General features: G+C 72.7%; 47 protein-coding genes (1 of these 47 running past the window's edge). 22 read left to right on the top strand and 25 right to left on the bottom strand.

Features of this window, described 5'->3' with window-relative positions; genetic code table 11:
- On the bottom strand, nucleotides 1-396 hold the beginning of the coding sequence (locus ACZ6BB_RS13385; RefSeq protein WP_471615371.1) for a glycoside hydrolase family 18 protein. 852 nt of this gene lie to the left of the window's left edge; the window shows 396 of its 1248 coding nt (coding positions 1-396); the start codon lies at nucleotides 394-396; its stop codon lies off the left edge, out of view.
- A gap of 358 nt (nucleotides 397-754) precedes the next feature.
- On the opposite strand from ACZ6BB_RS13385, the gene ACZ6BB_RS13380 reads away from it, so the two are divergent.
- The gene (locus ACZ6BB_RS13380; RefSeq protein WP_471615728.1) at nucleotides 755-1927 is read left to right on the top strand and encodes an acyl-CoA dehydrogenase family protein; all 1173 of its coding nucleotides are present in this window, start codon (nucleotides 755-757) and stop codon (nucleotides 1925-1927) included.
- Between the two features lie 398 nt (nucleotides 1928-2325).
- Here the strand turns inward: ACZ6BB_RS13380 and ACZ6BB_RS13375 are convergent, their stop codons facing one another.
- Entirely contained in the window at nucleotides 2326-2769 is a 444-nt protein-coding gene (locus tag ACZ6BB_RS13375; RefSeq protein ID WP_471615370.1) for a hypothetical protein, read from the bottom strand.
- A 269-nt stretch (nucleotides 2770-3038) separates the two neighbouring features.
- Here ACZ6BB_RS13375 and ACZ6BB_RS13370 point away from each other — a divergent pair, with 269 nt between their 5' ends.
- From ACZ6BB_RS13370 to fxsA, 4 genes are all read left to right on the top strand, one after another.
- On the top strand, nucleotides 3039-3479 hold the full coding sequence (locus tag ACZ6BB_RS13370; RefSeq protein ID WP_005485572.1) for an Lrp/AsnC family transcriptional regulator: 441 nt from the start codon (nucleotides 3039-3041) through the stop codon (nucleotides 3477-3479).
- 93 nt (nucleotides 3480-3572) lie between these two features.
- A complete protein-coding gene (locus ACZ6BB_RS13365) occupies nucleotides 3573-5177 on the top strand; it encodes an amidohydrolase (RefSeq protein ID WP_471615369.1) in 1605 nt (534 codons plus the stop codon).
- A 599-nt stretch (nucleotides 5178-5776) separates the two neighbouring features.
- The gene (locus ACZ6BB_RS13360; protein WP_471615368.1) at nucleotides 5777-6574 is read left to right on the top strand and encodes a polyprenol monophosphomannose synthase; all 798 of its coding nucleotides are present in this window, start codon (nucleotides 5777-5779) and stop codon (nucleotides 6572-6574) included.
- A gap of 46 nt (nucleotides 6575-6620) precedes the next feature.
- The gene (gene fxsA, locus ACZ6BB_RS13355; RefSeq protein WP_471615367.1) at nucleotides 6621-7193 is read left to right on the top strand and encodes an FxsA family membrane protein; all 573 of its coding nucleotides are present in this window, start codon (nucleotides 6621-6623) and stop codon (nucleotides 7191-7193) included.
- 254 nt (nucleotides 7194-7447) lie between these two features.
- Here fxsA and ACZ6BB_RS13350 read toward each other — a convergent pair whose 3' ends face one another.
- From ACZ6BB_RS13350 to yczE, 4 genes are all read right to left on the bottom strand, one after another.
- Nucleotides 7448-7822, bottom strand: coding sequence for an RNA polymerase-binding protein RbpA (locus tag ACZ6BB_RS13350; RefSeq protein WP_003977404.1), 375 nt, complete (start codon nucleotides 7820-7822; stop codon nucleotides 7448-7450).
- Nucleotides 7823-8088: 266 nt separating this feature from the next.
- Entirely contained in the window at nucleotides 8089-9453 is a 1365-nt protein-coding gene (locus tag ACZ6BB_RS13345; protein ID WP_471615366.1) for an MFS transporter, read from the bottom strand.
- 42 nt (nucleotides 9454-9495) lie between these two features.
- Nucleotides 9496-10263 carry a glycerophosphodiester phosphodiesterase gene (locus ACZ6BB_RS13340; RefSeq protein WP_471615365.1) on the bottom strand — a complete coding sequence of 256 codons (768 nt, stop codon included), beginning with the start codon at nucleotides 10261-10263 and terminating at the stop codon, nucleotides 9496-9498.
- Nucleotides 10260-10976: a membrane protein YczE gene (gene yczE / locus ACZ6BB_RS13335; RefSeq protein WP_471615364.1), complete on the bottom strand. Its 717-nt coding sequence runs from the start codon at nucleotides 10974-10976 to the stop codon at nucleotides 10260-10262. The genes ACZ6BB_RS13340 and yczE overlap by 4 nt, the downstream gene beginning before the upstream one ends.
- A 98-nt stretch (nucleotides 10977-11074) precedes the next feature.
- On the opposite strand from yczE, the gene ACZ6BB_RS13330 reads away from it, so the two are divergent.
- Nucleotides 11075-12574: an SCO1417 family PLP biosynthesis transcription factor gene (locus ACZ6BB_RS13330; RefSeq protein ID WP_471615363.1), complete on the top strand. Its 1500-nt coding sequence runs from the start codon at nucleotides 11075-11077 to the stop codon at nucleotides 12572-12574.
- Between the two features lie 15 nt (nucleotides 12575-12589).
- On the opposite strand, the gene ACZ6BB_RS13325 is transcribed toward ACZ6BB_RS13330, so the two are convergent.
- Together ACZ6BB_RS13325 and ACZ6BB_RS13320 are read right to left on the bottom strand one after the other, a co-directional pair.
- Complete coding sequence (locus ACZ6BB_RS13325; RefSeq protein ID WP_471615362.1) at nucleotides 12590-14140, bottom strand: hypothetical protein; 1551 nt, start codon at nucleotides 14138-14140, stop codon at nucleotides 12590-12592.
- A 37-nt stretch (nucleotides 14141-14177) separates the two neighbouring features.
- Nucleotides 14178-14372, bottom strand: coding sequence for a hypothetical protein (locus ACZ6BB_RS13320; protein ID WP_005485586.1), 195 nt, complete (start codon nucleotides 14370-14372; stop codon nucleotides 14178-14180).
- A gap of 272 nt (nucleotides 14373-14644) precedes the next feature.
- Between ACZ6BB_RS13320 and ACZ6BB_RS13315 the strand changes: the two genes are divergently transcribed.
- From ACZ6BB_RS13315 to ACZ6BB_RS13295, 5 genes are all read left to right on the top strand, one after another.
- Nucleotides 14645-15037 carry an ankyrin repeat domain-containing protein gene (locus ACZ6BB_RS13315; RefSeq protein ID WP_471615361.1) on the top strand — a complete coding sequence of 131 codons (393 nt, stop codon included), beginning with the start codon at nucleotides 14645-14647 and terminating at the stop codon, nucleotides 15035-15037.
- Nucleotides 15038-15339: 302 nt separating this feature from the next.
- Nucleotides 15340-16758 (top strand): HEAT repeat domain-containing protein, encoded by a 1419-nt coding sequence (locus tag ACZ6BB_RS13310; protein ID WP_471615360.1) that lies wholly within the window; start codon nucleotides 15340-15342, stop codon nucleotides 16756-16758.
- Nucleotides 16759-16897: 139 nt separating this feature from the next.
- Entirely contained in the window at nucleotides 16898-18028 is a 1131-nt protein-coding gene (locus tag ACZ6BB_RS13305; RefSeq protein WP_471615359.1) for a glycosyltransferase family 4 protein, read from the top strand.
- Complete coding sequence (locus tag ACZ6BB_RS13300; RefSeq protein ID WP_471615358.1) at nucleotides 18025-19185, top strand: glycosyltransferase; 1161 nt, start codon at nucleotides 18025-18027, stop codon at nucleotides 19183-19185. Before ACZ6BB_RS13305 ends, ACZ6BB_RS13300 begins: the two co-directional genes overlap by 4 nt.
- The gene (locus tag ACZ6BB_RS13295; RefSeq protein ID WP_471615357.1) at nucleotides 19182-20030 is read left to right on the top strand and encodes an SGNH/GDSL hydrolase family protein; all 849 of its coding nucleotides are present in this window, start codon (nucleotides 19182-19184) and stop codon (nucleotides 20028-20030) included. The genes ACZ6BB_RS13300 and ACZ6BB_RS13295 overlap by 4 nt, the downstream gene beginning before the upstream one ends.
- A 19-nt stretch (nucleotides 20031-20049) precedes the next feature.
- On the opposite strand, the gene ACZ6BB_RS13290 is transcribed toward ACZ6BB_RS13295, so the two are convergent.
- From ACZ6BB_RS13290 to ACZ6BB_RS13270, 5 genes are read right to left on the bottom strand one after another with little or no spacing between them, the layout of a single operon-like run.
- Nucleotides 20050-20922: a 5-oxoprolinase subunit C family protein gene (locus tag ACZ6BB_RS13290; RefSeq protein ID WP_471615356.1), complete on the bottom strand. Its 873-nt coding sequence runs from the start codon at nucleotides 20920-20922 to the stop codon at nucleotides 20050-20052.
- Nucleotides 20919-21530 carry a 5-oxoprolinase subunit B family protein gene (locus tag ACZ6BB_RS13285; RefSeq protein ID WP_471615355.1) on the bottom strand — a complete coding sequence of 204 codons (612 nt, stop codon included), beginning with the start codon at nucleotides 21528-21530 and terminating at the stop codon, nucleotides 20919-20921. Before ACZ6BB_RS13285 ends, ACZ6BB_RS13290 begins: the two co-directional genes overlap by 4 nt.
- Nucleotides 21527-22285 carry a LamB/YcsF family protein gene (locus tag ACZ6BB_RS13280; protein WP_471615354.1) on the bottom strand — a complete coding sequence of 253 codons (759 nt, stop codon included), beginning with the start codon at nucleotides 22283-22285 and terminating at the stop codon, nucleotides 21527-21529. Before ACZ6BB_RS13280 ends, ACZ6BB_RS13285 begins: the two co-directional genes overlap by 4 nt.
- A gap of 24 nt (nucleotides 22286-22309) precedes the next feature.
- Entirely contained in the window at nucleotides 22310-23230 is a 921-nt protein-coding gene (locus ACZ6BB_RS13275; RefSeq protein WP_471615353.1) for a putative hydro-lyase, read from the bottom strand.
- Complete coding sequence (locus ACZ6BB_RS13270; protein ID WP_471615352.1) at nucleotides 23227-24546, bottom strand: MFS transporter; 1320 nt, start codon at nucleotides 24544-24546, stop codon at nucleotides 23227-23229. Before ACZ6BB_RS13270 ends, ACZ6BB_RS13275 begins: the two co-directional genes overlap by 4 nt.
- 191 nt (nucleotides 24547-24737) lie before the next feature.
- Between ACZ6BB_RS13270 and ACZ6BB_RS13265 the strand changes: the two genes are divergently transcribed.
- The 4 genes from ACZ6BB_RS13265 to ACZ6BB_RS13250 all read left to right on the top strand — a co-directional run bounded on the left by ACZ6BB_RS13265 (nucleotide 24738) and on the right by ACZ6BB_RS13250 (nucleotide 32859).
- Entirely contained in the window at nucleotides 24738-25433 is a 696-nt protein-coding gene (locus ACZ6BB_RS13265) for a GntR family transcriptional regulator (RefSeq protein ID WP_471615351.1), read from the top strand.
- An 87-nt stretch (nucleotides 25434-25520) separates the two neighbouring features.
- On the top strand, nucleotides 25521-27044 hold the full coding sequence (locus ACZ6BB_RS13260) for a hypothetical protein (protein ID WP_471615350.1): 1524 nt from the start codon (nucleotides 25521-25523) through the stop codon (nucleotides 27042-27044).
- A gap of 120 nt (nucleotides 27045-27164) precedes the next feature.
- The gene (locus tag ACZ6BB_RS13255; protein ID WP_319364524.1) at nucleotides 27165-28043 is read left to right on the top strand and encodes a hypothetical protein; all 879 of its coding nucleotides are present in this window, start codon (nucleotides 27165-27167) and stop codon (nucleotides 28041-28043) included.
- Nucleotides 28044-28161: 118 nt separating this feature from the next.
- Nucleotides 28162-32859, top strand: coding sequence for a hypothetical protein (locus ACZ6BB_RS13250; RefSeq protein ID WP_471615349.1), 4698 nt, complete (start codon nucleotides 28162-28164; stop codon nucleotides 32857-32859).
- Nucleotides 32860-32929: 70 nt separating this feature from the next.
- On the opposite strand, the gene ACZ6BB_RS13245 is transcribed toward ACZ6BB_RS13250, so the two are convergent.
- The 4 genes from ACZ6BB_RS13245 to ACZ6BB_RS13230 all read right to left on the bottom strand — a co-directional run bounded on the left by ACZ6BB_RS13245 (nucleotide 32930) and on the right by ACZ6BB_RS13230 (nucleotide 38709).
- Nucleotides 32930-34480, bottom strand: a complete 1551-nt coding sequence (locus tag ACZ6BB_RS13245; protein ID WP_471615348.1) for a GMC family oxidoreductase — start codon at nucleotides 34478-34480, stop codon at nucleotides 32930-32932.
- Between the two features lie 75 nt (nucleotides 34481-34555).
- Nucleotides 34556-36139 carry an APC family permease gene (locus ACZ6BB_RS13240; RefSeq protein WP_471615347.1) on the bottom strand — a complete coding sequence of 528 codons (1584 nt, stop codon included), beginning with the start codon at nucleotides 36137-36139 and terminating at the stop codon, nucleotides 34556-34558.
- A gap of 151 nt (nucleotides 36140-36290) precedes the next feature.
- Complete coding sequence (locus ACZ6BB_RS13235; RefSeq protein WP_471615346.1) at nucleotides 36291-37757, bottom strand: aldehyde dehydrogenase family protein; 1467 nt, start codon at nucleotides 37755-37757, stop codon at nucleotides 36291-36293.
- A gap of 400 nt (nucleotides 37758-38157) precedes the next feature.
- Nucleotides 38158-38709, bottom strand: a complete 552-nt coding sequence (locus tag ACZ6BB_RS13230) for a hypothetical protein (RefSeq protein ID WP_471615345.1) — start codon at nucleotides 38707-38709, stop codon at nucleotides 38158-38160.
- 417 nt (nucleotides 38710-39126) lie between these two features.
- Between ACZ6BB_RS13230 and ACZ6BB_RS13225 the strand changes: the two genes are divergently transcribed.
- From ACZ6BB_RS13225 to ACZ6BB_RS13210, 4 genes are read left to right on the top strand one after another with little or no spacing between them, the layout of a single operon-like run.
- Entirely contained in the window at nucleotides 39127-42006 is a 2880-nt protein-coding gene (locus tag ACZ6BB_RS13225; RefSeq protein WP_471615344.1) for a nitrate- and nitrite sensing domain-containing protein, read from the top strand.
- Nucleotides 42003-42440, top strand: coding sequence for a roadblock/LC7 domain-containing protein (locus ACZ6BB_RS13220; protein ID WP_059083298.1), 438 nt, complete (start codon nucleotides 42003-42005; stop codon nucleotides 42438-42440). The genes ACZ6BB_RS13225 and ACZ6BB_RS13220 overlap by 4 nt, the downstream gene beginning before the upstream one ends.
- A gap of 9 nt (nucleotides 42441-42449) precedes the next feature.
- A complete protein-coding gene (locus ACZ6BB_RS13215) occupies nucleotides 42450-42845 on the top strand; it encodes a DUF742 domain-containing protein (protein ID WP_471615343.1) in 396 nt (131 codons plus the stop codon).
- A gap of 58 nt (nucleotides 42846-42903) precedes the next feature.
- The gene (locus tag ACZ6BB_RS13210; protein WP_059083297.1) at nucleotides 42904-43509 is read left to right on the top strand and encodes a GTP-binding protein; all 606 of its coding nucleotides are present in this window, start codon (nucleotides 42904-42906) and stop codon (nucleotides 43507-43509) included.
- 146 nt (nucleotides 43510-43655) lie between these two features.
- Here the strand turns inward: ACZ6BB_RS13210 and glpK are convergent, their stop codons facing one another.
- The 4 genes from glpK to ACZ6BB_RS13190 all read right to left on the bottom strand — a co-directional run bounded on the left by glpK (nucleotide 43656) and on the right by ACZ6BB_RS13190 (nucleotide 48118).
- Entirely contained in the window at nucleotides 43656-45176 is a 1521-nt protein-coding gene (gene glpK, locus ACZ6BB_RS13205) for a glycerol kinase GlpK (RefSeq protein ID WP_471615342.1), read from the bottom strand.
- Between the two features lie 63 nt (nucleotides 45177-45239).
- A complete protein-coding gene (locus tag ACZ6BB_RS13200) occupies nucleotides 45240-46025 on the bottom strand; it encodes an MIP/aquaporin family protein (protein ID WP_471615341.1) in 786 nt (261 codons plus the stop codon).
- Between the two features lie 480 nt (nucleotides 46026-46505).
- Nucleotides 46506-47696 (bottom strand): lipid-transfer protein, encoded by a 1191-nt coding sequence (locus ACZ6BB_RS13195; protein ID WP_471615340.1) that lies wholly within the window; start codon nucleotides 47694-47696, stop codon nucleotides 46506-46508.
- On the bottom strand, nucleotides 47693-48118 hold the full coding sequence (locus tag ACZ6BB_RS13190; protein WP_471615727.1) for a Zn-ribbon domain-containing OB-fold protein: 426 nt from the start codon (nucleotides 48116-48118) through the stop codon (nucleotides 47693-47695). Before ACZ6BB_RS13190 ends, ACZ6BB_RS13195 begins: the two co-directional genes overlap by 4 nt.
- Before the next feature lie 292 nt (nucleotides 48119-48410).
- Here ACZ6BB_RS13190 and ACZ6BB_RS13185 point away from each other — a divergent pair, with 292 nt between their 5' ends.
- Nucleotides 48411-48947 (top strand): NUDIX domain-containing protein, encoded by a 537-nt coding sequence (locus tag ACZ6BB_RS13185; protein ID WP_471615339.1) that lies wholly within the window; start codon nucleotides 48411-48413, stop codon nucleotides 48945-48947.
- A 29-nt stretch (nucleotides 48948-48976) separates the two neighbouring features.
- Here the strand turns inward: ACZ6BB_RS13185 and ACZ6BB_RS13180 are convergent, their stop codons facing one another.
- Nucleotides 48977-51337, bottom strand: coding sequence for a glycoside hydrolase family 31 protein (locus tag ACZ6BB_RS13180; RefSeq protein ID WP_471615338.1), 2361 nt, complete (start codon nucleotides 51335-51337; stop codon nucleotides 48977-48979).
- 214 nt (nucleotides 51338-51551) lie between these two features.
- Between ACZ6BB_RS13180 and ACZ6BB_RS13175 the strand changes: the two genes are divergently transcribed.
- Both ACZ6BB_RS13175 and ACZ6BB_RS13170 read left to right on the top strand, forming a co-directional pair.
- Nucleotides 51552-53519: an acetoacetate--CoA ligase gene (locus ACZ6BB_RS13175; RefSeq protein WP_471615337.1), complete on the top strand. Its 1968-nt coding sequence runs from the start codon at nucleotides 51552-51554 to the stop codon at nucleotides 53517-53519.
- 80 nt (nucleotides 53520-53599) lie between these two features.
- Nucleotides 53600-54508: a hypothetical protein gene (locus ACZ6BB_RS13170; RefSeq protein WP_471615336.1), complete on the top strand. Its 909-nt coding sequence runs from the start codon at nucleotides 53600-53602 to the stop codon at nucleotides 54506-54508.
- 62 nt (nucleotides 54509-54570) lie between these two features.
- Here the strand turns inward: ACZ6BB_RS13170 and ptsP are convergent, their stop codons facing one another.
- From ptsP to ACZ6BB_RS13155, 3 genes are all read right to left on the bottom strand, one after another.
- Nucleotides 54571-56241, bottom strand: a complete 1671-nt coding sequence (gene ptsP, locus ACZ6BB_RS13165) for a phosphoenolpyruvate--protein phosphotransferase (protein WP_471615335.1) — start codon at nucleotides 56239-56241, stop codon at nucleotides 54571-54573.
- A 77-nt stretch (nucleotides 56242-56318) separates the two neighbouring features.
- Nucleotides 56319-56768 (bottom strand): PTS sugar transporter subunit IIA, encoded by a 450-nt coding sequence (locus ACZ6BB_RS13160; RefSeq protein WP_471615334.1) that lies wholly within the window; start codon nucleotides 56766-56768, stop codon nucleotides 56319-56321.
- 191 nt (nucleotides 56769-56959) lie between these two features.
- On the bottom strand, nucleotides 56960-57179 hold a 220-nt coding region (locus tag ACZ6BB_RS13155; RefSeq protein ID WP_471615333.1), incomplete at its 5' end, for a hypothetical protein.

Below are 57179 nucleotides of genomic sequence, written 5' to 3'. Positions count from 1 at the left end.
GAAGCTGCCGCTCAGCGGCTGGTCCGCGCTGTCGGCGACGCCGTCCACGGACTCCTCGGCGCTGAAGGGCCTGTCGGCGTCCGCCCACGGGTCGCCGAGCGCGCACTTGCCGTCGACGACGTTGCCGAAGGCGTAGTTGATGTGGGTGAGCTTCTTCGCCGAGCCGGACGTCTCGATGTTCTTGACGTAGTACTGCCGGCCGTAGATGCCCCAGTCGATGAAGTAGCCGACGACCTTCGAGTGGGGCGCGCCGGACGCGTGGGCCGACGGGGCGGGCTTCGCGGGCGTGGCGGTCGCGGTGCCCGCTCCGGCGAGGAGTCCGGCGCCGAGAGCGGCGCAACATGTGGCGGCGACGAGCGTCCTGACGGGGACGCGGGAGCTGTGCGGTCTGAGCATCGTGACTCCGGGGGAGGGGAGCGTGACGGGGGAGGTGCTGCTTTGACCTGCTGGGGGCGGCGGGCGAAATCATGGCGCCCGCGCCGGCTGGGGAGACCGTAGAGGACTAGACCACTGGGGTCAATGGTTCGGACCAATTCGGTCCAGGGTGCGGTGAGCGTCGAATGTGTCCGAATGAACGCTCGTTAACCGGTGACTGGCTGCTCCGGATCGGGCATACTCCAAGCGCCACCGCCGCTGATCAGCGGCTTCCGTGATCCGGAGGAGGACCATCGGCTGTGGCACGTGAGACCCGGTGGCACCACGACATCCCCCGTGCGTGACCGCCGCAGTGCCCGACAGGGAGGAGAGCGTCGCCATGCCCGACCGCGCCCCGCAGCCGGTGGATCGGCAATTGCCCACGGAAGAGGCCCGGGATCTGATCTCGCTCGTCCGCGAGATCGCACAGCGGGAGATCGCCCCCCGCGCGGCCGAGGAGGAGGACGCGAGCCGGTTCCCGCGCGAACTCTTCGGCCTGCTCTCGGAGTCGGGACTGCTCGGCCTGCCGTACGACTCGGAGCACGGCGGCGGCGACCAGCCGTACGAGGTCTATCTCCAGGTCCTGGAGGAGCTCGCCACGGCCCGCCTCACCGTGGGCCTCGGCGTGAGCGTCCACACGCTCGCCTGCCACGCCCTCGCCAACTACGGCACCAAGGAGCAGCAGGTCGAGCATCTGCCGGCGATGCTCGGCGGCGGCCTGCTCGGCGCGTACTGCCTCTCCGAGCCCGCCTCGGGCTCCGACGCCGCGTCCCTGCGGACGAAGGCCGTCCGGGAGGGCGACGAGTGGGTGATCACCGGCACCAAGTCCTGGATCACGCACGGCGGCGTCGCCGACTTCTACACGGTCATGGCCCGCACGGGCGGCGAGGGCTCGCGGGGCATCACCGCGTTCCTGGTGCCCGGCGACGCCGAGGGGCTGAGCGCCGCCGCCCCCGAGAAGAAGATGGGCATGAAGGGCTCACCCACCGCGCAGCTCAACTTCGACGGCGTGCGCGTCGGTGACGCCCGGCGCCTCGGCGAGGAGGGCCAGGGCTTCGCGATCGCCCTGTCCGCGCTCGATTCCGGACGGCTCGGCATCGCCGCCTGCGCGATCGGCGTGGCCCAGGCGGCACTGGACGAGGCGGTCGCCTACGCCACCGGGCGGCAGCAGTTCGGGCGGCCGATCTCCGACTTCCAGGGGCTGCGCTTCATGCTCGCGGACATGGCGACGCAGACCGAGGCGGGCCGGGCGCTCTACCTCTCCGCCGCCCGGCTGCGCGACGCGGGCCGTCCGTTCTCCAAGCAGGCGGCCATGGCGAAGCTGCTGTGCACCGACGCCGCGATGAAGGTCACCACGGACGCCGTGCAGATCCTCGGCGGATACGGCTACACCGCGGACTTCCCCGCCGAGCGGTACATGCGCGAGGCGAAGGTGCTCCAGATCGTGGAGGGCACCAACCAGATCCAGCGTATGGTCATCGCCCGCCACCTCGCGGGGCCCGAGTCACGCTGAAGGAGCCACGGAAGAAGTCGGGCGCCCCGAAGGGGTCCACGAGGGTGCGGAACTGGTCTAGGCCGCCCGGCGGTGTCGCCAGCCGCACCCACTCCGGATCGTGACGCCCCGGCAGGGTGCGGCCTCCTTCGGCCCAAGTCCGCAGCAGGTCCCGGTAGATGGGCGGGTCCTGCGGCTGGGCCGGCCCCTGCGGAAGCGATTCTGCCGAAGCCGGCACATAGATGTGACGCCGTTGCCCGGTCACCGGGAAAGTTGGGGTCATACCGTGTCAACGCGCGTGCGTGCCGACTGGTCACCACTTCAGGGAATCGTCTCTGAGTTCGCGGCCGAACCGTACGGGGCAGGACGAGACCTGCCCGCCGGGCGCGCGTACACCGAGAGCCGAACCGGCCCCGGGATCAGGCCGCTTGACGCTGACCGGGCTCCTGACGCCGCATCACCGGCATGCGCATCGGGCGCGAGCCCGGACCGCCGACGTGCGAGAAGGGCTGTGTCCGCCAGTCGAGGCCCTGAGGGAGCGTCAACAGCAGTGCGGTGTCCTGCGCCTGCGGCGCGAAGGACTCGTCCGCGGGCCGGGCCTCGCCGGCCGAACGGCCCGTACCGGCGCAGACCGTGAGCCCGAACGGGTTCCACGGCGACACGACCAGCGCGTGCTCGGGCAGACGGTCCTCGTCGGACAGCAGGGCGATGGGCTGAGCGCAGTCCGGGCACAGCACCCGGTACATCTCGAAGGTGTCGTACGCGTCGAACTCGTCGTCCGGTTCGACGCCCTCCGGCTCGGGATCGACGACCGCCTGGAGCCGCTTGGGTGCGGTACGACCAGGGCGCTTGGGATTCTGCATGGGATTCTCCCCCTCGGGCTGGGCCGTGAAGGCGCTGCGGCCTCCGACCACAGCAAGCATTTCCCTCCCCGTCCCGGTGGTAATCACGAGATCATCACAGAGCCTGTTCGGGTGCTGTGGTCTTCGTCACATGCCGGTCGCAGATGCCCGACACGCCGCGACTGTCACCCGTACGGCTCATGTATGGCCCCGCGCCACATCACGAACCGGGCATGACCTGCGTCGCTCAGGTATCGAAGGAGATCAGCAGCCCTGTAGGTTCTTGCGCCATGGAGGAGCTGGACCGACAGATCGTGCAGCTGCTCGTCGCGGACGGGCGGATGAGCTACACCGACCTGGGCAAGGCCACGGGCCTGTCCACGTCGGCGGTGCATCAGCGTGTGCGCCGACTCGAGCAGCGTGGCGTCATCCGGGGCTATGCCGCGGTCGTCGACCCGGAGGCCGTAGGGCTGCCGCTGACCGCCTTCATCTCGGTCAAACCCTTCGACCCCAGCGCCCCCGACGACATCGCCGAACGCCTCGCGGGCGTCCCGGAGATCGAGGCCTGCCACAGCGTCGCCGGCGACGAGAACTACATCCTCAAGGTCCGGGTGGCGACCCCGCACGAGCTGGAGGAACTGCTCGCCCGGCTGCGCTCCCTGGCAGGGGTCTCCACCCGCACGACGGTCGTCCTGTCGACGCCGTACGAGGCGAGACCGCCGAGGATCTGACGGCCCCGGCCCCGGCCCCGGCCCCGGCCGCCGGGCACCGGCGCGACACTGCCCTGGTGCGGCGCGGCGGCCGGCACGCGCGAGACTGTCCTCATGAGTGATCGCACCGCCCCGTCGAAGACCGTCCTGCTCCGCGGCGGAGAAGTCCACAGCCCCGCCGACCCGTTCGCCACCGCGATGGTCGTGGAGCACGGCCAGATCGCCTGGGTCGGCTCCGAGGGCGCCGCCGACGCCTTCGCGGCCGACGTCGACGAGGTGACCGACCTCGAAGGCGCCCTGGTCACCCCGGCGTTCACCGACGCCCACGTGCACACCACGGCGACCGGCCTCGCCCTCACCGGCCTCGACCTCTCCGCCGCCCCCACCCTGGAGGCCGCCCTCGTTCTCGTACGGGAATTCGCGGCCGCCCGCCCGGCCGACCGCGTCCTGCTCGGCCACGGCTGGGACGCCGCCCGCTGGCCCGGCGGCCGACCGCCGACCCGCGCCGAACTCGACGAGGCCACCGGCGGCCGGCCGCTCTACCTGAGCCGGATCGACGTCCACTCGGCCGTCGTCAGCTCGGCCCTGCTCGACCTGGTGCCGGGCTCCGGAGCCTTCGAGGACGGCCCCCTGACCCGGGACGCCCACCACGCCGTACGCGCCACCGCCCTGGGCGCCGTCACCCCCGCCCAGCGCACCGAGGCCCAGCGGGCCGCCCTCGCCCACGCCGGCTCGCTCGGCATCGGCTCGCTCCACGAGTGCGCGGGCCCCGAGATCTCCTCCGAGGACGACTTCACGGGACTGCTCCGGCTCGCCGCCGAGGAGCCCGGTCCGCGCGTCGTCGGCTACTGGGCGGAGCGCGACGTCGACAAGGCGCGCGCCCTCGGGGCCGTCGGCGCCGCGGGCGACCTCTTCGTCGACGGGGCCCTCGGCTCGCACACCGCGTGTCTGCACGAGCCGTACGCCGACGCCGCGCACACCGGCACCGCCTACCTGGACGCGGACGCCGTCGCCGCCCATGTGGTCGCCTGCACCGAGGCGGGCCTCCAGGCGGGCTTCCACGCCATCGGGGACGCCGCGGTGGCCTCGGTCGTCGAGGGCGTGCGCGCGGCCGCCGACAAGGTCGGCCTGTCCCGTGTGAGGGCGGCCCGCCACCGCGTCGAACACGTCGAGATGCTCACCCCCGAGGCCGTCGCCGCCTTCGCCGAACTCGGCCTCACCGCCTCCGTCCAGCCCGCCTTCGACGCGCTGTGGGGCGGGGAGGAAGGCATGTACGCCGAGCGGCTCGGTCCGGAGCGGGCCCGCACGCTCAACCCGTTCGCGGCCCTGCTGCGCGCCGGCGTGCCCCTGGCCTTCGGCTCCGACAGCCCGGTCACCCCGCTCGATCCGTGGGGCACGGTCCGCGCGGCGGCCTTCCATCGCACGCCGGAGCACCGGGTGTCCGTGCGCGCCGCGTTCACGGCACACACGCGGGGCGGCTGGCGGGCGGTCGGACGGGACGACGCGGGCGTCCTCGTGCCGGGCGCGCCCGCGGACTACGCGGTGTGGCGCACCGGCGAACTCGTCGTCCAGGCCCCCGACGACCGCGTCGCCCGCTGGTCCACCGACCCCCGCTCCGGCACCCCCGGCCTGCCGGACCTGAGCCCCGGCCGCGACCTGCCCGTCTGTCTGCGGACCGTGGTGGCCGGACGAACGGTTTTCGTACGGCCGGGCGAGTGATCTCCCGGGGCGGCACCGGACCGGACCCGGCCGTACGGCGCGCCGCACGACCTGCGGCTCCTGCCCTGCGACCAGGCACGGAAGGAAGACTCCGCAGGTCAGGTAGCGGTTGACAGCCTGCCGCAGGAGACGGGTAGGTTCTGCCGGGTCCACCACCGGACGTCCGACCGGGGAATCTTCCGCGCGGTCGTCGGGGCGCCGCTGGGTCAGGGTTGGTGTGCCGCACCGGCTCACCGCCACCGGCAGCCAGGCCCAGGCTTCGCGCTTCGGCGAGGGAACGTTCCGGCCAGGTCGGGTAGGTGCGACCCGGGTGGGGCCCGGACGCTCAGTAGACAACGGCTTTCGGTCTCGCAGCCAGCGGGCCCCAGGTCGGCCCGAAGGGCGTCGGGCCCCCATCCGCAGTCGGCGCCCCGGTACCACGTCTGTACTCCGTCCCGGGTGGGCGGCACAGTGGTGCCGAGGGGGTGCGGGACTACGCAGAGCGCGCTCCCGCACACCCCCTGTCGAATCGAGGCCCCTGTGGACACCGGCCGACACTCCCGTGCAGGCCGTGGCCACTATGGTGGTCCTCTGCGCACGGAGGAACTGAAGGGGCAGCGGTGAACGACGGCGACGGGACGATCGCGGCGGAAGGCCAGGAGAGGCGGTTCGGCCCGCTCGGCACGGTCTTGGTGATCATTCCGACCTACAACGAGGCGGAGAACATCAAGGCGATCGTCGCCCGGGTACGGAAGGCCGTTCCCGAGGCGCACGTCCTGGTGGCCGACGACAACAGTCCCGACGGCACCGGCAAGCTCGCCGACGAACTGGCCGCCGAGGACGACCGCGTCCAGGTGCTGCACCGCAAGGGCAAGGAAGGGCTGGGCGCCGCCTACCTCGCGGGCTTCCGCTGGGGGATGGAGCACGGCTACGGCGTCCTCGTCGAGATGGACGCCGACGGCTCCCACCAGCCCGAGGAACTGCCCCGGCTGCTGACCGCGCTCAAGGGCGCCGACCTCGTCCTCGGCTCCCGCTGGGTCCCGGGCGGGCGCGTGGTGAACTGGCCCAAGTCGCGCGAGTACATCTCCCGCGGCGGGAGTCTCTACTCCCGCGTCCTGCTCGATGTGCCGGTCCGTGACGTCACCGGCGGCTACCGGGCCTTCCGCCGCGAGACCCTGGAAGGGCTCGGCCTCGACGAGGTCGCCTCCCAGGGCTACTGCTTCCAGGTCGACCTGGCGCGCCGCGCGATCAGGGCCGGCTACCACGTCGTCGAGGTGCCGATCACCTTCGTCGAGCGCGAGCTGGGCGACTCCAAGATGAGCCGCGACATCCTCGTCGAGGCGCTGTGGCGGGTCACGGCGTGGGGCGTGGGGGAGCGGGTCGGCAAGGTGCTGGGCCGGGACGACAAGAAGCCCTGATCGTCCCCTTATCCCGTGCTGAGCCGGTGCCAGGCACACTGGGGGCATGACGACTGGCGTTCCGTCCTCGACGTACCCCGCCCGGCCCCGGCGTTCCCGGCTGCGCACGTTTCTGCCGTTGGGTGTCGCCGCCTGGCTGGTGCTGGAGATCTGGCTGCTCACGGTGGTCGCGGGCGCGGCCGGCGGATTCACGGTGTTCCTGCTTCTCGTCGCCGGCTTCGTCGCGGGTTCCGCGGTGGTCAAGCGGGCCGGCAGGCGGGCGTTCAGGGCCCTGTCCGAGACACTGCAACAGCAGCAGGCGGGTGGGGGCGCGCCCGGCGAGGGTGCGGGGCGGAGCGAGGGCAACGGTTTCCTGATGCTGGGGGGCCTGCTGCTGATGCTGCCCGGCCTGGTGTCCGACGCGGTGGGGCTGGTGCTGCTGATTCCGCCGGTGCAGAAGGCACTCGGGCGCTACACGGAGCGGACGTTCGAGCGGAAGCTGCGGGAGGCGGGCACCGGGAGCTTCGGCGACGCGTTCCAGCAGGCGCGGATGCACCGGCCCGACGGGAAGGTCGTGCAGGGTGAGGTCATCCGGGACGACGCGCCGCCGTCCGGGCCCTTTCCGCCGCTGCACCGCTGAAGGGCTTCTCGCCCCCCTGCCCCTCCCCTCTTCAAGGGGCTGCGCCCCTCTGACCCTGCAGGTGCGGGTGAGTGGGGGCTTCTCGCGCAGTTCCCCGCGCCCCCTCAGGGCCGTGCCCCTTCAGAGGGACCCGCGCCCGGCGACGTGCCGTGGCCGGTCCCGGGCGTACGCCGAAGACCGCGGGCGCCGTACAGGTTCGTACGGCGCCCGCGGTCGTCGGTTGAGCTGTGTGCTTCACCCGGCCCCCGGAGGGGTCAGGCGGACTTGCGGCTGTCTCGCGGATGCACCGCGATGTTCATCGCGCCGGAGCGGAGAACCGCAAGGCGCTCTTCGAGGACCTCTTCGAGTTCCTCACGGGTGCGCCGCTCCATCAGCATGTCCCAATGCGTACGCGCGGGCTTGGCCTTCTTTTCCTCAGGGCCGTCGCCGTCCACGAGGAGTGCCTGGGCCCCGCAGACCTTGCACTCCCACTCCGGCGGAATCTCCGCCTCGACCGAGAAGGGCATCTCGAAGCGGTGCCCCTTCTCGCATGCGTACTCCACGGCCTGGCGCGGAGCCAGGTCGATACCGCGGTCCGTCTCGTAGCTGGTCACCACGAGGCGCGTGCCGCGAAGAGCTCGCTCACTCATGAATCGTGCCTCCCGGGCTTGTCGCCCACAGGACAGGTGTCGCTGTCGTCGTCATCCGGTCAACGTCCGGTCGGCGGTAAAGATTCCCGTCCCGTGTCCCGTTTCGGGTCGTGCGTCGCCGTCGTAGCTGCCCTTGTTGTACCCACCAGCGCCCGGTTTGTCACATCTGACAGCAGATGTCACCCAGCGTTTCGGCATCTTTGACGCGCAGTAACGGTACGCCTGGCAGGCCAAACGCGTACACTACAGCCCTTTCGCTTCCGGCGCTAAATCCTGTCCGGTACGGGATTGCCCGCGTCGCTGATCGCCCGGCGCACCGGAACCCTCGCCAGCAGGGCGAATCCCAGGACGAAGAAGACGACGAGCGAGATGATCGCGTCCCGATAACTTCCGGTCAGCTGGTACGTCACACCGAACAGCAGCGGGCCCAGCCAGCTCATGCCGCGGTCGCTCATCTCGTACGCGGAGAAGTACTCGGCCTCCTTGCCCCGAGGGACGAGGTGGGAGAAGAGCGAGCGGGAGAGGGCCTGGCTGCCGCCGAGGACCAGGCCGATGCCCGAGGCGAGGACGAAGAACCAGACGGGGGCGCGCGCCGGGAGGAAATAGCCGGCGCCGAGGATCAGCGTCCACGCGACCAGGGACCCGAGGATCGTCCGCTTGGCGCCGTAGCGCCGGGAGAGCCGGCCCATGCCGAGGGCGCCGCCCACCGCCAGGATCTGCACCAGCAGCACCGCCACGATGAGCGTGGACTGCTCCAGGCCGAGCTCCTCGGAGCCGTACACCGAGGCCTGGGAGATCACGGTCTGGATGCCGTCGTTGTAGACGAGGTAGGCGAGGAGGAAGCCGAGGGTCAGCGGGTGGCGGCGCATGTCGCGGACGGTCGCCGCGAGCTGGCGCAGGCCGGGGGCGGTCCTCTCCTCGGTGCCCCCGGAGCCGCCCGCGGGGCCGCGGCGGTCGCGCAGACGGCTCAGCGGGATCAGGGTGAAGGCGCCCCACCACAGGCCCGCCGAGGCCAGGCAGATACGGACGGCCATGCCCTCGGAGACGCCGAAGGAGTCGTGGGCGGTGAAGAGGATCAGGTTCCCGACCAGGACCAGCGAGCCGGCCGCGTAGCCGAACGCCCAGCCCCGCGAGGAGACCGCGTCGCGCTCCTGCGGGGGCGCGATCTGCGGGAGATAGGAGTTGTAGAGCATCATCGCCACGGACTGCGCCGCGTTCGCGATGATCAGCAGGACCCCGCCGAGGAGGTAGCGCTCGCCGTCCAGGAAGAACATCCCGGCGGTCGCGCCCGCGCCGACGTACGCGGCCGTGCCCAGAAGGGGCTTCTTGCGGCCCGTGCGGTCGGCGGCCGCACCCACCAGCGGCATGATCACGACGGCGAGGATCACCGACAGGGACACCGAGTAGGCGAAGAAGGACCCCGCGCGCACCGATATGCCCAGAGGATGGACATAACCGTCCCCGTCGGCGGCGGACTTGGCGACCTCGGTCAGATAGGGGCCGAGGAACACGGTCAGGACGCTGGTCGAGTAGACGGAGCAGGCCCAGTCGTAGAAGTACCAGCCGCGTTGTTCGCGCCGCCTGTCCGCGGCCTCGTCGGCCGAGTCCGTCCGCACGGTGTCGGTGCCCACCCGTGCCCCTCGCTTCCCCGTGAACGGGCCGCGTGCCGGGCGTCAGACCCAGGTCCCCCGGTCCTCCAGCACCTTGCGCAGCGTGTCGATGTGATCGGTCATGATGCCATCGACGCCCAGGTCCAGGAGCCGGTGCATACGTTGCGGTTCGTTCACGGTCCAGACATGGACCTGCAGCCCGCGCGCGTGGGCTGCGCGCACGAAACGGTGGTCGACCACGGGCACCCCCGACTGCGCCTCGGGCACCTGCGCGGCGACCGCCGTGCGGCGCAGGGCTGCGGGGATTCCCCAGGACCGCAGCCGGAGTCCCAGGACGCCGCCGGTCCCGTACGAGGTGGCCAGGCGCGGTCCGGCGAGGCGCTGGGCGCGGGCGACCCGGGCCTCGGAGAACGAGCCGACGCAGACGCGGTCGAAGGACCCGGTGCGGGCGATCAGGTTGAGGAACGGGTGGAGTGCGGACTCCGCCTTGAGGTCCACGTTCCAGCGGACCTCGGGGAACTCTTCGAGGAGTTCCTCGAAGAGGGGGACCGGCTCGACGCCCGCCACGCGCGCGTGCCGTATCTCCTTCCACGGCAGGTCCGCTATCCGGCCCGCCCCGTCCGTCATCCGGTCCAGGGTCGAGTCGTGGAAGGCGACCAGCTTGCCGTCGAGGGTGGCGTGGACGTCGGTCTCGATGTAGCGGTAACCCGACTCCACCGCCCGCCGGAACTGGGCCGTGGTGTTCTCCAGACCGTCCGCCGCCCCGCCCCGGTGGGCGAAGGCGATCGGTCCCGGATGGTCGAGGTAGGGGTGGCGTACGCGGTCGGTCACCCGGGCAGTATGGCTCGCTTCGAAGGCCCGGTGGCAACGACCGTGCTGCCGGATTCCGAGGGGACGGCGAACAGGCGCAGGAAGAGCTGGGCCAGCGGGCCGATGGAGAGGGCGTAGAGGGCGGTACCCACCCCGACCGTGCCGCCGAGGGCGAAGCCGGTCGCCAGCACCGCGATCTCCACGGCCGTCCGCATCAGCCGCACCGAGCGTCCCGTGCGGCGGTGCAGTCCCGTCATCAGCCCGTCCCGCGGGCCGGGTCCGAACCGGGCCGCGATGTAGAGGCCGGTCGCCACGCCGTTGAGCACGATTCCCGCGACGAGAAGCGGGACCCGTACGGCCAGGGTGTGCGCCTCGGGCACCAGGGCCAGGGTGGCGTCCATCGCGATGCCGACCACGAAGACGTTGGAGACCGTGCCGAGACCCGGGCGCTGGCGGAGCGGGATCCACAGCAGGAGCACCGTCGCGCCCACGGCGATCGACACCACGCCGATGGTCAGGCCGGTCAGCTCCGCCAGGCCCTGGTGCAGGACGTTCCACGGTTCCAGACCGAGGCCGGCCTCCACGAGGAGGGCTGAGCTGGCGCCGTAGAGGGCGAGTCCGGTGTAGAGCTGGGTCAGCCGTCGGCCGAGTCGGCGGGGCGGTGGACGGTGCCCCTCCGGGGCCCCCGGGTCCGGCTGGGATGTGTGCGGATGCTCGTGCTGTGCGGCGGACAAGGCTTCCCCCTGGTGGTGCCGGTGGCCTGACGCATGACACTCTGTGGCTTGGAGAGTCATGCCATCCATGGCCAATTCGGGGAAGGTGGACTGGAATCATGGCGCAGTGGACTTCGGCGGTGGGAGCGGCCCAGCTCGCGCGGCTGCTCACCTCGCAGCAGGAGCGTCCCGCAGGCCCCGGCACCCGCCGCCCGCCCGCCTACCGGGCGCTGGCCGACGGGATCCGGCTGCTGGTGCTGGAGGGGCGCGTGCCGGTGGCCGCCCGCCTGCCCGCCGAACGGGAGCTGGCGCTGGCCCTCTCCGTCAGCCGTACGACCGTCGCGGCCGCCTATGAGGCGCTGCGCACCGAGGGGTTCCTGGAGTCCCGGCGGGGAGCGGGCAGCTGGACGGCCGTGCCGGCCGGGAAGCCGCTGCCCGCGCGCGGACTGGAACCGCTGCCGCCGGAGGCGCTCGGTTCCATGATCGACCTGGGCTGCGCGGCCCTGCCCGCCCCCGAGCCCTGGCTCACCCGGGCCGTGCAGGGCGCGCTGGAGGAGTTGCCGCCCTACGCCCACACGCACGGCGACTACCCGGCCGGACTGCCCGCGCTGCGTTCCATGCTCGCCGAGCGCTACACCGCGCGCGGCATCCCCACGATGCCCGAGCAGATCATGGTGACGACCGGGGCCATGGGCGCCATGGACGCCATCTGTCATCTCTTCGCGGGGCGCGGGGAGCGGATCGCGGTGGAGTCCCCGTCGTACGCCAACATCCTGCAGCTGATGCGGGAGGCGGGGGCGCGGCTGGTGCCGGTCGCCATGGCCGACGGGCTCGCGGGGTGGGACATGGACCGGTGGCGGCAGGTCCTGCGGGACGCGGCGCCCCGGCTCGCGTACGTCGTCGCCGACTTCCACAACCCGACCGGGGCGCTCGCCGGCGAGGACCGGCGGCGGGGGCTCGTCGACGCGGCACGGGGTGCCGGGACGGTGCTCGTGGCGGACGAGACGATGAGCGAGCTGTGGCTCGACGACGATGTGGAGATGCCCCGGCCCGTCTGCGCGTTCGACCCGGCGGGGTCCACGGTCATCACCGTCGGGTCGGCGAGCAAGGCGTTCTGGGCGGGGATGCGGATCGGGTGGGTGCGGGCCGCGCCGGACGTGATCCGGAGCCTGGTCGCGGCACGGGCGTACGCGGACCTGGGGACGCCCGTGCTGGAGCAGCTGGCCGTGAACTGGCTGATGAGCACGGGGGGGTGGGCGCAGGCCGTGGACATCCGGCGGGAGCAGGCGCGGGGGAACCGGGATGCGCTGGTGGCCGCCGTGCGCCGGGAGCTGCCGGACTGGGAGTTCTCGGAGCCGCGGGGCGGGCTGACCCTGTGGGTCCGGACGGGCGGCCTGTCGGGGTCGCGGCTCGCGGAGGTGGGTGAGCGGGTCGGGGTGCGGGTGCCGTCCGGGCCGCGGTTCGGGGTGGACGGGGCCTTCGAGGGGTATGTGCGGCTGCCGTTCACCGTGGGGGGAGCGGTGGCCGAGGAGGCCGCCGTCCGGCTCGCCGCGGCGGCGCGGCTGGTGCGGGACGGCGCCTCGGGCGGGGGCGAGGGACCGCGGACGTTCGTGGCGTGAGGGGCCTGCCGGGCCTCAGGTCTCGGCCACCGCGGCCTTCGTGAGGGAGTCCGCCGGGGTCGTGCGCGCGGGGAGCAGGTCGAGGATCGTCCGCCGGAGCGCTTCGGGGGCGTTCTCGTCGTGGGGGTCGGGGGTGGCGGGCACCTGGAGCCGGAGGGCGGGGGCGGTGCCGAGGCGGGCGTAGCCGCGGCCCGGGGGGACGTCCGGGGTGGGGGTGGTCGGGGGCGCCGCGCCGAGGACCGACTCCGTCTGCTCGGGGGTGGCGGGGCCGAGGACCACACGCGCGCGGGTGTTCCCGCGTACCGCGTCGGTGAGCGCGTCCAGGTGGTCGAACTGCTCGGTGATCACGACGGTGACATCGACCGCGCGACCGTGGCGCAGGGGGACCTGGAGGAGGGACTGCGGGTCGCGCCGGTCCTCGGCCGCGGCGAGGTGGGTCAGCACGCTCGGGCGGTCGAGGAGGAGCCAGAGGGGACGGCGGACGTCGTCCGGCGCGGGCTGTCCCGCCTGGCGGGCGCGGTTCGTGGCGATCAGCCGGCGTTCGGTCTCCTGGGAGGCCCACTCCAGGCTCGCCAGGGCTCCGGACAGCCCGCTCTCCACGGCGAGGACACCGTCGCGGCCCACGAGGCAGGCGTACTCGCCGCTGCCGCCGCCCTCGACGATCACGACGTCGCCGTGCCGCAGGGCCTGGAGGGCGATGGCGCGCAGGAGGGTCGTCGTGCCGCTGCCCGGTCCGCCCACGGCCAGAAGATGCGGTTCTGTGGAACCCGGGCCGGTGCGCCAGACGACCGGTGGCACATCGCGTAGCTCCTCCTGGCAGGCCAGGGGGAGGGTGCGCTGGACATGGACGGCGTCGGTGAAGCCGAGGACCGTCTCGCCCGGGGCGGTGACGAAGCGCTGGGCGCCGATGTCGCGGGCGAGCGGGGGCATGACATCGACGGTGAGTTCGTTGGCCTCCTCGTCCCAGGTGAAGCGGTACTCACGGCCGCGGCCCGCCTTGGCGTGCAGCAGCTGTTCGATGCGTGCGCGGGCCTCCGGCTCGCCGTCGGTGAAGTAGGCGGGGTACCGGACCAGCAGATGACAGACACGGCCGGTGCCGTCGAACGTGTAGGTGGGGAAGGCGTCCTCCCAGTCGCCCCCGTGCGTGTAGAGGGGCGCGGGGTCCTCGGCGGCCGAGAAGTAGGGGACCAGGGCGTCGTACAGGGACCTCAGGCGCCGGCTCTGCGACTCGTCCGGGCCGGTGGGCTCCGGGACGGCGCCGGCGCGGCCCGCCCAGGCTGCCGCCGCCATCAGGGCGATGACGGCGAGCAGCGGGCCGTACGGCACCAGGGTCACGACCAGGACGACCGAGGCCACCAGGAAGAGCAGTGACCCGCGGCGGTCCTTCGGGGTCTGTGCCCATCTGAGCCGTCCGGCGGCGACCAGCCGGCGCAGTCCACGCGTGATCGTGATCAGCGGGTGGAGGACGTCGGTGGCGCCGTCGGCGGCCGTGCGGGCCAGCTCCCGGCTCCTGGCGAGGTGCGCGCCGCCGCTGCTGAGAATGCGGGGGAGGGGGACCCGGGCCACGGCTGTCTCCTGGGGGTGCGTGCGGATGGGGACGGGGTCAGAACTTGATCCCGCCGAGGAGGCTCGCGAGGCTTTCGCCGCCCGCTGTGATGCTCGGGGCGATGCCCGTGCTGGCGAGGTAGAACCCGAAGAGGGTGACGACGATGCAGTGCGACGCCTTCAGGCCGTCCTTGCGGAAGAACAGGAAGACGATGACGCCGAGCAGGACGACGCCTGAGATGTTCAGGATCATGTGGGTTCTCCTGGTTGATGGGGACAGTCACCATGAGTTCTTCCAGAGTCGCAGCATGTATCCATACGATAAAAGGTGCAAAAGGGTGAAATTCTGAGGATTTCGCCCGAGTGGCGGAATTCGCACTGGTCCGTCCGGGCTGGGCTGTTGCGCGTAACGGGACTCGGTGTGATCTTTGCCTCGGCTCTGTCCGCTCATGTGGGCGGTGAGCCAGTACTCTGGCGATTCACCCGTTCGGCTCGATGCGCGTTTTGTGAGAGGTGGTCCCGGCGATGAGCGAAGCCCCCGACCCGGAGGTCGTGGAGCTGGCGACCAGGATCTTCGATCTGGCCCGGCGGGGTGAGACCGAGGCGCTCGTGGAGTACGTCGACGCGGGGGTTCCGGCCGACCTGACCAACGACCGCGGCGACTCGCTCGTGATGCTCGCCGCCTACCACGGTCACGCCGACGCGGTACGGGCCCTGCTGGCCCGCGGCGGCGAGGCCGACCGCGTCAACGACCGGGGTCAGACTCCCCTCGCCGGGGCGGTTTTCAAGGGTGAGGAGGGGGTTGTCCGGGTGCTCCTGGACGGCGGGGCCGACCCTGCCGCGGGCACTCCCAACGCGATTGACACCGCACGTATGTTCGGTAAGACAGAACTGCTCGAACTGTTCGCAGCGCACTGATCCACATGTTCTGACCAGGCACAACACGAAAGACGGGGGAGGCGGTACGGGGCCGCCGGATATTTCGGTCGCGGCAGCGAGAACCGCCGGGTCATCATGACGTCGTGATTCACGGACATGATGGCTGGGCAGGTGTTGCCGCACCGCGTGGGCCGTGACGCGGTCCGCATGGGCCACCGACGAGAGGCAGAGGAAGATGGTCTACAGCAAGCAAGAGACGGCGGGCGCACCGACGTGTTGTCACGCGGCCAGGTAAAGCGGAATTCCCGGTTGCGTCGACGCTTGATGTGAGGCTGTTTCCCATGTTCGAACCGGTCATAGCGCCCAGCGGTACGCTGCTCGGCCTGCTGCAGCGGGGCCGCGGCGACGGCACCCTGCACGCGCTCACCGCCCCGCGGGCCGAGGCGCTCGCGGCACTGAACCACTGTGTGCTGAGCGACCCCCGCCACGACTGGCAGGTGGAGAACCGCTCCCTGTACTACGCACGTCTCTACCTCGACCTCAGCGGTGAGCTCGACGAGATCGAGCGGCACCTCTTCGACGCCGAGGACGTGCTCGACACCGACGAGTCACGCACCGGGCTGGCCCTCGCGGTCCTCGGGCACCTCGCCTCGTACGGCAGGCGGGACGCGCTGCAGCTGTTGCGCAGATACGCCGCCGTGGGCACCAGCTGGGCCTGGGCCCTCGACGAACTGGCCCTCAGGGACGACGACGAAGGGCTGCGCGCCCTCGCCGAACCCGTGCTGGCCCGCTTCACCACCGACCCGCAGGGCGAGGCCGAACTGGCCGCCACCGTTCGCGACGCCTTCGAGCCGCGCCCCTGGCGGCTGTGGGCCGACGATCCCCGGGAGGCGATCGCCACACGCGTGCGCGCCGCCCAGGAGACCGGCTGTTTCGACCGCTGGCAGCGGCAGATGCGGCCGAGCGGACCCCGGCCGGGGTGGAGCGTCAAGGCCGTGTTCGAGTGGGCCCAGCAGGGCATAGAACGCGGAGCCGTCCTCCACGTGCCGGCCGCCCGGTGTCTCACGGCCGTCGCCGGCCCCGAGGACCGGCCCGAGATCCTCCTCGCGGCCCGGTCCGGCGACGACGGCGCCCGCTGCACCGCCCTGCGCTACCTCGCCGACGGCAACGATCCCGACGCCCTCGACCTGATCGAGGGCGCCGTGACCGACGGGACGACGATGGTCGTGGAGGCCGCCGTCGACGCCTTCGAACGGATGCGCAGTCTGACCGCCGTCGACCGGGCCCGCGGCTGGGTGCACCGACCCGACCCGCTGGGCGCCGCCGCCGGACGGATGCTCGCCTGCCTCGGCGGAGCCAAGGACAGCGACCTGGTGCTGGGCGCGCTGCGCGAGGCCGTCCGGGGCGAAGGGCCCGACGCGCCGACCCTGTGGACGCTCGTCGACGGCACCGGCCGCCTCGGCATCGCCTGCGCCGCGCCCGTCCTGCGCCATATCTACCGCGAGACCGCCTCCTCCCATCTCCGCGGCCGCGCCGCCCGCGCGCTCGCCGCCACCGATCCCTCCTTCCCTGCCGGGTTCGCCGTCGAGTGCCTCTGGGACTGCGAGGAGACCACCCGAGAGATCGCCGCCCGGCACGCCGAGACCGGTGACACCCGGGTCGTCGACCAGCTCCGCCGGCTCGCCGCCGACCCGGCCGAGGAGGACGACGTCCAGACAGCCGTACGCAGCCGGATCGGTCCCGACATGCCCGCAGTGTGAACACCCGGCGACCCGGAGGTCAGGAAGGCATGGACACGGCCTGACCTGGACAGGTGTGCAGCGCAACGCTCATGGGACGTTCCCCGCCCGGAAAGATCCACGTTGACGCGGCCACGTCCGGTACGACGACAACACGGGTATGCGTGTCGTCATCGTGACCGAGTCCTTTCCCCCCGATGTGAACGGCGTGGCCCACTGCGCCCTCCAGACCGCGCGGCACCTCGTCGCGCGGGGGCACTCCCCGCTCGTCGTGGCCCCGGCCACCGCCCAGGGAACCGGGGCCGGAGCCGACCTCCTGGCACCGTGCCCCGTCGTCCGTGTCCCCTCCCTCCCTCTCCCGGGCTACCCCCAGGTCCGCGTCGCCCTGCCCAGCCGCCGGGTCGCCGCGGCGATCGTCGAACACCGGGCCGACATCGTCCACCTGGCCAGCCCCTTCGTCCTCGGCGTGCGGGGCATGGCGGCCGCCGCCCGCCTCGGTGTCCCCGCCGTCGCGATCTACCAGACCGACCTCGCCGGATACGCCCGCACCTACGTCCACGCCGGTGAGGCGGCGGCCTGGCGGCGCATCCGTTCCGTGCACGCCGCCGCCGACCGCACCCTCGCCCCGTCCACCGCGGCGCTGCGCGACCTGGAGACACATGGCGTCCCCCGGGTCAGCCTGTGGCCGCGCGGGGTCGACACCGTCCGGTTCCACCCCCGGCTGCGCGACGAGGCGCTGCGCCGCCGACTGGCGCCCGGCGGCGAACTGATCGTCGGCTACGTGGGCCGCCTCGCCCCCGAGAAGCAGATCGACCTGCTCGCCGGGGTGTGCGGTCTGGACGGTGTGAAGGTCGTCGTGGTGGGCGACGGGCCCAGCGAGCCCGGCCTGCGCGAGGCCCTGCCCGAAGCCGTGTTCCTCGGCCGCCGCACCGGCGACGACCTCGCCCGGATCTTCGCCTCGTTCGACGTCTTCGCCCACACCGGCCCCTTCGAGACCTTCTGCCAGACCGTGCAGGAGGCCATGGCCAGCGGAGTGCCCGTGGTGGCCCCCGCCGCCGGCGGCCCGCTGGACCTCGTCGCCCACGGGCGCACGGGGTTCCTGGTGCCGCCGCGCGACGCGGCCGCCGTACGCGACGCCGTGCGGTCCCTGGCCGGAGATCCCGGGCTCCGGGCCGCGTACGGGGCCGCCGGGCGGGCCATGGTGGAGGGGCGCACCTGGGCGGCCATCGGCGACCAGCTCATCGGGCACTACGCCGATGTGCTCGCGACACGGACGGCGGTGGCCGCGTGAGCGGGGACAGCACGGGCAGGCTGCGGATCGTACGGCTCGCCAACTTCGTCGCGCCCACCTCGGGCGGTCTGCGCACCGCGCTGAGGGAACTGGGCAAGGGGTACGAGGCCGCCGGGCACGAGGCCGTCCTCGTCGTGCCCGGCGAGCGGTACACCGACGACGCGACCGAGCAGGGCCGGGTGATCACCCTGCCCGGGCCGCTGCTGCCGGGGACCGGGGGCTACCGCGTCCTCATGGACAAGCGGCGGGTCGCGGGCCTGCTGGAATCGCTGGGGCCCGACCGGCTGGAGGTCTCCGACCGGACCACGCTGCGCTGGACCGGGGCGTGGGCCCGGCGGGCCAGGGTGCGCGCGGTGATGGTCTCGCACGAGACCGCCGACGGCGTGCTGCGGACCTGGGGCCTGTCCGAGCGGATGGCCCGCCGGGCCTCCGACGCCCTCAACGTCCGCACGGCCCACACCTACGCGCGGGTGGTGTGCACCACCGAGTTCGCCGAACGGGAGTTCGTACGGATCGGGGCCCGGAACGTCGTCCGGGCACCCCTGGGCGTCGACCTCGTGGGACGGCACCCCGCCCTGCGGGACCCGGCGCTGCGCGGTCGGCACGCGCGCGAGGACGACATCCTGCTCGTGATGTGCTCCCGGCTGTCCGTCGAGAAGCGGCCCGGTACGGCCGTCGACGCCCTGGAGGCGCTGCTCCGGCGCGGACGGCGGGCCGTGCTGGTCGTCGCCGGCGACGGGCCGCTGCGCGCCAGGCTCCAACAGCGGGCGAAGGGGCTCCCGGTGACCTTCCTCGGGCACGTCGGTGACCGCGCCACGCTGGGCGCGCTGCAGGCCTCCGCCGACGTGGCCCTGGCTCCCGGCCCCGCCGAGACGTTCGGGCTGGCCGCGCTGGAGGCGATGGCCTGCGGTACGCCCGTGGTGGCCAGCTCGTCGTCCGCGCTGCCCGAGGTGATCGGCTCGGCCGGGGCAGCGGCGGCGGACCGCGGCGAGTCGTTCGCCGACGCCGTCGAGGCACTGCTCGACCGGCCCGAGGGCGACCGCAGGGAGGCGGCACGCGCGCGTGCCGAGTGCTTCGGCTGGCGGACCGCGGTGGACGCGTTCCTCGCCGCGCACGACGCCACCGCCGGGCGCCCGGTGCGGGAGGGCGTCGGATGAGGGCCCGACGGTTCGTGGCCCTCGGCGACTCCCTCACCGAGGGCGTGGGCGACCCCGTGGCGGGCGGCCGGCGGGGCTGGGCCGCGCTGCTCGCCGACGGGCTCGGCCCCGGGACGCGGTTCACCAACCTGGCCGTCAGCGGCTCACAGACCCGCGACGTACGGGACCGGCAACTGGCCGCCGCGCTGGCCCTCCGCCCGGACATCGCCTCCGTCGTCGTCGGCGTCAACGACACCCTGCGCTGCACCTTCGACATCCACGCCGTGGCCGCCCGTCTCGACGAGATCTACGGGGCCTTCCGGGAGCGCGACGTGGTGCTGCTCACCGCGTGCCTGCCCGACCCCGGGGCGATGCTCGGCCTGCCCCGGGCGCTGGCCAGGCCCCTCGCCCGGCGGCAACGGGCCGTCAACACCGTCGTCCACGCCCTGTCCGAGCGGCACGGAGCGGTCCACCTGCACGCCTCGGAGGGCGCCTGGCTGACGGACCGTGCGATGTGGAGCGCGGACCGGCTGCACCCCGGTGAGCGGGGGCACCGGCAGTTCGCCCTGCGCTTCCACGCCCTGCTGGCGGAGGCCGGGATCGCGACCGGTCCCGCGCCGTCCGCCGAGCCCGGGTTCCCGGTGCCCACCCGCGCCGCCGGCCTCAGGTGGCTGGCCACGGCGGGGACGGCCTGGGTGGCCCGGCGCTGCACCGACCTCCTGCCGCAGCTCCTGGCCCTGGCCGCCGCCGAGGTGCGGCACGAGGCCCGCGGCACCAGCGCCCGGCTGGACCTGTCCGCCTCCCACGCGGTGGCGGCGGCACTGGCCGCGCTGACCGTCTCCGACCAGCGGCCGGAGGTGGCGTGAGCGGGCCCCGCAGGACCGGTCAGCGGCGGTGCCGTACGGCGACGAACCGCACCGGTGTGCCGGGCGTGGCCTGGGCGGCGGCGGGCAGGTCCGCCGGGGCGACCACCGCGATCACCGGGTAGCCCCCGGTGGTCGGATGGTCGGCGAGGAAGACGACCGGGCGGCCGTCCGGCGGCACCTGGACCGCGCCCAGCACCATGCCCTCGCTGGGCAGTTCGCCCGCCCGGAAGCGCTCCAGGGCGGGCCCCTCCGTGCGCAGCCCGATGCGGTTGCTCGCCGACGAGACGGCGTAGGGGCGCCCGGTGAGGGTGCGCAGGGCCCCGTCCGTGAACCAGTCGTCGCGCGGACCCAGGGTCACGCGCAGCACGAGTTCGCGGGGCGGCGCCGGGTGCGGAACGACGTCCACGTGCGCGTGCGGCCCGGCCCGGTGGCCCAGCGGCAGCACCGTGCCGGCCGTCAGCGGTGGCGGGCCGAGGCCCGACAGCAGGTCCGTGGAGCGGCTGCCGAGGACCGGCTCCACGCTCACTCCGCCGGAGATGGCGAGATAGCTGCGTACGCCGCAGCGGGCCGCGCCGATGTCGAGGAGCGCCCCGCCGGGCACCCGTACCGGCGCTCCCCACGGAGCCGGACGGCCGTCCAGGGTGACCGCGCAGGGGGCTCCCGTGACGGCCATGACGACCGTCGAGCGGGGGCGCACGGAGCAGCCGTCGAGCGTGGTCTCCAGGACGGCGGCTCCCGGAGGGTTGCCCACCAGCCGCCCGGCCAACTCGGCCGCGGGCGCGTCGAGCGCCCCCGAGCGCGGTACCCCGAGGTGGGCCAGGCCGGGGCGGCCCCGGTCCTGGACGGTGGTCAGCGCGCCCGCGCGGACCACCACGAGGGCGTCGTCGGTCACGGTGCCCCCTCGGGTGTGAAGCGCACCCGGGTGCCCGGCGCCAGCAGAGCGGCCGGCACGCGCGCGGTGTCCCAGAGAACCGCGTCGGTCGTCCCGATCAGCTGCCAGCCGCCCGGGGAGGCGCGCGGGTACACGCCGGTGTACGGGCCGGCGAGCGCGACCGACCCCGCGGGGACCGCCGTGCGCGGAGTGGCCCGGCGCGGGACCTCGCGGGGCAGCCCCGTGAGGTAGCCGAAGCCGGGGGCGAAGCCGCAGAAGGCCACGCGGTACTCGGCCGCCGCGTGGACCCGGGCCACCTCGGCGACGTCGACACCCCAGTGGGCGGCGACGTCCGGCAGATCGGGGCCGTCGTACCGCACCCGGATCTCGACGACGTCCTCCGCGCGCGGGGGGACGGGCGGAATGTCCCAGGAAGCGAGGCGTCCGGCCAGCAGGGAAGGGTCGTCGAGGCCGTCCAGCAGGACCGTACGGGCGGCCGGGACGATCTCGGCCGCCGACAGGTCGCCGGTCGCGCGGCGGCGCAGCAGCTCGGCGTGGAGCGCCGCCGCCTCCTCACCCGTGCCCACCTCGATCAGCAGGGCGCGGTCCCCGACCGGGAGCGCCTTCATACGAACGCCTCCACCCGCACACCGGCCGCCGCCAGCTCGGCCCGCACCCGCCGGGCCAGTTCCACCGCGCCCGGTGTGTCGCCGTGCAGGCACAGGGAGCGGGCCCGGACGGCGATGCGAGCCCCGGAGTGCGCGGTGACCGTGCCGTCGCCGGCGATGCTCACCGAGCGGGCCACCACCGCGTCGGCGTCCGCGATCACGGCGCCCTCCCGGCCGCGCGGCACCAGAGTGCCCAGGTCGGTGTAGGCGCGGTCCGCGAACGCCTCGGTGACGACGGGCAGCCCCGCCGCCTCGGCCAGCGCGAGGAGACGTGAGCCGGGCAGACCGAGGACGGGCAGCGTGGCATCGGCGAGGAGCACCCCGTCGACCACCGCCGCCGCCTGTTCCTCGTCGTGCACGACCCGGTTGTAGAGCGCGCCGTGCGGTTTCACGTACGACACGCGCGTGCCCGCCGCGCGGGCGAATACCTCCAGGGCGCCGATCTGGTAGGCCACCTCGGCCGCCAGTTCGGCGGGCGGCACGTCCATCGCGCGCCGCCCGAAGCCCGCCAGGTCCCGGTACGAGACCTGGGCCCCGACCCGTACGCCGCGCTCGGCCGCCAGTGCACAGACCCGCCGCATGGTGGCCGCGTCCCCGGCGTGGAAACCGCAGGCCACATTGGCGCTGGTGACCACGGACAGCAGCTGCTCGTCGTCGGTCAGCGTCCAGCGGCCGAAGCCCTCGCCGAGGTCGGCGTTGAGATCGATGGAGCTCATGAATGCCATTCTCCTGCTAGTTCGTCACAGGACGCGGTACTGCTCGTCCCGGGCGTCGGTGAGGAACATCCGGCCCGGTGCGTGGGTGATCGCGAAGGGCGGGCGCGAGGCCGTCACCACGGCCTGGGGCGTCACCCCGCAGGCCCAGAACACCGGGATGTCGTCCGGCTCCGCGTCCACCGGGTCGCCGAAGTCCGGGCGGGACAGATCCGCGATGCCGAGGCCCGCCGGATCGCCGCAGTGCACCGGGCCGCCGTGCACGGCCGGCAGGAGGCTGGTCTCCCGGATCGCGGTGGCCAGGTGCTCCGGCGGCACCGGACGCATCGACACCACCATCGGGCCGCGCAGCCGCCCGGCGGGCCGGCACGGGCGGCCGGTGACGTACATGGAGACGTTGCGGCCCTGCTCGATGTGGCGCATCGGCACGCCCGCCCCGGTCAGCGCCGACTCGAAGGTGAAGCTGCAGCCGATCAGGAACGACACCAGGTCCTCCCGCCAGACGTCGACCACGTCCGTCGGCTCCGCCACCAGCTCCCCGTGCTCCCACACCCGGTAGCGCGGCAGATCGGTGCGCAGGTCCGCGCCCGATGCGAGCGGCGTCCTCCACGCCCCGGCGTCCGTCACGTCGAGCACGGGACACGGCTTGGGGTTGCGCTGGCAGAACAGCAGCATGTCGTAGGCCCAGTCGGCGGGCACCGAGATCAGGTTCGCCTGGGTGTGGCCGGCGGCGACCCCGGCGGTGGGGCCGGTGACTCCTGAACGGAACACCGTGCGTGCCTTCTCGGGGGTCCACGCGTGCGCGTGCGGATCGACGGAGGCCACGGGCACGTCGTGCGGGGCGGGGAGTGCGACGGAGGCCAGGGGCACGTCGTGCGGGGCGGGCAGCGCGGGACCGTTCCGGGGGGTGCGGGCCTCGGGGTGGTCCTCGGTCGTCACGGGGTTCACACGAGTTCCTTTCCGCGGGTCTCCGGGAGGCCGAGCAGGGCCACCGCCGCCAGGCCGTAGCCGAGCGCGCCGAAGACCAGCGCGCCGCCCACGCCCCAGCTGTCGGCCAGGAAGCCGACGGTGGTGGGGAACACGGCTCCCACGGCCCGCCCGGTGTTGTAGGTGAAGCCCTGCCCGGTGCCCCGGACGGCCGACGGGTACAGCTCGCTGAGGTACGAGCCGAAGCCGCTGAAGATCGCCGACATGCAGAACCCCAGCGGGAAACCGAGCACCAGGAGGAGGGTGCCCGCGCCGCTCGGGATGTTCGCGTACGCCAGGATGCACAGCGCCGAGAGCACGGCGAACAGCCAGATGTTCCGCCGTCGGCCCAGCAGGTCGGTCAGATAGCCGCCGGTCAGATAGCCGATGAAGGCACCGGATATCAGGAACGTGAGGTAGCCGCCGGTGCCGACGACCGACAGACCCCGCTCCGTCTTGAGATACGTGGGCACCCAGGTCGCCAGCGTGTAGTAGCCGCCCTGGACGCCGGTGGAGAGCAGCACCGCGAAGACCGTGGTGCGCAGCAGACCGGGCGAGGCGGCCGTGCCCCGCCGGAAGATCACGGCGAACGAGCCCTTCTCGGTGCTCCTCTCCCGCGCGGCGGCGGCCTGCGGGGCGTCCTCGACCGAGCGGCGCACCCAGATCACGAGCAGCGCGGGCAGGGCGCCGGTCCAGAACATCACGCGCCAGGCCAGGTCGTCGTCGAGGAGGGAGAAGACCACCGTGTAGACGATCACGGCCAGACCCCAGCCGACCGCCCAGGAGCTCTGGATCGCGCCGAGCGTACGCCCCCGGTGCTTGGCGCTCGCGTACTCGGCGACCAGGATCGCGCCGACCGCCCACTCACCGCCGAAGCCGAGCCCCTGAAGGGCGCGGAAGACCAGCAGGGTCTCGTAGTTGGGCGCGAAGCCGCAGGCCACGGTGAACACCGCGTACGTCACGACGGTGATCATCAGGGCCTTCACCCGGCCCATCCGGTCCGCGAGCACGCCCGCGGCGGCGCCGCCGATCGCCGAGACGACCAGCGTGACGGTGGTGAACAGCCCGGTCTGGCCGTTGTCCAGGCCGAAGTAGGCCGTGAGCGCGACCATGCTCAGCGGCAGCGTGAAGTAGTCGTACGAGTCGAGGGCGTAGCCGCCGAACGCGCCGCCGAAGGCACGGCGGCCACGCGGCCCGAGGGCGCGCAGCCAGCCGAACGCGCCGTCGTCGGAGGCCGGTCGGGCCGGGTCGGGGTGGGGCTCGGTGGTCGGGACCTGGGAGGGAGGGGGCGTACTCATGGGCACCTCGCGGTGAGGGGGGAGAAGTGCGTGAGACAGGAGCCGGGCCGTGCGGGAGCGGCGGCGCCGGGCGGCGAACGAGGGAACCGAGCGTCGAACGGTGGGCCGCCTGTCCAGCAAGGTAGAGGATCGTTGAACGATCCTTCAATACCCGTGTTGTTTCGTTCTCGAGTCTGCGATTGAATTCCGGCATGGCCGCCGAACTGACCGGACTCGCCGACGACCGGGCCCTCCTCGGGCGCACCAGCACCGCCGAGCGGGTCTCGGACATCCTCAGGAGCCGGATCGCCGACGGCTTCTTCCCACCCGGGACCCGGCTGTCCGAGGACAGCATCGGCGGCGCCCTCGGCGTCTCCCGCAACACCCTCCGTGAGGCGTTCCGCCTGCTCACCCACGAACGGCTCCTCGTCCACGAACTCAACCGCGGTGTCTTCGTGCGCGTGCTGACCGTCGAGGACGTCGAGGACATCTACCGCACCCGCCGCCTCGTCGAGTGCGCCGTCGTCCGCGGACTCGGAGCCCCGCCGTACGGCCTCGACCGGCTCGCCGCGGCCGTCGCGGAAGGACAGCGGGAGGCCCACGAGGGCGACTGGAAAGGTGTCTCCACCGCCAACATCCACTTCCACCGCGAACTGGTCGCCCTCGCCGGCAGCGCCCGCACCGACGAGCTGATGCGCAGCGTCTTCGCCGAACTCCGGCTCGCCTTCCACGTGGTGGACGATCCGCGCGAGCTGTACGAGCCGTATCTGGCGCGCAACCTCCTCATCCTGCGGACGCTGGAGCGCGGGGAGCGCGACGAGGCCGAACGGCTGCTCGCGGACTACCTCGACGACTCGCTGCGGAACCTGGTCGCGGTGTACGGGCGGCGGGTCGCCGAGGTCTCCTGAGCCGTCCGGCCCGGGCGCGGCCGCCCCGGTCCCCGCCCGGCGGAACGATTTGGGTCGATGTCAGACCCAGGACCTAGTCTGTGCACCGTGACTTCACCCGCATCGACGGACAGCGTTCCGCCCCAGCTCGGCGCGGGGCCGCGCCCTGCTCCGGGCCCGGCCGCCGACGAGGGACTGGCGCGGCGGCTGCGCGCGCTCGCCTGCACCGCACCGCTGCACGACCTGGACGCGCGCAAGGCGAACCTCGCCGGCGAGTACTCGGTGTACGGCATGGCCGAGGTGGCCCTCGCCGCCATCGACCTGGTCACCCTGAACATGGACTTCGACACGGGCGCGGACCACGACCAGATCGTCGCCCGTCTCATCCCGCGCATCGCCGCCCAGGCCCCCCGACGGCCCGTCGAGGAGCACGAGCGGGTGGCCCGCTGGGTCCTGGAGAACCTGATCAACGTCGGCAGTGTCGACCGCGGCTTCCGTGCCGTGTACGGGACGTTCGCGCCCGACGGCACCTATGTCCGCCGCGACTACGACTTCAAGCTGATCGAGGAGGTCCCCGGCTACGGGGGCGGTGTCTACCTCCGCACGACCGACGAGGCCGTCAACGTCCTCGTGGGCGCCCTCGACACCGATGTCACCAGCGCCCAGATCGCCGCCGAGGTCAAGCTGGAGATCCTGATCAGCCGGGGCCGGCTCGCCGACGCCCAGCTCGCCGCCGAGCAGGCCCGGTACCGGACCGTGCAGTACTCCGAGACGCTGCGCAGGGCACTGGACGCCACCCGGCGCAACGTCCGCGCGGTCGACTGGCTCAGGACCGTGCCCGACATGATCGCCGAGGCACTCGACCACGTCGCCGACCGCTACCGCCACGAGAACGCGATCCTCACCAACATCCGCAAGGCACGCGACGAGTCCGAGGAATCCGAGCACAAGCGGCGTGCCGCCGAACTGGTCGACATCGTCAAGGACTGCATCCGGCGGCACACACAGCTGCAGTCGAGACTGCTGGAGGCCGGGCCGCTGTTCCGTGCGGAGCAGGACCGGCAGGCCTTCGCCACCCCGATGACCACCTCGGGCACGGACCTCTACGGCCACCTGCTGGCGCCGCTGCTTCCGCTGCCCGTGGAGCAGGCACGCCGGGTGACCGACGCGTTCTTCGCTCGCGGGACGGGGCTGCGCACGCCGGGGTCCGTGCGGGTCGGGGACCTCGTCGAGCTGCTGTTCACGCCCCCGGTGGAGCGCGAGCACCTCGGTGCCGAGATGCCCGAGCCGGACCTGATCGCCACACCCGACGACAGCCGCTTCAGCGAGGAACAGCTGGCGGCGGCGAAGGAACTGCTCGACCTGCCGGCGGACGCGCCCCGACGGCTGTCCGGGCTGCTGGCGGACGCCCGGCTCCAGGATCCCGAACTGCCCTATCTGGTCGCCCTCCTGGCCGTGCACGCGGCGAGCCCGCCGGTCGGGACGGCCTACCGGCAGGGGGAGGCGAAGCTGCTGTTCTCCGTGGACGACGGGGTGGAGCTGGACGATCCCGAGTTCGGCGGGGCCGATCTGATCGTGGGCACGGCCCTGCTGGACGCCGCCGGGATGGCGGCGGACCGGGAGGCGGCGTGAGGGCCCCACGGGGGTCGAGCCCGTGGTGCGGCCGCCGGCCGTCCACGGCCTGTCGCACGGTCCCCCGCCCCGCTGATGCCATCGCCCTTCCCCCCGTTCGCCCGACCAAGGAGTTCCGCTGTGAGTGAGCACGTCGAATGGAGTGAGCCGGAGACGGCCGCCGCTCCGGTGGCCGCGCCCCTCACTCCCGCCGACGCCGCCGATGCCGCCAGGCTCGTCGCCTTCGGGCTGCAGCCCAAGCTGCAGCCCGCCCGGGACCAGGAGTACGGCGAACTGCTCCGGCGGTATCGGGAGGATCCGGCCTTCGCGCGGCTCGCCGACGCCGTGGCCGCCGGGCTGGGACTGATCGTGCTGGAGGTGTCACCGCGGGCGGGCATGGCGGTGACGGCGGCCGAGGACTCCGTCTTCGCCGTGCGGATGGGGGACTACGCGCGACGGACGGCGGCCGACTCGGTGGACCGGTTCCTGCACGGGCTGGCGCACCTCGCGGTGGCCGCCATGGCCTTCCCCCGGCCCGAGGACCTCGCGGACGACGGATACATCGGGCGGGTCTCGGTCAACGGTGTCGACGCCTTCGTCCGGCAGGCGTGCCGCCGGCTGGAGGAGCGCGCCGAGGAGCTGGGGGAGAACACCGACCCGGCGACCGACGCCCCGGGCCTGGAGTCGGCCTGGCGGACCTGGGCGAGACGCAGCTCCACCGGCGCCACCAAGGACGCGCGCCGGCTGGCCGGATCCACCACCGGCATCATCGGCAAAGCGGTGGGCTTCCTGACCGACTCGGGCTTCCTGCAGCGCACCGGGGACGACAACGGCGGCACGTACCGGACGACCGCCCGTTACCAGCTCCAGGTGCGGGACATGGCGGGCAGCGCCGCGATGGCCGAACTGCTGGAACTGGGCGTCGTGCCCGTCACCGACGGCTCGGCCACGCTGCTGCCCGCCGAGGACACCGACGACCTGGAGCTGGTGGCCGACGCCGGCCTGCCCTTCCACTCCTGACCACCACCGAACCACGTCCCCCCAGGGGGCACCACGACCGCCCCACGACCCCGCCCGACGGCCCGCCGTCACCACCGCACCGCACGAACCACCCTTACGACCGCGAAAGTCCGCCGCCATGTACGAGCTGTCCCGGGTCCGCCTCTACTCCATCGGGCCGGCCGGTGCGCGCTACGCCGACACCGTGCTGGACCTGCGGGGTGTGGGCGCGTACGTGCCCGACCCCGCGCCGCAGCAGGCGGAGTTCTTCGAGGAGGAACCCACCGGCCCGCCGCGCCGGCCGGCGCCGGCCGGGGTCCTCTTCCTGGAGAACGGCGGCGGCAAGTCCGTCCTGCTCAAGCTGATCTTCTCGGTGATGCTCCCGGGCCACCGCAACACCCTGGGCGGCGCCAGCTCGGGTGTGCTGCGCAAGTTCCTGCTGGCCGACGACTGCGGGCACGTCGCCCTGGAGTGGCAGCACACGCTGACCGGCGAGTGCGTCGTCGTGGGCAAGGTGAGCGAGTGGCGTGGCCGGCAGGTCTCCAGCGACCCGCGCAAGTTCGCCGAGGCCTGGTACTCCTTCCGGCCCGGTCCGGGACTGAGCCTGGACAACCTGCCCGTGGCCGAGTCCACCGCCGTACGCCCGCCCGTCGAGGGCGCGTCCGGCGCCCAGGGACGGCGGAGGACCATGAAGGGCTTCCGGGACGCCCTCACCGAGGCGGGCAAGGCGTATCCGCACCTCGAAGTGCACTGGGAGGAGATCCACGACCGCTGGAACGAGCATCTGACCGATCTCGGCCTCGACCCGGAACTCTTCCGCTACCAGCGGGAGATGAACGCCGACGAGGGCGAGGCCGCGGGACTCTTCGCGGTGAAGAAGGACGCCGACTTCACCGACCTGCTGCTGCGGGCCGTCACCGACACCCGGGACACGGACGGACTCGCCGACCTGGTCGCCGGGTTCGGCAACAAGCTCGGGCGGCGGGCCGAGCTGATCGCCGAGCGGGACTTCACCGCCGGGTCCGTCGATCTGCTCGGCCGGATCGTCGAGGCGGCCGAGGCCCGCTCCCGGGCCCGGGACATCCACGCGGGCGCCGAGCGGCGCACCCGTACCCTGGCCCGCCGCCTCTCCGCGCGGGCCGCCCGGGAGCGGCTGCGGGGCACCGACCTCGCCCAGCGGACCACCGCCGCCGCGTACGCGGTCACCCACTCCGAGGCCGCCCGTGACCGCAGCGCCCAGATCGCGGCCGAACTCGCCTACCGGCACGCCTCGTTGGCGCTGGCCGCCGCGGAGAAGTCGGCCGCCTCGCAGAAACGGGAGCTGGCCGACGCACGCACCCTGCACTCCGCCTGGCAGGCCGCCGAGGCCGTGCTCAGGCACCGGGCCGCCGCCGACCGCGTCGCACGGGTGGCCGCCGCCATCCAGGAAGCCGAACGGGACGCCGCCCCCGCGCTCGCCGCCCGCGCCAAGGCCGCCGTCGACCTCGTCCGCGCCCTGCACGCCGCCGCCGAGAGCGCCGAGAACCTGGCCAACGAGGGGGAGGAGAAGTCGGCGGCGCTGCAGGAGGCCGGCGAGGCCGCCCACCGGGACGCGACCGTCGCCGCCACCGAGGCGCAGCGCGCCCGCAGCGAGGCGGGTCACCTCAGGCAACGCCTCGGCGAGGTCGAGCAGGAGACCGCCGAGGCCGTCCGCGCCGGCTGGCTCGACGACACCGCCCCCGACGCCGATCCGGCCCGCGCCGCCCTCGCCGCCAGCGACGCCGAGAAGACGGCCGTCGCCGCCTGGGACACCGCACGCGAGGCTTCGCGCCGCGCCGCCGAGCACGCCCGGGAGGCGGCCTCCGCCGAGTCCCGTGCGGAGCTGACGGCCGCCCGCGCGGCGGACGCGGCGACCGCCGCCGAGCGCGCCCTCGACGGGGAGCGGCGCACCGCGGAGGCCCTCGCGGCGGAGGAGCGGCTGGCCGAGCTGCTGAGCCTGCCGGGCACCGGCGGCCGGACCCGCCCGGGGGTGCCCGTGCCCCGCAGGGGAGAGCCGTCGGACGGCGCCACGGGGACCGCCGACAGGCCGGCCGACCACGCCCGTACGCCGGCCGGAACCTCCGCCGCCGACGGCTCGCTCACCCCCGAGGAGCTGGACCGCTTCGCCGACGAACTGCGCGAACTGCTCGACGACAACGTGTCGTCCGCCGAGCGTCACCTCTTCGACCTGCGCACCGCCGCCGCCGACGACGCGCGCATCCTGGGCGCCCTCGGCGACGGCGGGCTGCTGCCGCCGGGCCCCGACGTCCTCGCCACGGTCGAGTTCCTCGGCGAGCACGGCATCCCCGCCCTCCCCGGCTGGCGCTACCTGGCCCAGGCAGTCGATCCCGTCGACCACGCGCGCGTGCTGGCCGCGCGCCCGGAGCTGGTCGACGGCGTGATCATCACCGACCCGGACTCGCACGCCCGGGCCCGCGAGGCGCTGAGCGACGCGGCACTGCTCCCGAGGTCCGCCGTGGCCGTCGGCACGGCGGCCGCCCTGCTGGCCCCGACCCCTTCGGCCGGCGCGGGCGACGGCACCTCCTCCGACGTGTTCCTCGTGCCGCCGAACCCGGCCATGCACGACGAGCACGCCGCCGACGAGGAACGGCAGACGCTGCGCGCGCGGGCGGCCGAGCGGGACGAGGAGATCCGGCAGCTGGCGGCCCGGCTCGGCAAGGACCGCGAACTGGCGGCCCGCCTCTCCTCGTGGCGCACGGGGTGCCCCGCGGGGAGACTCACCGAGCTGGCCGGCACCGCGCGGGAGACACGGGCGTTCGCCGAGGAGGCCGAGGCGGAGCTGTCGGAGGCGCGGACCGTCAGGGCCGAGGCCGAGGAGGCGGCGGCCGAGGCGGCCCACGTGCGCGACGAGCGGCAGGAGGCCGCGCAGAAGGCCCGTCGCGCCGCCGACGCCCTCGCCGGGCTCGCCTTCCGGCTGCGCGAGCGGGCCGGCTGGCAGGTCAAGCTCCGTGAACTGGCCGACGAGGCCGCCGAGTCCGAGGCCCGCGCCCAGTCGTGCCTGGAGCGGGCCCGTGCCGCCGACGAGGACCGCCGCGCCACCCAGCGCGCCGCCGACGACGCCCGCCGCACGGCGCGGGCGCTGCGCGCCGAGCGCGCGGAGATCGCCGGCGCCCCCGACGACGTACCGGAGACCGGCCCCGACGCGCCCCAGCACCCCCTGGCAGCCCTGCGCGAGGCATACCGAGCCGCTTCCCAGGTGTACGAGAAGGTGGGTGTCGGCGCCGATCTGCGCGCCGAGCAGGCGCGGGCCGAGAGCGACGAGAGCTCCGCGATCGCGGAACTCGGCCGGCTGACCAACAAGGTCCGCAACCGTGCCGAGCAGCTCCTGCAGTCGCCGGACGGCTCCGACGCGCCCTCCCGGCAGGCCGCCGTCGCCCGCGCCGAGGAACTGGTCCAGCTCCTCGAGAGCCGGGTGTCCCTGTCGAGCGAACAGCTCGGGCGGCTGCGCGGCGAGGCCGAGCGGCACGCCCCCGAGGACGGCGACACGCACACCGAGCTGCCGGAGGAGCTGCTCCCGCGCGACGCCGAGCACGCCCAGGGCCTGCTGCGCACCGCCACCGCCGAACTCGCCTCCCGGGCCGAGGCACTGACCCGGGCCCGCGAGGCCCACGCCGAGCTGCTGGAGTCCCACCGCGCCGCCGAGGACGCCGCCGGCGGCTTCGACGAGACCGCCGCCCTGCTCCGGGACCTCCTGCGCGACCACTCCGCGGACGACGACCGGGAGGAGACCGAGCCCTACCCCGGCGGCCCCGAGGAGGCGCGCAGGGCCGCCGCCGAGGCCCGCCGCTCCCTGCGTGGCTGCGCCGCCGACCTGTCCGCCGCCGAGGGGGCCGTACGCGAGGCCAGTGACATCCTCGTGCGCCACGCCAACTCCACCCGCTACGAGCAGGTCCGCACACCCGCCCGCCAGCAGATCCGCGAGCTGCCGGCGGCCTCGCTCCCCGAGCACGCCCAGAAGTGGGCCGACGCCTTCGCGCCCCGGCTCCGGGTCCTCACGGACGAGCTGGCCCAGCTGGAGCGCAACCGGGACTCGATCGTCGACCGGCTGCGGGGCCTGGTGGAGTCGGCCCTCGCCACGCTCCGCTCCGCCCAGCGGCTGTCCAGGCTCCCCGAGGGCCTGGGGGAGTGGTCCGGCCAGGAGTTCCTGCGCATCCGCTTCGAGGAGCCCGACCAGGCCACCCTCACCGAACGGCTCGGCGAGGTCGTCGACGAGGCGACCCGCGCGGCGGTGAAGAAGAACTCCGACATGCGCCGCGACGGAATGTCCCTGCTGTTGCGGGGGGTCGGCGCCGCGCTCCAGCCCAAGGGCATCGCCGTGGAGATCCTCAAGCCGGACGCCGTGCTGAGGGCCGAGCGCGTCCCCGTCGGACAGATGGGCGACGTCTTCTCCGGCGGCCAGCTGCTCACCGCCGCCATCGCCCTCTACTGCACGATGGCCGCGCTCCGCAGCAACGACCGGGGGCGGGACAGGCACCGCCACGCCGGCACGCTGTTCCTGGACAATCCCATCGGCCGTGCCAACGCGACGTACCTGCTGGAACTCCAGCGAGCGGTCTCGGACGCCCTGGGTGTCCAGCTTCTCTACACCACCGGCCTCTTCGACACGACCGCGCTGGCGGAGTTCCCGCTCGTGATCCGACTGCGCAACGACGCCGACCTGCGGGCGGGCCTGAAGTACATCAGTGTGGAGGAACACCTCCGCCCGGGACTGCCCAAGCAGCCCCAGGCGGGGGAGGCGGTGCACACGGAGATCACGGCGACGAGGATGTACAAGAGGCCGACCACAGCGGCCCCTTGAGGGGCGTGGGGAACCCGCGCGACCGCCACGGCGGCCCCGCGGGTTCCCCACCGCCTCGCCTACGCGGCGCCTACGCGTCGGCTTTCAGGAGATCCGCGCACTTCTCGCCGATCATCATCGTCGTGATGCAGGGATTCACCGTCACCAGGTCCGGCATCACCGACCCGTCGGCCACCCGCAGCCCCGCGATCCCCTTCACGCGAAGCCGCGCGTCCAGCGGGGCGGAGGCGTCGTCGTCCGCGCCCATCTTCACGGTGCAGGCCGGGTGGTAGACGGTGTTGTGGGTCTTCTGGATGTAGTCGAGGAGTTCCTCGTCGCTCCGCACGTCGGGGCCGGGCGCCAGCTCGGCCCCCGCCCAGCCGCTCAGCGCCGGCTGCGCCGCGATCTGCCGGGCCAGACGAAGGCCGTACGTCATCACGCGCACGTCGTGTTCGTGCGTGAAGTAACGCGGGTCGACCTTCGGCTTGTCCCGGTAGTCCCGGGTGCGCAGCCGCACGGTGCCCCGGGACTTCGCCCGCGTCACGTTGGGCGTCAGACAGAACGCGTTCTCGGAGGTCGGGTAGCCGTACCGGGCCGTGTTCATGTCGAACGGCACGGACCCGTAGTGGAACATCAGGTCGGGCCGGTCCAGGCCCGGTTCGGTGTCGTAGAAGATGCCCGCCTCCCACCACTGGTTGGACTCGGTGGGCATCGGCTGCGCGGCCTCCCACATGATGACGCCCTCGGGGTGGTCCTGGAGGTTCTCGCCGACGCCCGCCGAGTCCACGACCACGTCCACACCGACCTCGCGCAGCTGTTCGGCCGGGCCGATGCCGGAGAGCATGAGGATCTTCGGGGTGTCGATGGCGCCGCAGGAGACCACGACCTCACGCCGGGCGCGCACCGTCCGGGTGTGGATGAGGTCCGGGTCCAGATACTCGGCGCCGACGCAGCGACGCCCCTCCAGCACCAGCTTCTTGGCGCGGACCCCGGTGCGTACCTCCAGGTTGGGGCGCTTGCCCATGATCGGGTGGAGGTACGCCACCGAGGAGGACTGCCGGATGTTGTTCTCGTCGGAGTTGATCTGGAACCAGTTGGCGCCCCGCACCACCGTCGTCCCCGCGTTGAACGGGGTCGTCGGAATGCCCGCCTGGACGCACGCCTCCAGCAGGGCGTTGCCGCACGGGTCCTCGCTCTTGATCGTGCGGAGCTTCACCGGCCCGGAGCGGCCGTGGTGGTCGCCCGGCGCGTCGTTGCTCTCCAGGCGCCGGTAGAGAGGGAAGAGGTCGGCCGCGGACCAGCCCGTACAGCCCGCGGCCGCCCAGTCGTCGAGGTCCTCCGCGGGTGCCCAGAAGGCGATGCACGAGTTGTGGGAGGAGCAGCCGCCGAGCACCTTCGCCCGCGCGTGCCGCATGAAGCTGTTGCCGCTGGTCTGCGGCTCGACCGGGTAGTCCCAGTCGTAGCCGGACTCCAGCAGGCCCATCCAGCGTTCCAGCCTCAGGACGTCGTCGTCGCCGACGTCACTGGGGCCCGCCTCCAGGACGCACACCGTGACGGACGGATCCTCGGAGAGTCTGGCCGCGACCACGTTTCCCGCGGTGCCGCCGCCGACCACGACGTAGTCGAATTCGTCTGCCTTCATGGGGGGTCGACCTCCTGCGTTGCTGTGCTGCCGTGCTGTGCCGAGTCGGACTGTGGGGGTGGGTAGGCCGGTCCTTCAGTCGGCGGCCGGGGAACCGACGGACGGAGCGGGCGGCGACACGGGCCCGGCCTCGGCGACCACACGGTGCTCGGCGAGCACGCCGGTCTTGTGCCGCTGGACGAACCAGTAGTAGGCGAAGCCGCCGCCGGCGATGACCCCGACGAAGAGGACCGCGCCCCACTGCAGGTACCAGTGGAACGGGGCGGCCGCGTTGTAGACCGCGGCGCGCGGCCAGATCAGGTTGAGGGTCATGCCCCCGCCCCACAGCACGGCGAGGATGTTCACGGGCAGACCCCAGCGGCCCAGCGAGAACCGGCCGTCCCCGGCGGGCTGCCACGTGCCGCGCAGACGCGCCACCAGCATCGGCACGGTGACGCCCAGATAGGCCAGGTAGATCATGATGATGCCGATGCTGGTCACCACGGTGAAGATCTGCGGCTGACGGATGTTGACCACGAGGATGCCCAGCGCCAGCACCCCGATGATCACGGTCGGCAGCACCGGCGTCTGGAAACGCGGGTGGATCTTGGCGAGCTTCGACGAGGCGGGCAGGTTGTTGTCCCGGGCCATGGCGAAGGTCAGCCGGACGGCGGCGGTGTGCACGGCCAGGGCGCACACGGTGACCGCGATCAGGACGCACCACAGCATCGCCTTGCCGGCCGTGGGGCCCAGCACGTTGAGCACGATGTACTGCAGTCCGTCCGTGGACAACCGCTCGCCCTTCAGGCTGGAGACGCTCATCAGTGCCAGCAGCAGGATCAGACCGCCGAGGAGGAAGGAGGCGACGATCGCCCGGATGATGGCGCGGGGCGCGTTGCGGGTCGGGTCCAGCGACTCCTCACCGAGCGAGGCGGCGGTGTCGAAGCCGTACATGACGTACGCGGACGCCAGCGAGGCCACGAGGAACGCGCCCAGGTACCCGTTGCCGTACGCGCTGCCGGTGCCGTTGGTGTCCATCACCACCTGCGGGCCACGGGTGATGTGCACGGCGAACAGCACGATCAGCACGACGGTGGCGATCAGCTCGATGAACACGCCCGCCGTGTTGATCCGGGCCATGAGTTTGACGCCGACGGCGTTCACCACGGTGGTGAACAGGATCAGCACCGCGGCCAGGACGACCGCGTTGGTCGCCACGTCGTACTTCCCGGTGCCGTCCCCGACGAACTGGAACACGTCGGAGATCTGGGGCAGCGTCAGCTGGTAGGCCAGCGCGACGGCCGCGATGGACACGATGGAGGCGGTCAGCATCATCCAGCCGGCGAGCCAGCCCAGATGCGGATTGCCTATCTTCTTCGACCAGTTGTAGACCGAGCCCGCCACCGGGTAGCGGGCCGCCAGTTCGGCGAAGCAGAGCGCGACCATGAACTGGCCGACGAACACCATGGGCCATGACCACCAGTAGGCGGGGCCGCCGCTGGCGAAGCCGAAGTAGAACAGCTGGAACGTGCCGGTGAGGATCGAGATGTAGCTGATCCCGGCGGCGAAGGTGTGGAAGTTGCCGAGGGTGCGCTTGAGTTCGGGTCTGTAGCCGAACTCGGTCAGCTCGGTGTCGTCGGAGGTGTTCTTGGGGCCTGTGGGTTGCTCGATGGTCGTCATGAGCGGACTCCTGGTGGGCCTTGGGGAGGAGGGGGAGCGGCTCTTGCGGGTGCCGAGAACGATGCGGGCGTGCGGGCGAGGGAGGTGGGGGAGTGCCCGGGCAGGGCGAGAGGGGCCGGGAGTGCGGGCCGGGTGCGGGGGAGCGGAGAAGCTACGCGAACCAACCCTGCGGTGCGGGGGCCGTGTTGCGCCAGATGTGCTTCGCCTCGCGGTACTCGGCGAGTCCCGCGGGTCCGAGTTCACGGCCGAAACCGGACTGCTTGTAACCGCCCCACTCGGCCTGCGGCACATACGGGTGGTAGTCGTTGATCCAGACCGTGCCGAGCCGCAGCCGGGCCGCGACCCGCTGTGCCCTGGCCTCGTCGGTCGTCCACACGGCACCGGCCAGACCGTAGATCGTGTCGTTGGCCAGCCGGACCGCCTCGTCCTCGGTGCTGAACCGTTCCACCGTCAGCACCGGCCCGAACGACTCGTCCTGGACCACCGACATCGCGCTCGTGCACTCGTCGAGGACGGTCGGCAGATAGTAGAAACCCTGGTCGTAGGCGTCGCCGCCGGGCCGCTCGCCGCCGCAGCGCAGTACCGCGCCCTCCTCGACGCCCCGGGCGACGTACTCCTCGACCTTGGCGCGATGCGCGGCCGAGATCAGCGGGCCGGTCTGCGCCCGCTCGTCGAAGGGGCCCCCGAGGCGGATCTCCCGCGCCCGGCGGACGACCTCGTCGACGAACCGGTCGTGCAGCGAGTCCTCCACCAGCAGGCGGGCGCCCGCCGAGCAGACCTGTCCCGAGTGCAGGAACACCGCGGTCAGCGCCATGTCGACGGCCGTGTCGAAGTCGGCGTCGGCGAAGACGATGTTCGGGTTCTTGCCGCCCAGTTCCAGGGCGACCTTCTTCACGCTCGCGGCGGCGTTGGCCATGAGCCGGCGCCCGGTCTGCAGCCCGCCGGTGAAGGAGACCAGGTCCACGTCCGGGTGGTCGGAGAGCGGGGCGCCGGCCTCCGGGCCCGCGCCGAGGACCAGGTTCGCCACACCCGCCGGCACCCCGGCCTCCTCCAGGAGGCGCATCAGATGGATCGCGGTGTGCGGGGTCAGCTCGCTCGGCTTGAGCACGAAGGTGTTGCCGGCCGCGAGCGCCGGGGCGACCTTCCAGGCCGTCTGCAGGAGGGGGTAGTTCCAGGGAGTGATCAGCGCGCACACCCCGACCGGCTCGTACACGACCCGGCTGTCGACGCCGGCCTGACCGGTGTCGACGACCCGGCCGGTCTCGGCCGTGGCGGCCCTCCCGAAGTAGCGGAAGCAGTTCGCGATGTCGTCGATGTCGTACTCGCTCTCCACCAGCCTCTTGCCGGTGTCGAGGGACTCGGCGCGGGCGAGCGCGTCCTTGTCGCGTACGAGGAGGTCGGCCACCCGCAGCAGCAGGTCACCGCGGTCGGCGGGTGAGGTGGCGGGCCAGGGGCCCTCGTCGAAGGCACGGCGCGCGGCCGTGATCGCCTCCACGGTGTCCTTGCCGCCGGCCTCGTCGACGACGGCGACCAGGCTGCCGTCGGCGGGACAGCGGATCTCGCGCGTCCGCCCGTCGAGCGCGGAGCGCCACGCTCCGCCGATGAAAAGTTCGGGCATGTCTCTCGTTCCTCCTGGTCAGCGCCGTGAGGCCGACGCTCTCGCGGCTGAGCGCCTAACCGGAAGACCGCGTTCTATGCCTGAAAACAGGTTGAATGTGACGGTCGACACGCCTGGTCGGAAACCTTGACATCCGAGGAACCGGTCTGCTGGGACCAGCACACCATCCTTCCGGCGCAGCCGCGACGCCATGACCGGACGCGGATGTTCACAGGTTTCGGGTCCCGGATCTCCGGAGCGGGCCACGGCTGCGACACGCGCACCGGGCCGGGCGCCACGATGCGTGCGGGGGTCAGGAGGAGGCGTGGCGCGGATGGTCAGGAGAAGCGGATGGTGAGGAGAGCGGGTGGGAGGACATGCGAGGGGGCCCACGCGCGGCGTGGGCCCCCTCTTCGTCGTCCTACGGGTGCGACAGTTGCCCGGCGCCACCCCGGCGGCGTATCCGGGCCTGCGCGCGCTCCGTGGCCCGCGCCTCCCGGTGGGCCCGGCGCCGCTCACGGCGCAACGCGCGCGCCGTGCTGCTGGGCGCCGAGATCACGCCGTTGCGCTGCTTCCACACCTGGCGGGTCACCCAGACGTCCAGCACGCTCCAGGTCGCCGCGATCGTGCTCGCCAAGGTGCTCAGCACCATGGGGAACGCCGGCCACGCGTCCGCCAGCGTGCACAGGACCGCCACCATCGCCTGGACCAGTGTCGCCGCGATGATGAGGACCGCACGCACCGCCGCCGTCCGCACCGGGTCGGGCAGCCGCCGCCTGCGCGCCGGTTCCTCGATCCACAACGGCCGGTAATGCACCCGTTCTTCGTCGCCACGGGCGGAGAGCCTCCGTTCCTTCACCGCGACGCTCTCCCCCGTCAGCAGGCCGTGCCCTGGTTCCCGAGCGCTTCGCTCCGCCCTCTCGGGCGTCACCGCTCCGTCCCCGTGCGCCGTGCGCCGCTCCGCCGTGCCCATCAAGTCGTCACTCCCCACCGCCGGTGGACCAACAGATCCGGGTCGCGAGACCCGGCCCCCCACTGGTGCCCGACTTCCTCTGGTTTACGCCGCCTGGGAGCGGCATGCATGGCCTGTGGCCCATTCCGCCCCCCATTCCCGTACAGAAAGACGATCGACGTGCGCCGAAGATTCCCACGGAACGCAAAAATCCGGCCAACCGGCCAACTTCCCCGACGGGATGCCACGGGTTCAACTGCCTGACGGGGGAGGCAATCTCCCCCAAAGGACGGACAACTCCCCATGTCTGGTTCACCTTGGGTGCGGAGTGGGTGCGTCCGGCGCTTCGAGATACGTGTGAGTCGGTAGTAGGCTCACGCCGTTTGTTGACGCACATGTGTACCCCCGGATCTGGCGGGGGTCGAGCTGGGGGAGGCCATGCGCTTTCGCGGGAAATCGATCCGCCGGAAGATCGTGGCGCTGCTGCTCGTGCCCCTGGTGGCGCTGACCGGCGTCTGGACGTTCGCCACGGTGCTGACGGGCCGTGAGGCGAGCGACCTCTTCAGGGTCGCGGACATCGTGGAGGAGGTCGGCTTCCCGACCGAGGACACCATCCGGGTGCTCCAGCAGGAACGCCGCCAAACCCTCGTCTACCTCGCCGACCCCCGGGCCTCCGGGGCGCAGAAGGCCCTCGACCGCAGCCGGTCCGCCACGGACGCGGCCGTCGAGGAGTTCCGCGAGCACGCCCGGAAGTCCGATCTGCGGGAAGAGATGGGCGAGACCACCTCGCTGCGGCTCACGGCCATCCTGGACGCCCTCGACGGCCTGCCGTCGCTGCGGACGACCGTCGAGAGCGGCACGGTCAGCCCCGCCAAGGCCCTCGGTCACTACAACGACCTCGTCGACCCCTGCTTCACCCTGCTGTCCAACCTCCCCGCCCTCGACAGCGTGGAGATGGACAAGCAGGGCCGCGCCCTGATCAACGTCGGCCGGGCCCGTGAACTCCTCTCCCGCGAGGACGCGTTGCTCAGCTCCGTGCTCGTGGCGAACCGGATCACCAAGGACGAGATCCGCGACTTCTCCGACCTCGTGGCCCAGCGCACGCTGCTGTACGAGATCAGCCTGCCGCAGCTGCCCGCCGCCGAGCGCGACCGCTTCCACCGCTACTGGAGGAACGCGAACACCGCGCCCCTGCGCACGGTGGAGCAGGGCGTCATCGCCTCCGACCCCGGCCGGCCGAGCGGCGTCACCGCGAAGACCTGGGACAGCGCCGTCGAGCCCGTCCTCTCCGATCTCCGCGACCTCAGCGTCGAGGCGGGCGACCGCTACCAGGACCGCGTCAGCCCGCTGGCCACCACCGTCATCCTCAAGGCGGCCGTCGCCGGCGTCCTCGGCCTCTTCGCCCTGCTCGGCTCGCTCTTCATGTCCGTACGCATCGGCCGGGTCCTCATCCGCGACCTGCGCCGGCTCCGCCAGGAGGCCCACGAGACCGCCGGAGTGCGGCTGCCCAGCGTGATGCGCAGGCTCGCCGCGGGCGAACAGGTCGACGTGGAGACCGAGGTCCCGCACCTGGAGTACGACAAGAACGAGATAGGCGAGGTCAGCCAGGCCCTCAACACCCTGCAACGGGCGGCCGTCGAGGCCGCCGTCAAGCAGTCCGAACTCCGCAGCGGCATCTCCGAGGTCTTCGTCAACCTCGCCCGCCGCAGCCAGGTCCTGCTGCACAAGCAGCTCACGCTCCTCGACACCATGGAACGCCGGACCGAGGACACCGACGAACTGGCCGACCTGTTCCGCCTGGACCACCTGACGACCCGTATGCGCCGGCACGCCGAGGGCCTGGTCATCCTCTCCGGAGCGGCCCCCTCCCGGCAGTGGCGCAAGCCCATCCAGCTGATGGACGTCGTCCGCGCGGCGGTCGCCGAGGTCGAGGACTACGAGCGGATCGAGGTACGCCGGCTGCCCCGGGTCGCCGTGACCGGCCCCGCGGTCGCCGACCTCACCCACCTCGTGGCCGAACTCCTGGAGAACGCCACGGTGTTCTCGCCCCCGCACACCGCCGTGCAGGTGCTCGGTGAGCGCGTCGCCAACGGTTTCACCCTGGAGATCCACGACCGGGGTCTCGGCATGTCGGCCGAGGCGCTCCTCGACGCCAACCTGAAGCTCGCCGAGACCCCCGACTTCGAGCTGTCCGACACCGACCGCCTCGGCCTCTTCGTGGTCAGCCGGCTCGCCCAGCGGCAGAAGGTCCGCGTCTCCCTCCAGCCCTCCCCGTACGGCGGCACCACGGCCGTGCTGTTCATCCCCGACGCGCTGCTCACCGACGACGTCCCCGACACCAACGGCATCGGCTTCCGCCTCGACCGCGCCCACCCCACCCGGGAGGCCGAGCTGGAGGACGAACGCAACGAGGCGCTCTCCCAGGTACCGGTCCGGCTCCCGGGGATCTCCGCCGCCATCCTGGACGGCCCGGTGGAGCTGGAGGCACCGGTCGACCGGGACCCGCTGGCCGGCTTCCCGGCCGCCCTCGGCGACGAGGACGCCGAGCGGGGTGGACTCTTCCGCCCCCGTCACTCCCTCACCGGCGTCGCCGACGAGCACCAGCAGCCGGCGCGCGACGGCGAGGCACGGCAGGCCCCGCTCACCGACCCCGACCCGACGCTCGGTCCGGTACCGCTGCCGCAGCGCCGCACCCCGCATCTCGTCAGCTCGCACGGCCGTTCGGTGGCCGGGGCCAGGCAGCCGAGGCACCCCGAGGACGAGTCCGGGCAGGGCCGTACGGCGGGCCCCGACCCGGTCGCCGACTCCCGGCCGTTCACCGCCCTGCGCGGCGACCGCGCCGAACCGCCGGCCCGCCCCGGAGCCGACCGCCCCGGACCCGCCGGCCTGCCCGGCGGACACCGCGCCGACCTGCTGCCCCCGGGCAGGTTCGACGGTCCCGCTCTGCCCCAGCGACGCCGTACGACGCCCGAGGGCGGCGCGGCACCGATGACCTCGCGGTACGGCTCCGACGAGCCGACCCCGCGTGCGGACACGACGACCGACCAGGCAGAATCGGCACCGAGCCCGCTGCCCCGTCGCGTCCGACAGGCCAACCTGGCACCGCAGTTGAAGGACGGCCCCGACCGGCGCGCCGAACGCGAGAGGTCACGCTCCGGCGGCCGCCCGGAGCCGACCGAACGCGACGCCGACGAGGTACGCAGCCGTATGGCCTCGCTCCAGCACGGTTGGCGGCGCGGCCGCGAGGAGAACGCCGAGGGCGACGACGCCCAGGACGTCTCAGCACCACGAGGAACGACTAAGGGGGACGGTCGATGACCGCACCGAAGGCCGATGGGCACACCGCGACCGGCACGTCCGGCGAGCTGAACTGGCTCCTGGACGACCTGGTCCAGCGCGTCGCCAGCATCCGCAAGGCACTCGTGCTCTCCAGCGACGGACTGCCCACGGGCGTCTCCGCGGACCTCACCAGGGAGGACAGCGAGCACCTGGCCGCCGTCTCCTCCGGGTTCCACAGCCTCGCCAAGGGCGTCGGCCGCCACTTCGAGGCGGGCAGCGTCCGGCAGACGGTCGTGGAGCTCGACGAGGCGTTCCTGTTCGTCACGGCCGCCGGCGACGGCAGCTGCCTCGCCGTCCTCGCCGACGCCGACGCCGACATCGGGCAGGTGGCCTATGAGATGACCCTCCTGGTCAAGCGGGTCGGCGTGCATCTGGGCTCCGCCCCGCGCGCCGATGTGCCCCACGGCGGGTAGTGGAACGGCATGAGCCGAGACGGTCAGGGAAGAAGCCACTGGTTCGACGACGAGGCCGGACCAGTGGTGCGTCCGTACGCGATGACCCGCGGCCGGACCAATCACGCGATCCAGCACCGCCTCGACCTGATCGCCGTGGTCGTCACGGAACCGCACGTCGACGACCCGGAAGAGGACCACTCCCTCTCCCCTGAGCACGTCCGTATCGTCGAGCTCTGCCGTGACAACCCCCAGTCGGTGGCCGAACTGGCCGCCGACCTGGATCTTCCCGTCGGGGTCGTCCGCGTCCTCGTCGGAGACCTCGTGGACGAGGAACTCGTCCACGTCACCCGTCCCGTCCCGCCCGCCGAGCTGGTGGACGAGAGCATCCTGCGTGACGTGATCAACGGCCTCCGGGCGCTGTGAACACGCCGGAGAGCGGAGTGGACATGTGGCAGCCAACCATCCAGCAGGAGAAGGACCGATGATCCTCGGGCGCTCTGAGCGCGGCACACCTCCGGTCGAGCCCGTCACGCTCAAGATCCTCGTGGCCGGCGGTTTCGGCGTGGGCAAGACCACCTGCGTCGGCGCGGTCAGTGAGATCAAACCGCTGCGCACCGAGGAGGTGCTCACCGAGGCGGGCCGCCCGGTCGACGACACCAGCGGTGTGGAGAACAAGACGACCACCACCGTCGCCATGGACTTCGGACGCATCACCCTCCGCGAGGACCTGGTCCTCTACCTGTTCGGCACCCCCGGCCAGGACCGCTTCTGGTTCCTCTGGGACGAACTGGCCTCCGGCGCCCTCGGCGCGGTGGTACTGGTGGACACACGCCGCCTGGAGGACTGCTTCGCCGCCGTCGACTACTTCGAGCGGCGCTCCATACCCTTCGTGATCGGTGTCAACTGCTTCGACGACGCCGCGCGTTACCCCGCCGAGACCGTCCGGCAGGCCCTCGACCTCGACCCGGACGTGCCGATCGTGCTCTGCGACGCCCGTCGACGGGACTCGGTCAAGGACGTCCTGGTCTCCGTGGTCCGGCACGCGATGACGTTCGCCACGGACCACCGCGAGCCGGCCGCCACCTGAACACGGCCCGTACCCCCGCCGACCGGGGTACGAGCCGTGGCCTCATGACACGCACGCGGGGCCCCGGGTACCGCGTGCCGCCCGGACGGACGCCCACGCGCGCGTGCCCCGATCCGTGTGCCCGCGCATGGCGTCAGCGCACGTCGTCAGCGCACGTCGTCCTCGTGCCAGCCCAGACTCTTCTCCACCGCCTTGCGCCAGTTGTGGTACTCGCGGTCACGCACGGACGCCTCCATGGAGGGTGTCCACTCGACGTCCTTGCGCCAGTGCGACTTCAGCTCGTCGAGGTCGTTCCACACCCCGGTCGCGAGCCCGGCCGCGTACGCGGCACCCAGGCAGGTCGTCTCCGAGACCCGCGGCCGGATTACCGGTACGTCCAGCACGTCCGCCTGGTGCTGCATCAGCAGGTTGTTCCGCGTCATGCCGCCGTCCACCTTGAGGGTCGTGATGCGCACCCCCGAGTCCTGGAACATGGCGTCCACGACCTCCCGCGTCTGCCAGCTCGTCGCCTCCAGCACCGCACGCGCGAGATGTCCCTTGGTGACGTACCTGGTCAGCCCGGTGACGACCCCGCGCGCGTCCGACCGCCAGTAGGGCGCGAACAGACCGGAGAACGCGGGCACGATGTACGCCCCGCCGTTGTCGTCGACGCTCGCCGCCAGGGACTCGATCTCGTCGGCGCTGCGGATGATGCCGAGCTGGTCGCGGAACCACTGCACCAGGGCGCCCGTGATCGCGATCGACCCCTCCAGGCAGTACACCGGCGCCTCGTCGCCGATCTTGTACCCCATGGTGGTGAGCAGCCCGCTCTTCGACGCGACGGGCCGGTTCCCGGTGTTGAGCAGCAGGAAACTGCCGGTGCCGTACGTGTTCTTCGCCGTGCCCACGTCGTAGCAGGCCTGACCGAACACCGCCGCCTGCTGGTCGCCGAGCGCCGAGGCCACCGGCACCCCGGCGAGCGGGCCCACGGCGGTGCCGTAGACCTCGGCCGAGGACCTGATCTCCGGGAGGATCGCCTCCGGGACGTTCATCGCGGAGAGGATCGAGGGGTCCCACCGGAGCGTCTGAAGGTTCATCAGCATGGTGCGCCCGGCGTTGGTGACGTCGGTGACGTGCCGGCCGCCGTCCGTGCCGCCCGTCAGGTTCCAGATCAGCCAGGAGTCGATGGTGCCGAACGCGATCTCGCCGCGTTCGGCCCGGGCCCGGAGGCCGGGTACGTTGTCCAGCAGCCAGGCGGCCTTCGGGCCGGAGAAGTAGCTGGCCAGCGGCAGACCGGTCTGCTCGCGGAACCGGTCCTGGCCGTCCGTGCCCCCGAGTTCGGTGCAGAGCGCCGAGGTGCGCGTGTCCTGCCAGACGATCGCGTTGTGCACCGGCCTGCCCGTCGCGCGATCCCACAGGACCGTCGTCTCACGCTGGTTGGTGATACCGAGCGCGCTGATCTGCTCGGCGCGCAGCCCCGCCTTGGCGATCGCCCCGGCGACCACCGCCTGCACCTTCGACCAGATCTCGGTGGCGTCGTGCTCCACCCACCCCGGCTTGGGGAAGATCTGCCGGTGCTCGCGCTGGTCCACGGCGACGATGGCGCCGCCGTGGTCGAAGACGATGCAGCGGCTCGAAGTGGTGCCCTGGTCGATGGCGGCGACGTACTTCTGGGCGTTGTCCGGCATGACATCCCCTCACATCTTGCGTCGATTCACGTCGTGCGCCGACTCGTGTACCGCGTCGGTGCGTCAGAAGGCTGCGTTGTAGACGAGGCCCGCGAGGGCGCCGCCGACCAGGGGGCCGACGACCGGGATCCAGGCGTAGCCCCAGTCCGAGGTGCCCTTGTGGGGGATCGGCAGGAAGGTGTGCACGATGCGCGGACCGAGGTCACGGGCGGGGTTGATGGCGTAGCCGGTGGGCCCGCCGAGGGAGAGACCGATACCGACGACCAGGAAGGACACCAGCAGGACCGAGATGCCGGAGCCGTAGATCCCGGCCTCTTCGCCGGGGATCTGGCCGATGCCGATGCCGGTGTTCCGGCCGAACGCGAGGATCGGCAGGACGAGCGCGACCGTCGCGATGATCTCCGTGATCAGGTTGGCCACCGGGTTCCGGATCTCCGGGATGGTGGAGAAGATCCCGAGGGTGGGCGTCGGCTCGTGCGCCGTGCCCTCGGTGGTGCCCTCCTCGCGGACGTTCGCCCGGAACTGCGCGAGATAGACGAGGTAGGCGAGGACCGCGCCGAGCATCGCTCCGACCAGCTGACCGAGCAGGTACACCCAGACGCTGTCCCAGGTCCCGGTGTCGACCGCGATCCCTATCGTCACCGCCGGGTTGAGGTGCCCGCCCGACAGGGGCGCGGCGGTGTAGGCGCCCGCCAGCACGGCGAAGCCCCAGCCGAACGCGATGACGATCCAGCCCGACGCCCTCGCCTTCGAGAACCTGAGGGTGACGGCGGCGCACACACCGGCGCCGAAGAGAATCAGGATCGCCGTACCGATGACCTCACCGACGAAGATGTCTCCGTTGCTCATGGCGGCTCCTTGGCCCCGGCCCGGGGTGATCCACCCCGGACCTTCCGTGCAGGGTGCGTTCCCATGGCTACGTCAGCCGAGGGCAGGGAGGTCCCGCGCCCCGTCCGGCGTCCGTGACGAGCGTGCCGGCGTGGCGGAATCGCCCGTGGGGAGCGGCCCGTTGCGCGGGTGCGAAGCCCTGGCGGCGCTGGTGGCGGGCAGTACGCGAAGAGGCCCGAATGCGGCGATGCCGACCGACACCCGGAAGTGTTCACCGGCACCCAGGGGGCGTCAAGAACACGGACGGCACCGGTTGGGAGCGGCTCCGGGGGCGCACGCCCCGGCGCGGAGCCGGAAGCCGGCCCCGGACGGCCCGCCCGCCCATGGCCCGCCCGCCCATGGCCCGGCTGCACATGGACCGGCCGCCCGACGGCACGCCGAACCGGCGGTCGCGTCACAGCGGCCGTGACGAGGCGGGCGGGCCCGCCGCGGGCCCGGGGTTCACCGAACGGCGATCACCGCCGACCCGTGCCCGAACAACCCCTGGTTGGCACTGACGCCCACCCGGGCACCCTCGACCTGCCGGTCCGTCGCCTCGCCCCGCAACTGCCACACCAGCTCGCACACCTGAGCGATCGCCTGTGCCGGTACCGCCTCCCCGAAGGAGGCCAGCCCTCCGCTGGCGTTCACGGGGGTGCGCCCGCCCAGCGCCGTCACGCCGTCCCGCAGCAGCTTCGCCGCCTCTCCCTCGCCGCACAGCGCCAGATCCTCGTACCACTGCAACTCCAGCGCCGTGGACAGGTCGTAGACCTCCGCGAACGAGAGGTCCTCGGGCCCGATCCCCGCCTCCTCGTACGCCGCCCGCGCGATCGACGCCCGGAACGTCTCCTCCGGAGCGGCCACCGCGACCGCCGAGTCCGTGGCGATGTCCGGCAGGTCAAGCACGGTGTTGGGGTAGCGGGGCGTCACCGTGGACACCGCCCGTATCCGCACCGGCTCGCGCACCCCGTGCCGCCGCGCGAACTCCATGCTGGACAGCACCAGCGCCGCACCCCCGTCCGAGGTCGCGCAGATGTCCAGCAGCCGCAGCGGATCGGCGACGACCGCAGAGGCCGCCACCTCCTCGGCCGTGACCCGCTTGCGGTAGCGCGCGTACGGATTGAGCGCCCCGAGCGCGGAGTTCTTCACCTTGACCCGCGCGAAGTCCTCCGGCGTGTCCCCGTGCACCGCCATCCGCCGCCGCGCGTACAGCCCGAAGTACGTCGGATTGGTGGCCCCGAGGATCCGGAACCGCAGCCAGTCCGGATCGTCCGCCCGATCCCCGCCGGCCGGCCGGAAGAACCCCTTCGGAGCCGAGTCCGCCCCCACGACGAGCACCACGTCGGCGAGGCCCGCGAGGATCTGGGCCCGCGCGGCGCCGACCGCCTGCGCCCCCGACGCACAGGCCGCGTACACGCTCGTGACCCGGGCGCCCTGCCAGCCCAGCGCCTTCGCGAAGGTCGCCCCCGCCACATAGCCCGGATAGCCCCCACGCACCGTGTCCGCGCCGACGATCGAGCCGACGTCCCGCCAGTCGACCCCCGCGTCGGTCAGCGCCGCGCGCGCCGCCACCGTCCCGTACTCGACGAAGCTCCGCCCCCATTTGCCCCACGGGTGCAAGCCCGCGCCCAGAACCGCCACCTCGCCCGTCATGCCCCCGCCCCCGTCGGCCTCCAGTGCCAGGTCGTCCAGGTCGCCTCCGCGTCCTCGTGCAGCACACCGGGGACGACCTCCACCTCCATGCCCACCGCCAGATCGGCGACGGTGACCCCGGGAACGGCCTGCCCCAGCACCACGAGGCGCTCCTCGGCCAGTTCCACCGCGATCAACGCGTACGGCTCCCAGGTAAGTTCCGGATCGGACACGTAGGGTGACGGAGGCCGGTACCGGCCGTCGGTGTACGACCACACACGGCCCCGGCGCGACAACGGGACCTCGCGCAGATCGCCGCCGGGACAGTGCGGGTTGCGGCAGTGGACGTCCTCGCGGGGGAAGAACACCGAGGCGCACGCCGAACAGCGCGTACCGAGCAGCCGGAAGCCCTCGCCCTCCCCGGCGAACCAGCCGGCCACCACAGGTGTGCGAATTCGCGACAAAATCCCTCCCCGGCGAGCTGATCTGATGGTCCGTCAGAATTCTCCCACGGCCATCCTGAATTGGGCAGGTCGCGGGAGAACCAACGAGCCCCGCCCGGCGTCGCAGTATCGGGAGGGCCGGCCGGGGCCCACGGGGGTGGTTCCGGCCGGCCCTCACCCCTGTCCACGGGTGATCTCCTGGTGCCGACGGGAGACCCGAGGGGCACGGCGGCATGGCGCATTGCGCCGCCCCCGCAAGACGACGAGCGGATGATCGGATACAGTCCGCCGCGTGTCCCCGAACCAACACCCAGCCGCCAACTCCGCACCCGACTCTCACTGTTCGAGATGCGGAGCGCCCTACGGAGAGGGCGTGTCCGGCTGGCCCCGCACCTGCGCGGCCTGCCACACAGTGGCCTACCGCAATCCGCTTCCCGTCGCGGTGGCTCTCCAGCCCGTGTACGACACCAAGGGCACGGCCCTCGTCGTGATCACACGGACCATCGCCCCCGCGCGCGGGGGCACCGCCCTGCCCGGCGGGTTCATCGACCACCGGGAGGACTGGCGGCACGCCGTCGTCCGTGAGCTGAAGGAGGAGACGGGCATCTGCGTGGCCGACCGCGACGTACGCCTCGCCGACGCCATGAGCTCGCCCGACGGCCACCTGCTGCTGTTCGGGCTCCTCCCGGAACGCCCGGCCGCCACGCTGCCGGCGCCCGTCGCCACGGACGAGACGGAGGGCTGGCACCTGCTGCGCAGGCCCACCGAACTCGCCTTCCCCCTGCACACCCTGGCCGTCCGGGCGTTCTTCGACGGCCGCTACATCTGAGCCCGGCCCCACACCCGAGCCGAGCCGGCTCAGCCCCGGCCGAGCCCTCGTACCCGCACCGGATACGCGGGCTCGGCCGGACCCTCGTCCCCGTCCCGCTCCACCACCACACGCGACCCCTGCCGGCGCGCCGTGTACCGCTCGACCTCCGGCTCGTCCCAGCCGTCGCCCGCGTCCGGCACCACGAGCCCGCTCCCCGTCCGCCCGCGCGCGGGTGCCCACACCTCCAGCTCCAGGCCGCCGTCGGCGCCCCGGACCGGCAGCACGGCACCCGCGCGCGCGAGTACCGGGATCCGCGACACGGGCGCGTCGAGCAGCACCTGCCCCGGCCCTTCGTACGCCTGCTCGGTCACCGTGTCGTACCAGCGCCCCCGCGGCAGCCGCACCGCACGCCGCTCCACGCCCGGCTCCAGCACCGGCGCCACCAGCAGACCGTCACCCAGCAGGAACGCGTCCTCGCAGTCCCTCAGCGTCCGGTCCTCGGGCGCACCCCACCACAGCGGACGCACATAGGGTGCCCCCGTACGACGTGCCAGATGGGCCAGCGTCATGAAGTACGGCAGCAGCCGCCGCCGCTCGACGAGCGCCGCGCGCGCGTGCCCGACGACCCCCTCCCCGGACTCCCACGGCTCCCGCCGCCCCGCCCCCGCGCGCGTGCGGAACAGCGGCAGATGGGCGCCGAGCTGGAACCACCGCAGGTACAGCTCCTCCGACGGGCTCCCGTCGGACCCGCCCACGTCCGGACCGGCGTACGGCACCCCGCACAGACCGAGCCCCAGCACCAGCGCGAGCGACGCCCGCAGCCCGGCCCAGCCGGTCGCCACGTCCCCCGACCACGTCCCCCCGTAGCGCTGGATGCCGGCCCACCCGGAACGCGAGAGCACGAACGGCCGCTCCTGCGGCACCAGCTCGCGCAACCCCTCGTACGCGGCCCGGGCCATGCACAGCGCGTACACGTTGTGCGCCTCGCGATGGTCGCCGCCCCTGCCCTCCAGATCGTGCCGGGCCGACCGGGGCAAGGTGTTCCCACCGAACGCCGAGAACGACGTCGGCTCGTTCCTGTCGTGCCAGAACCCGGCGAACCCGTGCGCCAGACGCTCCTCGTGGAGACCGCCCCACCACGCGCGCGTGGCGGGGCGCGTGAAATCCGGGAAGACCGACTCCCCGGGCCTGACGAGACCCCTCACCACCTGCCCGGCGGCATCCCGTACGAACGCGTCCTCGGCCGTCCCGCCGTCGTACACCGCGTCACCCGGCCGCGCCCTGACCGCCGGGTCGACGACCGACACCAGCCGGATCCCCTCGCGCCGCAGTTCGTCGGCGAGATCCGGCAGCTTGGGGAACCTCTGCGCGTCCACCGTGAACGCCTGACGCCCCTCGTGGTGGTCGGCGTCCAGATGGACCGCGTCGAGCGGCAGACCGTGCTCCCGGTAACCCGCGACGATCCGCCGCACCTCCTGCTCGTCACCGAGGCCCCACCGCGCGTGATGGTGCCCCAACGCCCACGCGGGCGGCAGCGCCGGAGCCCCCGTCAGGGCGGCCCAGGCATGCAGCACACGCGCGGGGGTGCCCACGACCACCCAGCAGCGCAGCGGACCCCCGTCCACCCGCAGCTCCGACGTGCCGGCCCGGTCGTGCCCGGACCCGGCCCCCTCCTCGCCCTCGCGCAGCGTCACCGTCCCGTCCCACGTCGTGTCGTGGAACGCCAGATGTGTGCCCGCGTCGGCCACCACCATCTGCACCGGCATCGTCAGGTGCAGCGGATCGTCACCGGGCGTGAACGGGCGGCCGGGGTCGGTGTTCCACAGCCGGTACGTTCCGCCCCGCAGCCGCGGCCCCGCGGCCCGTCCTCCCAGACCGAAGAACCGCGCGTCCGCCCCCACCTCGGAACGCTGGACCCAGCGCGCCTCGCCCCCACCGACCGGCTCCCACCACCGGGGCGGCAGATCACGCCGCAGCGTCACTCCACCGGGCGTCAGCACCTCGACGGCACCGAGCCGCGACACCACGACCGTCACCCGCTCTCCCACGACCCGCCAGCCACCGTCCTTGTCCGGCTCCAGGACGGCCCGCGGATCCGGCTCCGGGCACCGGCCCGCGAGCGCGTAGGACGGCTCGGGACCGGCCCCGTCCCAGCCCCAGAACACCGCCCCGTTCACATCGACGGTGACCCGCAGCGCCGACCGGCCGAACCGGACGATCCCGCCGCCCGGGCCCGGCTCCGCACCCTCCACCGCCCCGGGCACCCGAGCCCGCTCGGCGCCCCGCGCCGGCAGAGCGGCAGCGTCGGCACGCCTCCTGAGCCACGCGGCCCGCACGGTCCGCAGCCCCTCAGCCACCCCCGCCGAACCGATCGCCTTCACCGAACGCACCAGGTCACGACCGTCCATGCTGCTCACCTTGCCACTGCCCGGCCCATTTGTGTGAGTCGTTCAACTACCGTTCACCCGTGGTGCCTGCACATGTTCACGCGCTCGTCCATCCGCGGCCCACCCTGGTGCGGAAGTCGATCACATGGCATCGTCCGTGTCAGCCGCGTACAGGCGCACCTGCCTGCCCGTACGCGCCCGCCGCACACCACGCGCACAGCCCCGGGAGCGCCCCATGACCTCAGCGAACCCCTCGCCGCTCTGGCAGCCCGACGCTGCCCGCGTCGCCGGGGCCCAGATCACCGCGTTCCAGTCCTGGGCGGCCGAACACCACGGAGCCCCCGCCGAGGGCGGATACCCGGCCCTGCACCGCTGGTCCGTCGACGAACTCGAGACATTCTGGAAAGCCGTCACCGAATGGTTCGGCGTACGGTTCTCCACCCCCTACGCGCGCGTGCTCGGCGACCGCGCCATGCCCGGCGCCCAGTGGTTCCCCGGCGCCACCCTCAACTACGCCGAACACGCCCTGCGCGCCGCCGGCACCCGCGCCGACGAACCGGCCCTGCTCCACGTCGACGAGACCCATGAGCCCCGCCCCGTGACCTGGTCCGAGCTGCGCGGCCAGGTCGGCTCCCTCGCCGCCGAACTGCGGGCCCTCGGCGTACGCCCCGGAGACCGCGTCAGCGGCTACCTCCCGAACATCCCCGAGGCCGTCGTCGCCCTCCTCGCCACGGCCGCCGTCGGCGGCGTGTGGACCTCCTGCGCCCCGGACTTCGGCGCCCGCAGCGTCCTCGACCGCTTCCAACAGGTCGAACCCGTCGTCCTGTTCACCGTCGACGGCTACCGCTACGGCGGCAAGGAGCACGACCGCCGCGACACCGTCGCCGAACTCCGCCGCGAACTGCCCACCCTGCGCGCGGTCGTCCACATCCCCGTCCTCGGCACGCGGGCCCCCGAGGGCGCCCTGGAGTGGTCCGCCCTGACCTCCGCGGACGTCCCGCCGGTCTTCGAACAGGTCCCGTTCGACCACCCGTTGTGGGTGCTCTACTCCTCCGGCACCACCGGCCTGCCCAAGGCCATCGTCCAGTCCCAGGGCGGCATCCTGGTCGAACACCTCAAACAGCTCGGCCTGCACTGCGACCTCGGTCCCGAGGACCGCTTCTTCTGGTACACCTCCACCGGCTGGATGATGTGGAACTTCCTCGTCTCCGGCCTCCTCACCGGCACCACCGTCGTCCTGTACGACGGCAGCCCCGGCTACCCGGACACCGGCGCCCAGTGGAGCGTCGCCGAACGCACCGGCGCCACCCTCTTCGGCACCTCCGCCGCCTACGTCATGGCCTGCCGCAAGGCCGGCGTCCACCCGGGCCGCGACCACGACCTCTCCCGCGTCCGGTGCGTCGGCACCACCGGCTCCCCGCTCCCGCCCGACGGCTTCCGCTGGCTCCACGACGAGGTCCGCGAGGACCTCTGGATCGCCTCCGTCAGCGGCGGCACCGACGTGTGCTCCTGCTTCGCCGGAGCCGTCCCCACCCTCCCCGTCCACATCGGCGAACTCCAGGCCCCCGGCCTCGGCACCGACCTCCAGTCCTGGGACCCCAGCGGCAAACCCCTGATCGACGAGGTCGGCGAACTCGTCGTCACCAACCCCATGCCGTCCATGCCGATCCACTTCTGGAACGACCCCGACGGCAGCCGCTACCACGACAGCTACTTCGACACCTACCCCGGCGTCTGGCGCCATGGCGACTGGATCACCCTCACCTCACGGGGCTCCGTCGTGATCCACGGCCGCTCCGACTCCACCCTCAACCGCCAGGGCGTCCGCATGGGCTCGGCCGACATCTACGAAGCAGTGGAACGTCTCCCCGAGATCAAGGAATCCCTCGTCATCGGCATCGAACAGCCCGACGGCGGCTACTGGATGCCCCTCTTCGTCCAGCTCAACCCGGGCGCGACCCTTGACGAAGCCCTCCTCGGCCGTATCAAGCAGACGATCCGGGAACACCTCTCACCCCGCCACGTCCCCGACGAGGTCATCGAGGTCCCGGGAGTCCCGCACACCCTCACCGGCAAACGCATCGAGGTACCCGTCAAACGCCTTCTCCAGGGCACCCCCCTGGAGAAGGCGGTCAACCCCGGCTCCGTCGACGACCTCGACCTCCTGCGCTTCTACGAGAACCTGGGCCGCGAACGAGCCTGACCACCCTCGCACCACCTCGTTGTCAGTACCCCCGATTACTGTGAGTGAGCATTGATCGACGGCTCGCACAGGGGGAAGCCATGACACGTACCAGCCAACCGAGCACGCGCCAGGCCCTGCGCCGCGAGATCGCGGGCACCATCGGCCTGCTCACCGACGAGCACGACTTCTGCGCGATGCGGCGCTACCGCAGCTTCGCCTTCGACGACCATCCGACCTACCTCCGCCAGGTGGAAGCCCTGCTCAGGACACTCGCCGCGCAGGGCAACCACACCACCGTCGCCCTCTTCGACCCGGAGGAGTACGCCGCGTTCTGCGCCGACACCGGCCTCGAACCCGACACCCCCTCCAGCCGCACCCGCTTCACGGCCGAACTCGCGGCCACCGGCGCCGCCGTCCCCTACGAGGGACAGTCCCTCACCGAACTCGTCCCCGACCTGATCGACGAAGCCGTCCGCCTCGCCACCTGGGAGTACGCCACCACACTCCTCGCCCAGATCGGCGACTGCGCCTCCTGCGGCGAGGACATCGGCCGCGCCGCCTTCACCCGCGCCATGCACCTGCTCCGGCGCGTCCTCGACACCGCCGGCCCCGGCGAACGCCACCTCGTGTGCAGCGTCTCGGCCAAGCCCCAGGCGCTGGCCGCGGTCCTCCGGTCCGACCGCGACGACGCGGGGCCCACCCGGCTCGACGAGTCGGAAGCCCTGGAGTTCGCCACCGTCCTGGCCCTCGGCATCGCCACCCGAAGTCCCGGCGGCCTCGTGATGCGCACCACCGCCCCGGACACGACCGACCGTGTCTACGGCTGGCGTCTACGCGGTGAGCGCCTCGAACCCCTCACCGCGGGAGAGGTCTTCGACGCCTACTGCACCGACGTGGAGTCCGGGGACCTGGTCTCCCCGGAGTCCGGGGTCGACTACTGCACCCCACCCGACCTCGGGGACGACACCGCCGGAGGGGGCCCGGCCGGGGACGGACACACCCACTGAACGGGCGAGGGGCGCCCCACCCACAGGTGGAGCGCCCCTCGGCACCGACAGCTCGTCACGGGCTACTCGCCGGACAGCACCGCCTGCGCCGCGCCGCGCGCCTCCTCGGCCGTGTCCGCCGCACGCGCCGCGGCCGCCGCGCGCTCGCACTGCGCCAGCGTGTACTTCGCCAGCGTCCCCCGCACGTACGGAATCGACGCCGCCCCCATGGACAGGGAGGTGACCCCCAGGCCGGTCAGTACACACGCGAGCAGCGGATCCGAAGCCGCCTCACCGCAGACCCCGCAGCTCTTGCCCTCGGCCCGCGCCGCCTCCGCGGACAGCGCGACCAGGTCGAGCAGCGCGGGCTGCCACGGGTCCTGCAGCCGTGACACCGCGCCGACCTGCCGGTCCGCCGCGAACGTGTACTGCGCGAGGTCGTTCGTCCCCAGGGAGAGGAACTCGACCTCCTGCAGGATCGACCGCGCCCGCAGCGCCGCGGACGGAATCTCCACCATGGCGCCGAACTTGGCGTGCAGCCCCGCCTCACGACACGCGTCGGCGAACGCCCTGGCGTCCGTGCGGTCCGCGACCATCGGCGCCATGACCTCGAGATGGACCGGCAGGCCCTCGGCGGCCCTGGCGAGCGCCCTCAGCTGCGTCCCCAGCACCTCGGGGTGGTCGAGCAGCGTCCGCAGCCCGCGCACACCGAGCGCCGGGTTCGGCTCATCGGCCGGGGTCAGGAACTCCAGCGGCTTGTCGGCACCGGCGTCGAGCACCCGCACGACCACGCGCCCCTCGGGAAAGGCCTCCAGCACCTGCCGGTACGCCAAGACCTGCTTCTCCTCCGACGGCGCCGTCCTGCTGTCGTCCAGGAAGAGGAACTCGGTACGGAACAGCCCGACGCCCTCGGCCCCGGCCTCCACGGCCGCCGGCACGTCGGCCGGGCCGCCCACGTTGGCCAGCAACGGCACCCTGTGTCCGTCGGACGTCGTCCCCGGCCCGCTCGATGCAGCCAGGGCCGCCTTCCGAGCCGCCGCGGCGGCTTCCAGTTCGGCCTTCTTCTCCGCGCCGGGGTTCACGAAGATCTCACCGGTGCTGCCGTCCACGGCGATCACCGTGCCCTCGGCAAGCTCCCCGGCTCCCGGCAGCGCGACCACGGCCGGCACCCCGAGCGCCCGCGCCAGGATGGCGCTGTGACTGGTGGGCCCGCCCTCCTCGGTGACGAACCCGAGCACGAGCGTCGGGTCGAGCAGCGCGGTGTCCGCGGGCGCCAGGTCACGGGCGATGAGGACGTACGGCTCGTCGCTGTCCGGCACACCCGGCATGGGCACCCCGAGCAGCCTGGCGACGATACGATTCCGCACGTCGTCGAGGTCGGCCACACGGCCCGCGAGGTACTCACCGGCCCCCGCCAGCAGCGCGCGGTACGCGGCGAAGGCGTCGTAGACAGCACGCTCCGCCGTGCTCCCCACGGCGACACGGCGTTCCACGTCCGCCATCAGCTCGGGGTCCTGGGCCATCAGGGCCTGGGCCTCCAGCACGGCCTGTGCCTCGCCCCCGGCGAGGTTGCCGCGCGCCGTCAGATCGGCGGCCACCGCGTCCACGGCCTTCCGGGCACGCCCTTGTTCGCGCTCCGCGTCCTCCGGTCGGATCTGCTTGGCGGGCGGCTCCAGCACCGCCGTTCCCATGTGCCGAACCTCGCCGATGGCCACACCGTGACTCACACCGACGCCTCGCAGTGTTGTCTCCATCTCACCTGTCTCCGATAGTGCGGCGGGCCCCGCCACCGCGGTGGTTGTGGAACTTGCGGCCCGGTACGGCCCCGATGTCACCGCCAGCCGAACAGCGGGTCGCCGGACGTGACCTCTCCGTCCTCGCGGAGGTCGGAGAGGGAGTCGGCCGTGGCCTCCAGTGCCACGACGGGACAGATCGGGGACTTGCCCGCAGCCTCGACCGCGGCGGGGTCCCAGCGCACCACGGCCTGGCCTCGCCGTACGGTGTCGCCCTTGTTGACGAGCAGCTCGAAGCCCTCACCGTTGAGCTGAACGGTGTCGATGCCGAGATGGATCAACACTCCATGGCCTTCACCGTCGACCACGACGAACGCGTGCGGGTGCAGCGAGACGATGACCCCGTCCACGGGGGCGAGGGCCTCCCCTGCCTCACGCACGGGGTCGATCGCCGTGCCGGGACCGACCATCGCTCCCGAGAACACGGGGTCCGGTACGGCGGCCAGGCCGATGGCGCGTCCTACAAGAGGGGACGTCACGGTGGTCATGGGAAGCCTCCAGGGTGGAGTGATCGGCAGCGCAGGTCGATGAAGGACCCGTTCCGCACGATAGCTCCGCACGAGAGGTCTAGACCACCCCTGCACGTGATTTGCCCCTGCTCCGGCGCCCCATGTACAGTCGTACTCCTGCCTGGGGGTGAGCGACACATTGTGTCCGGGCCCGGCAGAACCAAACTCGGTCAGATCCTTCTCGGGGTCACCTTCTGCATGTCCGCAGGACGGTGGTCAAGAGGCCGGAAAAACGCTGATAGAGTTTGGAACACCGAAGGGAAGCGCCCGGAGGAAAGCTCGAGAAGAAGTTCTCGGGTGAGTACAAAGGAAGCGTCCGTTCCTTGAGAACTCAACAGCGTGCCAAAAATCAACGCCAGATATGTTGATACCCCGTCTGCCGGACATTGT

Source organism: Streptomyces sp. NPDC041108, assembly GCF_055592645.1.
The sequence above is the reverse complement of the archived record's forward strand: the minus strand, read 5'-3'. Positions and strand labels throughout refer to the sequence as shown.

Excerpts from the sequence above, each read along its gene's own strand:
- ACZ6BB_RS13375 (WP_471615370.1), bottom strand. The coding sequence starts at position 2,769 with ATGCAGAATCCCAAGCGCCCTGGTCGTACCGCACCCAAGCGGCTCCAG.
- ACZ6BB_RS13295 (WP_471615357.1), top strand. The coding sequence starts at position 19,182 with ATGAGGGCCCGACGGTTCGTGGCCCTCGGCGACTCCCTCACCGAGGGC.
- ACZ6BB_RS13270 (WP_471615352.1), bottom strand. The coding sequence starts at position 24,546 with ATGAGTACGCCCCCTCCCTCCCAGGTCCCGACCACCGAGCCCCACCCC.
- ACZ6BB_RS13285 (WP_471615355.1), bottom strand. The coding sequence starts at position 21,530 with ATGAAGGCGCTCCCGGTCGGGGACCGCGCCCTGCTGATCGAGGTGGGC.
- ACZ6BB_RS13305 (WP_471615359.1), top strand. The coding sequence starts at position 16,898 with ATGCGTGTCGTCATCGTGACCGAGTCCTTTCCCCCCGATGTGAACGGC.
- ACZ6BB_RS13280 (WP_471615354.1), bottom strand. The coding sequence starts at position 22,285 with ATGAGCTCCATCGATCTCAACGCCGACCTCGGCGAGGGCTTCGGCCGC.
- ACZ6BB_RS13365 (WP_471615369.1), top strand. The coding sequence starts at position 3,573 with ATGAGTGATCGCACCGCCCCGTCGAAGACCGTCCTGCTCCGCGGCGGA.
- ACZ6BB_RS13380 (WP_471615728.1), top strand. The coding sequence starts at position 755 with ATGCCCGACCGCGCCCCGCAGCCGGTGGATCGGCAATTGCCCACGGAA.
- ACZ6BB_RS13215 (WP_471615343.1), top strand. The coding sequence starts at position 42,450 with ATGAGCCGAGACGGTCAGGGAAGAAGCCACTGGTTCGACGACGAGGCC.
- ACZ6BB_RS13175 (WP_471615337.1), top strand. The coding sequence starts at position 51,552 with ATGACCTCAGCGAACCCCTCGCCGCTCTGGCAGCCCGACGCTGCCCGC.
- ACZ6BB_RS13230 (WP_471615345.1), bottom strand. The coding sequence starts at position 38,709 with ATGGGCACGGCGGAGCGGCGCACGGCGCACGGGGACGGAGCGGTGACG.
- ACZ6BB_RS13170 (WP_471615336.1), top strand. The coding sequence starts at position 53,600 with ATGACACGTACCAGCCAACCGAGCACGCGCCAGGCCCTGCGCCGCGAG.
- ACZ6BB_RS13180 (WP_471615338.1), bottom strand. The coding sequence starts at position 51,337 with ATGGACGGTCGTGACCTGGTGCGTTCGGTGAAGGCGATCGGTTCGGCG.
- ACZ6BB_RS13250 (WP_471615349.1), top strand. The coding sequence starts at position 28,162 with ATGTACGAGCTGTCCCGGGTCCGCCTCTACTCCATCGGGCCGGCCGGT.
- ACZ6BB_RS13245 (WP_471615348.1), bottom strand. The coding sequence starts at position 34,480 with ATGAAGGCAGACGAATTCGACTACGTCGTGGTCGGCGGCGGCACCGCG.
- ACZ6BB_RS13200 (WP_471615341.1), bottom strand. The coding sequence starts at position 46,025 with ATGAGCAACGGAGACATCTTCGTCGGTGAGGTCATCGGTACGGCGATC.
- ACZ6BB_RS13195 (WP_471615340.1), bottom strand. The coding sequence starts at position 47,696 with ATGACGGGCGAGGTGGCGGTTCTGGGCGCGGGCTTGCACCCGTGGGGC.
- ACZ6BB_RS13350 (WP_003977404.1), bottom strand. The coding sequence starts at position 7,822 with ATGAGTGAGCGAGCTCTTCGCGGCACGCGCCTCGTGGTGACCAGCTAC.
- glpK (WP_471615342.1), bottom strand. The coding sequence starts at position 45,176 with ATGCCGGACAACGCCCAGAAGTACGTCGCCGCCATCGACCAGGGCACC.
- ACZ6BB_RS13220 (WP_059083298.1), top strand. The coding sequence starts at position 42,003 with ATGACCGCACCGAAGGCCGATGGGCACACCGCGACCGGCACGTCCGGC.
- ACZ6BB_RS13240 (WP_471615347.1), bottom strand. The coding sequence starts at position 36,139 with ATGACGACCATCGAGCAACCCACAGGCCCCAAGAACACCTCCGACGAC.
- ACZ6BB_RS13320 (WP_005485586.1), bottom strand. The coding sequence starts at position 14,372 with ATGATCCTGAACATCTCAGGCGTCGTCCTGCTCGGCGTCATCGTCTTC.
- ACZ6BB_RS13310 (WP_471615360.1), top strand. The coding sequence starts at position 15,340 with ATGTTCGAACCGGTCATAGCGCCCAGCGGTACGCTGCTCGGCCTGCTG.
- ACZ6BB_RS13265 (WP_471615351.1), top strand. The coding sequence starts at position 24,738 with ATGGCCGCCGAACTGACCGGACTCGCCGACGACCGGGCCCTCCTCGGG.
- ACZ6BB_RS13370 (WP_005485572.1), top strand. The coding sequence starts at position 3,039 with ATGGAGGAGCTGGACCGACAGATCGTGCAGCTGCTCGTCGCGGACGGG.
- ACZ6BB_RS13225 (WP_471615344.1), top strand. The coding sequence starts at position 39,127 with ATGCGCTTTCGCGGGAAATCGATCCGCCGGAAGATCGTGGCGCTGCTG.
- ACZ6BB_RS13160 (WP_471615334.1), bottom strand. The coding sequence starts at position 56,768 with ATGACCACCGTGACGTCCCCTCTTGTAGGACGCGCCATCGGCCTGGCC.
- ACZ6BB_RS13210 (WP_059083297.1), top strand. The coding sequence starts at position 42,904 with ATGATCCTCGGGCGCTCTGAGCGCGGCACACCTCCGGTCGAGCCCGTC.
- ptsP (WP_471615335.1), bottom strand. The coding sequence starts at position 56,241 with ATGGAGACAACACTGCGAGGCGTCGGTGTGAGTCACGGTGTGGCCATC.
- ACZ6BB_RS13315 (WP_471615361.1), top strand. The coding sequence starts at position 14,645 with ATGAGCGAAGCCCCCGACCCGGAGGTCGTGGAGCTGGCGACCAGGATC.
- ACZ6BB_RS13330 (WP_471615363.1), top strand. The coding sequence starts at position 11,075 with ATGGCGCAGTGGACTTCGGCGGTGGGAGCGGCCCAGCTCGCGCGGCTG.
- fxsA (WP_471615367.1), top strand. The coding sequence starts at position 6,621 with ATGACGACTGGCGTTCCGTCCTCGACGTACCCCGCCCGGCCCCGGCGT.
- ACZ6BB_RS13235 (WP_471615346.1), bottom strand. The coding sequence starts at position 37,757 with ATGCCCGAACTTTTCATCGGCGGAGCGTGGCGCTCCGCGCTCGACGGG.